The 57,122-nt window shown below is 42.7% G+C and carries 59 protein-coding genes, 1 pseudogene and 1 riboswitch (1 of these 61 running past the window's edge); of the genes and pseudogenes, 42 read left to right on the top strand and 18 right to left on the bottom strand.

Translation table 11 applies throughout. The features are described 5' to 3' along the window. The 10 genes from DWX65_RS10290 to atpC all read left to right on the top strand — a co-directional run. Positions 1–42, top strand: the 3' portion of a protein-coding gene (locus tag DWX65_RS10290) for a hybrid sensor histidine kinase/response regulator (protein WP_118173398.1). Its footprint begins 2,625 nt before the window's first position; 42 of the gene's 2,667 nt are visible here — the last part of the coding sequence; its start codon lies off the left edge, out of view; the stop codon is at positions 40–42. 23 nt (positions 43–65) lie between these two features. Further along, entirely contained in the window at positions 66–386 is a 321-nt protein-coding gene (locus DWX65_RS10285) for a rhodanese-like domain-containing protein (RefSeq protein ID WP_117841552.1), read from the top strand. 309 nt (positions 387–695) lie between these two features. Next, complete coding sequence (locus DWX65_RS10280) at positions 696–1,382, top strand: F0F1 ATP synthase subunit A (protein WP_022243516.1); 687 nt, start codon at positions 696–698, stop codon at positions 1,380–1,382. A gap of 55 nt (positions 1,383–1,437) precedes the next feature. After that, positions 1,438–1,668 (top strand): ATP synthase F0 subunit C, encoded by a 231-nt coding sequence (gene atpE / locus DWX65_RS10275; RefSeq protein WP_012743658.1) that lies wholly within the window; start codon positions 1,438–1,440, stop codon positions 1,666–1,668. 33 nt (positions 1,669–1,701) lie between these two features. Beyond that, positions 1,702–2,154, top strand: a complete 453-nt coding sequence (atpF, locus tag DWX65_RS10270; protein ID WP_117947196.1) for a F0F1 ATP synthase subunit B — start codon at positions 1,702–1,704, stop codon at positions 2,152–2,154. Further along, a complete protein-coding gene (gene atpH / locus DWX65_RS10265) occupies positions 2,132–2,650 on the top strand; it encodes an ATP synthase F1 subunit delta (RefSeq protein WP_158564731.1) in 519 nt (172 codons plus the stop codon). Before atpF ends, atpH begins: the two co-directional genes overlap by 23 nt. Further along, a complete protein-coding gene (gene atpA / locus DWX65_RS10260; RefSeq protein WP_442969677.1) occupies positions 2,647–4,167 on the top strand; it encodes a F0F1 ATP synthase subunit alpha in 1,521 nt (506 codons plus the stop codon). Before atpH ends, atpA begins: the two co-directional genes overlap by 4 nt. Before the next feature lie 18 nt (positions 4,168–4,185). Next, the gene (gene atpG / locus DWX65_RS10255; RefSeq protein WP_022243512.1) at positions 4,186–5,079 is read left to right on the top strand and encodes an ATP synthase F1 subunit gamma; all 894 of its coding nucleotides are present in this window, start codon (positions 4,186–4,188) and stop codon (positions 5,077–5,079) included. Between the two features lie 15 nt (positions 5,080–5,094). Further along, positions 5,095–6,495 carry a F0F1 ATP synthase subunit beta gene (atpD, locus tag DWX65_RS10250; protein WP_117947193.1) on the top strand — a complete coding sequence of 467 codons (1,401 nt, stop codon included), beginning with the start codon at positions 5,095–5,097 and terminating at the stop codon, positions 6,493–6,495. Between the two features lie 55 nt (positions 6,496–6,550). Beyond that, positions 6,551–6,967: an ATP synthase F1 subunit epsilon gene (atpC, locus tag DWX65_RS10245; RefSeq protein ID WP_117699298.1), complete on the top strand. Its 417-nt coding sequence runs from the start codon at positions 6,551–6,553 to the stop codon at positions 6,965–6,967. A 201-nt stretch (positions 6,968–7,168) separates the two neighbouring features. Here atpC and DWX65_RS10240 read toward each other — a convergent pair whose 3' ends face one another. Then, on the bottom strand, positions 7,169–8,086 hold the full coding sequence (locus DWX65_RS10240; RefSeq protein ID WP_118173397.1) for a hypothetical protein: 918 nt from the start codon (positions 8,084–8,086) through the stop codon (positions 7,169–7,171). 464 nt (positions 8,087–8,550) lie between these two features. Here DWX65_RS10240 and DWX65_RS10235 point away from each other — a divergent pair, with 464 nt between their 5' ends. Continuing rightward, complete coding sequence (locus tag DWX65_RS10235) at positions 8,551–9,186, top strand: helix-turn-helix transcriptional regulator (RefSeq protein WP_118173396.1); 636 nt, start codon at positions 8,551–8,553, stop codon at positions 9,184–9,186. Between the two features lie 170 nt (positions 9,187–9,356). Here the strand turns inward: DWX65_RS10235 and DWX65_RS10230 are convergent, their stop codons facing one another. Together DWX65_RS10230 and DWX65_RS10225 are read right to left on the bottom strand one after the other, a co-directional pair. Beyond that, positions 9,357–10,082, bottom strand: a complete 726-nt coding sequence (locus DWX65_RS10230) for a MerR family transcriptional regulator (protein ID WP_118173395.1) — start codon at positions 10,080–10,082, stop codon at positions 9,357–9,359. Positions 10,083–10,166: 84 nt separating this feature from the next. Beyond that, positions 10,167–10,766 carry an HD domain-containing protein gene (locus DWX65_RS10225; protein ID WP_118173394.1) on the bottom strand — a complete coding sequence of 200 codons (600 nt, stop codon included), beginning with the start codon at positions 10,764–10,766 and terminating at the stop codon, positions 10,167–10,169. 93 nt (positions 10,767–10,859) lie between these two features. On the opposite strand from DWX65_RS10225, the gene DWX65_RS10220 reads away from it, so the two are divergent. The 7 genes and pseudogenes from DWX65_RS10220 (at position 10,860) to DWX65_RS10195 (ending at position 15,181) form a co-directional block, all read left to right on the top strand. Continuing rightward, positions 10,860–10,997, top strand: a complete 138-nt coding sequence (locus DWX65_RS10220) for a glycoside hydrolase family 3 N-terminal domain-containing protein (RefSeq protein ID WP_242997859.1) — start codon at positions 10,860–10,862, stop codon at positions 10,995–10,997. A 61-nt stretch (positions 10,998–11,058) separates the two neighbouring features. Next, positions 11,059–11,142: pseudogene (locus tag DWX65_RS15200) on the top strand (beta-glucosidase); the annotation flags it as partial. 108 nt (positions 11,143–11,250) lie between these two features. Then, positions 11,251–11,883, top strand: a complete 633-nt coding sequence (locus DWX65_RS10215) for an AAA family ATPase (protein WP_242997854.1) — start codon at positions 11,251–11,253, stop codon at positions 11,881–11,883. Positions 11,884–12,135: 252 nt separating this feature from the next. After that, the gene (locus tag DWX65_RS10210; RefSeq protein ID WP_158564730.1) at positions 12,136–12,810 is read left to right on the top strand and encodes a 4'-phosphopantetheinyl transferase family protein; all 675 of its coding nucleotides are present in this window, start codon (positions 12,136–12,138) and stop codon (positions 12,808–12,810) included. A 76-nt stretch (positions 12,811–12,886) separates the two neighbouring features. After that, on the top strand, positions 12,887–13,549 hold the full coding sequence (locus DWX65_RS10205) for an HAD family hydrolase (RefSeq protein WP_118087866.1): 663 nt from the start codon (positions 12,887–12,889) through the stop codon (positions 13,547–13,549). Positions 13,550–13,564: 15 nt separating this feature from the next. Further along, positions 13,565–14,449, top strand: coding sequence for a MurR/RpiR family transcriptional regulator (locus DWX65_RS10200; protein WP_117841561.1), 885 nt, complete (start codon positions 13,565–13,567; stop codon positions 14,447–14,449). A gap of 405 nt (positions 14,450–14,854) precedes the next feature. Continuing rightward, the gene (locus DWX65_RS10195) at positions 14,855–15,181 is read left to right on the top strand and encodes a putative quinol monooxygenase (protein ID WP_118173392.1); all 327 of its coding nucleotides are present in this window, start codon (positions 14,855–14,857) and stop codon (positions 15,179–15,181) included. Positions 15,182–15,400: 219 nt separating this feature from the next. Here DWX65_RS10195 and DWX65_RS10190 read toward each other — a convergent pair whose 3' ends face one another. Then, the gene (locus DWX65_RS10190) at positions 15,401–17,275 is read right to left on the bottom strand and encodes an ABC transporter ATP-binding protein (RefSeq protein ID WP_117841562.1); all 1,875 of its coding nucleotides are present in this window, start codon (positions 17,273–17,275) and stop codon (positions 15,401–15,403) included. Continuing rightward, positions 17,275–19,026, bottom strand: a complete 1,752-nt coding sequence (locus DWX65_RS10185) for an ABC transporter ATP-binding protein (protein ID WP_117841563.1) — start codon at positions 19,024–19,026, stop codon at positions 17,275–17,277. The genes DWX65_RS10190 and DWX65_RS10185 overlap by 1 nt, the downstream gene beginning before the upstream one ends. A gap of 128 nt (positions 19,027–19,154) precedes the next feature. Between DWX65_RS10185 and DWX65_RS10180 the strand changes: the two genes are divergently transcribed. From DWX65_RS10180 to DWX65_RS10160, 5 genes are all read left to right on the top strand, one after another. Further along, on the top strand, positions 19,155–19,595 hold the full coding sequence (locus DWX65_RS10180; protein WP_118173391.1) for a MarR family winged helix-turn-helix transcriptional regulator: 441 nt from the start codon (positions 19,155–19,157) through the stop codon (positions 19,593–19,595). A 99-nt stretch (positions 19,596–19,694) separates the two neighbouring features. Continuing rightward, complete coding sequence (locus DWX65_RS10175; protein ID WP_118173390.1) at positions 19,695–20,120, top strand: NfeD family protein; 426 nt, start codon at positions 19,695–19,697, stop codon at positions 20,118–20,120. A 30-nt stretch (positions 20,121–20,150) separates the two neighbouring features. Beyond that, a complete protein-coding gene (locus tag DWX65_RS10170) occupies positions 20,151–21,002 on the top strand; it encodes a patatin-like phospholipase family protein (protein ID WP_118173389.1) in 852 nt (283 codons plus the stop codon). A 12-nt stretch (positions 21,003–21,014) separates the two neighbouring features. Further along, positions 21,015–22,472 (top strand): MFS transporter, encoded by a 1,458-nt coding sequence (locus DWX65_RS10165; protein WP_118173388.1) that lies wholly within the window; start codon positions 21,015–21,017, stop codon positions 22,470–22,472. Beyond that, positions 22,469–23,419, top strand: coding sequence for a D-2-hydroxyacid dehydrogenase (locus tag DWX65_RS10160; RefSeq protein ID WP_118057030.1), 951 nt, complete (start codon positions 22,469–22,471; stop codon positions 23,417–23,419). Before DWX65_RS10165 ends, DWX65_RS10160 begins: the two co-directional genes overlap by 4 nt. Here DWX65_RS10160 and DWX65_RS10155 read toward each other — a convergent pair. Together DWX65_RS10155 and DWX65_RS14850 are read right to left on the bottom strand one after the other, a co-directional pair. Further along, positions 23,383–24,348 (bottom strand): zinc dependent phospholipase C family protein, encoded by a 966-nt coding sequence (locus DWX65_RS10155; RefSeq protein ID WP_118173387.1) that lies wholly within the window; start codon positions 24,346–24,348, stop codon positions 23,383–23,385. The two genes, DWX65_RS10160 and DWX65_RS10155, sit on opposite strands and share 37 nt — an antisense overlap. Positions 24,349–24,469: 121 nt before the next feature. Beyond that, positions 24,470–24,694, bottom strand: coding sequence for a hypothetical protein (locus tag DWX65_RS14850; RefSeq protein ID WP_147339159.1), 225 nt, complete (start codon positions 24,692–24,694; stop codon positions 24,470–24,472). 360 nt (positions 24,695–25,054) lie between these two features. Between DWX65_RS14850 and DWX65_RS10150 the strand changes: the two genes are divergently transcribed. From DWX65_RS10150 to DWX65_RS15005, 8 genes are all read left to right on the top strand, one after another. Further along, entirely contained in the window at positions 25,055–26,077 is a 1,023-nt protein-coding gene (locus DWX65_RS10150; protein ID WP_330408254.1) for a lysylphosphatidylglycerol synthase transmembrane domain-containing protein, read from the top strand. Positions 26,078–26,097: 20 nt separating this feature from the next. Beyond that, a complete protein-coding gene (locus tag DWX65_RS10145) occupies positions 26,098–26,862 on the top strand; it encodes a TraX family protein (protein ID WP_117947177.1) in 765 nt (254 codons plus the stop codon). Between the two features lie 106 nt (positions 26,863–26,968). After that, the gene (locus DWX65_RS10140; RefSeq protein WP_118173386.1) at positions 26,969–28,987 is read left to right on the top strand and encodes an LTA synthase family protein; all 2,019 of its coding nucleotides are present in this window, start codon (positions 26,969–26,971) and stop codon (positions 28,985–28,987) included. A 58-nt stretch (positions 28,988–29,045) separates the two neighbouring features. After that, complete coding sequence (locus DWX65_RS10135) at positions 29,046–29,717, top strand: response regulator transcription factor (RefSeq protein WP_118173385.1); 672 nt, start codon at positions 29,046–29,048, stop codon at positions 29,715–29,717. Next, positions 29,714–30,697, top strand: a complete 984-nt coding sequence (locus tag DWX65_RS10130; RefSeq protein ID WP_118173384.1) for a sensor histidine kinase — start codon at positions 29,714–29,716, stop codon at positions 30,695–30,697. The genes DWX65_RS10135 and DWX65_RS10130 overlap by 4 nt, the downstream gene beginning before the upstream one ends. Before the next feature lie 159 nt (positions 30,698–30,856). Further along, positions 30,857–31,462, top strand: coding sequence for a helix-turn-helix domain-containing protein (locus tag DWX65_RS10125; protein ID WP_118173383.1), 606 nt, complete (start codon positions 30,857–30,859; stop codon positions 31,460–31,462). Positions 31,463–31,718: 256 nt separating this feature from the next. Then, positions 31,719–32,486 (top strand): ABC transporter ATP-binding protein, encoded by a 768-nt coding sequence (locus DWX65_RS10120; RefSeq protein ID WP_118057036.1) that lies wholly within the window; start codon positions 31,719–31,721, stop codon positions 32,484–32,486. Continuing rightward, complete coding sequence (locus DWX65_RS15005) at positions 32,479–33,015, top strand: FtsX-like permease family protein (protein WP_158564729.1); 537 nt, start codon at positions 32,479–32,481, stop codon at positions 33,013–33,015. The genes DWX65_RS10120 and DWX65_RS15005 overlap by 8 nt, the downstream gene beginning before the upstream one ends. Here DWX65_RS15005 and DWX65_RS10110 read toward each other — a convergent pair. The 5 genes from DWX65_RS10110 to DWX65_RS10085 form a co-directional block, all read right to left on the bottom strand. Next, entirely contained in the window at positions 32,999–34,510 is a 1,512-nt protein-coding gene (locus tag DWX65_RS10110) for a recombinase family protein (RefSeq protein WP_069409095.1), read from the bottom strand. The two genes, DWX65_RS15005 and DWX65_RS10110, sit on opposite strands and share 17 nt — an antisense overlap. 94 nt (positions 34,511–34,604) lie before the next feature. Continuing rightward, on the bottom strand, positions 34,605–34,796 hold the full coding sequence (locus DWX65_RS10105) for a hypothetical protein (RefSeq protein ID WP_002566025.1): 192 nt from the start codon (positions 34,794–34,796) through the stop codon (positions 34,605–34,607). A 70-nt stretch (positions 34,797–34,866) separates the two neighbouring features. Continuing rightward, complete coding sequence (gene mobV / locus DWX65_RS10100) at positions 34,867–35,808, bottom strand: MobV family relaxase (protein WP_024739835.1); 942 nt, start codon at positions 35,806–35,808, stop codon at positions 34,867–34,869. A gap of 185 nt (positions 35,809–35,993) precedes the next feature. Then, positions 35,994–36,389: a replication initiator protein A gene (locus DWX65_RS10090; protein ID WP_024739834.1), complete on the bottom strand. Its 396-nt coding sequence runs from the start codon at positions 36,387–36,389 to the stop codon at positions 35,994–35,996. 111 nt (positions 36,390–36,500) lie between these two features. After that, on the bottom strand, positions 36,501–36,914 hold the full coding sequence (locus DWX65_RS10085; protein WP_024739833.1) for a cysteine-rich VLP domain-containing protein: 414 nt from the start codon (positions 36,912–36,914) through the stop codon (positions 36,501–36,503). A 320-nt stretch (positions 36,915–37,234) separates the two neighbouring features. Between DWX65_RS10085 and DWX65_RS10080 the strand changes: the two genes are divergently transcribed. From DWX65_RS10080 to DWX65_RS10070, 3 genes are read left to right on the top strand one after another with little or no spacing between them, the layout of a single operon-like run. After that, the gene (locus DWX65_RS10080; RefSeq protein ID WP_004462512.1) at positions 37,235–37,729 is read left to right on the top strand and encodes a tetratricopeptide repeat protein; all 495 of its coding nucleotides are present in this window, start codon (positions 37,235–37,237) and stop codon (positions 37,727–37,729) included. A 50-nt stretch (positions 37,730–37,779) separates the two neighbouring features. Then, positions 37,780–38,580 carry a helix-turn-helix domain-containing protein gene (locus tag DWX65_RS10075; protein WP_024739839.1) on the top strand — a complete coding sequence of 267 codons (801 nt, stop codon included), beginning with the start codon at positions 37,780–37,782 and terminating at the stop codon, positions 38,578–38,580. Between the two features lie 46 nt (positions 38,581–38,626). Continuing rightward, positions 38,627–38,992 carry a hypothetical protein gene (locus tag DWX65_RS10070; RefSeq protein ID WP_024739838.1) on the top strand — a complete coding sequence of 122 codons (366 nt, stop codon included), beginning with the start codon at positions 38,627–38,629 and terminating at the stop codon, positions 38,990–38,992. A 131-nt stretch (positions 38,993–39,123) separates the two neighbouring features. Here DWX65_RS10070 and DWX65_RS15195 read toward each other — a convergent pair whose 3' ends face one another. Beyond that, positions 39,124–39,306, bottom strand: a complete 183-nt coding sequence (locus tag DWX65_RS15195; RefSeq protein ID WP_024739837.1) for a gluconolactonase — start codon at positions 39,304–39,306, stop codon at positions 39,124–39,126. 274 nt (positions 39,307–39,580) lie between these two features. On the opposite strand from DWX65_RS15195, the gene DWX65_RS10060 reads away from it, so the two are divergent. Continuing rightward, entirely contained in the window at positions 39,581–41,098 is a 1,518-nt protein-coding gene (locus tag DWX65_RS10060; RefSeq protein ID WP_118173382.1) for an ABC transporter permease, read from the top strand. A gap of 88 nt (positions 41,099–41,186) precedes the next feature. On the opposite strand, the gene DWX65_RS10055 is transcribed toward DWX65_RS10060, so the two are convergent. Next, positions 41,187–43,388, bottom strand: a complete 2,202-nt coding sequence (locus DWX65_RS10055; RefSeq protein WP_118173381.1) for an ATP-binding protein — start codon at positions 43,386–43,388, stop codon at positions 41,187–41,189. After that, positions 43,375–44,205 (bottom strand): substrate-binding periplasmic protein, encoded by an 831-nt coding sequence (locus DWX65_RS10050; RefSeq protein ID WP_118173380.1) that lies wholly within the window; start codon positions 44,203–44,205, stop codon positions 43,375–43,377. The genes DWX65_RS10055 and DWX65_RS10050 overlap by 14 nt, the downstream gene beginning before the upstream one ends. Before the next feature lie 215 nt (positions 44,206–44,420). Between DWX65_RS10050 and DWX65_RS10045 the strand changes: the two genes are divergently transcribed. Further along, a complete protein-coding gene (locus tag DWX65_RS10045; protein WP_118173379.1) occupies positions 44,421–44,717 on the top strand; it encodes a hypothetical protein in 297 nt (98 codons plus the stop codon). Between the two features lie 70 nt (positions 44,718–44,787). On the opposite strand, the gene DWX65_RS10040 is transcribed toward DWX65_RS10045, so the two are convergent. Both DWX65_RS10040 and DWX65_RS10030 read right to left on the bottom strand, forming a co-directional pair. Further along, entirely contained in the window at positions 44,788–45,648 is an 861-nt protein-coding gene (locus DWX65_RS10040) for a class I SAM-dependent methyltransferase (protein WP_117697784.1), read from the bottom strand. Between the two features lie 640 nt (positions 45,649–46,288). Continuing rightward, positions 46,289–47,452, bottom strand: a complete 1,164-nt coding sequence (locus DWX65_RS10030; protein ID WP_118173377.1) for an SLC13 family permease — start codon at positions 47,450–47,452, stop codon at positions 46,289–46,291. Between the two features lie 225 nt (positions 47,453–47,677). Here DWX65_RS10030 and DWX65_RS15000 point away from each other — a divergent pair, with 225 nt between their 5' ends. Then, a complete protein-coding gene (locus DWX65_RS15000) occupies positions 47,678–47,950 on the top strand; it encodes a hypothetical protein (RefSeq protein ID WP_147340209.1) in 273 nt (90 codons plus the stop codon). Positions 47,951–47,989: 39 nt separating this feature from the next. Here the strand turns inward: DWX65_RS15000 and DWX65_RS10025 are convergent, their stop codons facing one another. Continuing rightward, the gene (locus tag DWX65_RS10025) at positions 47,990–48,823 is read right to left on the bottom strand and encodes an AraC family transcriptional regulator (protein ID WP_118173376.1); all 834 of its coding nucleotides are present in this window, start codon (positions 48,821–48,823) and stop codon (positions 47,990–47,992) included. Positions 48,824–49,032: 209 nt separating this feature from the next. Between DWX65_RS10025 and DWX65_RS10020 the strand changes: the two genes are divergently transcribed. The 5 genes from DWX65_RS10020 to nrdD all read left to right on the top strand — a co-directional run bounded on the left by DWX65_RS10020 (position 49,033) and on the right by nrdD (position 57,053). Further along, positions 49,033–50,217: a trans-sulfuration enzyme family protein gene (locus DWX65_RS10020; RefSeq protein ID WP_117697846.1), complete on the top strand. Its 1,185-nt coding sequence runs from the start codon at positions 49,033–49,035 to the stop codon at positions 50,215–50,217. A 36-nt stretch (positions 50,218–50,253) separates the two neighbouring features. Next, a complete protein-coding gene (gene dapF, locus DWX65_RS10015) occupies positions 50,254–51,114 on the top strand; it encodes a diaminopimelate epimerase (protein WP_022243023.1) in 861 nt (286 codons plus the stop codon). Positions 51,115–51,131: 17 nt separating this feature from the next. Beyond that, positions 51,132–52,601 carry a UDP-N-acetylmuramoyl-L-alanyl-D-glutamate--2,6-diaminopimelate ligase gene (locus tag DWX65_RS10010; RefSeq protein ID WP_118173375.1) on the top strand — a complete coding sequence of 490 codons (1,470 nt, stop codon included), beginning with the start codon at positions 51,132–51,134 and terminating at the stop codon, positions 52,599–52,601. Positions 52,602–52,689: 88 nt separating this feature from the next. Continuing rightward, positions 52,690–52,765, top strand: a riboswitch (cyclic di-GMP riboswitch). 108 nt (positions 52,766–52,873) lie between these two features. Then, positions 52,874–54,796, top strand: a complete 1,923-nt coding sequence (pulA, locus tag DWX65_RS10005; RefSeq protein ID WP_118173374.1) for a type I pullulanase — start codon at positions 52,874–52,876, stop codon at positions 54,794–54,796. A gap of 94 nt (positions 54,797–54,890) precedes the next feature. Then, positions 54,891–57,053, top strand: a complete 2,163-nt coding sequence (gene nrdD, locus DWX65_RS10000) for an anaerobic ribonucleoside-triphosphate reductase (RefSeq protein WP_118173373.1) — start codon at positions 54,891–54,893, stop codon at positions 57,051–57,053. Positions 57,054–57,122 lie beyond the last annotated feature (69 nt).

Genomic DNA, 57,122 nt, shown 5'->3' with positions numbered 1-57,122 from the left:
TTAGAAGAAAACATCCGGATTTATATGCAGGCAAAAGCATAACAAAAGAAGAAGGGAACAGAAGAATGGGTATTTTTAAGAAACGTCTGACTGTAAATGAAGCAATCAATGCAGCGCATACTTCGGAAAATGCAATTATAATTGACTGCCGGGCAAAGGAAGATTACCAGAAAGGACATGTGGCAGGAACAAAGAATATTCCGCTGGACAAGATAACGGAAGACCGTATTTTGCGGAGATTCCCGGATAAGGAAAAATCTTTTTATATTATAGGAAGTTATAGCTGCCGGTCCGAAAAGGCGGTAAAAGCATTTAAGAAATTAGGCTATAAGAATGCCATTTTCGGCGGTTATATGGAGGAACACCACGGAATTCTGGTGAAGTAAGCTTAATGATTAAAATTGTATAAAGTCTATAAAGAATAAGAAAAATGCAGAAAATGTTTGTGAAAAAACAGGAAATTTCTGCATTTTTTTAATGTCAAAATATACAAATTTACGCAAGTGTACAAATTGCATAAAAAAACAACCAAAAAACTGGCAAAAATTGCAGAAGAATATGGAATATTTACACGAAAAAACGGCAAATGGTCAGACCTATTTTCACGGGAAGAAAACGGTTGCGTTTGCATTTTTTTCTTGTTAGAATTTTAACGATTTAAAAATGCCTTAGAGCAGCAGAAGGAAGTGAGACAGATGGATGCTCTGGTAAATAGCCTGATGGAAGAATTGAACTGTGAAACGGTATTTACAATTCCGATTTTCGGAGGCATTCCCATTTATGAATCCGTAGTAGTAACCTGGATTATCATGGCAGTAGTTATTGTGCTGTGCATACTCCTGACCAGGAACTTAAGTGTGGAACATCCGGGACGCAGACAGATTATTCTGGAAACGGCTGTAAACGGGTTGAATAACTTCTTCCGGGATACCATAGGCGAAAATGGAAAGCAGTATATTCCTTATCTTATGACGGTGGCAATCTATATTGGAATTGCCAACTTAATCGGTCTGCTGGGATTTAAACCACCGACCAAGGATATGAATGTTACTGTGGCATTGTCCCTGATGAGTATCATATTGATTGAGATGGCGGGTATCCGCAGGAAAGGAACGAAGGGCTGGCTTAAGAGTTTTGCAGAGCCGATGCCGGTAGTACTTCCAATCAATATTCTGGAGGTCTTTATCAAACCATTGTCGCTGTGTATGCGACTTTTTGGAAATGTATTAGGTTCATTTGTCATTATGGAATTGCTGAAAATGGTAGTACCGGCAATTCTGCCAGCAGTATTTAGCTGTTATTTTGACATTTTTGACGGATTGATTCAGGCATATGTATTCGTATTTCTGACCGCATTGTTCGTCAAAGAAGCAACCGAATAGGGAAGAAAAAACAAAAAGAGAAACAAAAAAGTAGAAAAGAAAAGGAGTGCATATTATGTCATCAACATTATTAGTAGCAATCGGAGCAGGTATCGCAGTATTAACAGGTATTGGAGCAGGACTTGGAATTGGAAAAGCAACATCATCCGCAGTAGATGCAATTGCAAGACAGCCGGAAGCAGAGAGCAAAATCAGCAAATCACTTCTTCTTGGATGTGCATTGGCAGAGGCAACTGCTATTTACGGATTCGTTATCGCATTGTTAATCATCCTCTTCTTAAAATAATAAAGAAAGATTATAGAAAGGCAGGTACGGGAAATGCTTAGCATTAATTTTTGGAATATCTTATGGACCGTTGTAAATCTGCTGGTATTATATGTAGTCTTTCGTAAATTTCTTTATCAGAGAGTCATGAATGTGATTGAGGCAAGAGAAGAAATGGTAAAGAAGCAGTTCGACGATGCAAAGAAAAGCGAAGAAGATGCCAGAAAATTAAAGGCAGATTATGAAGAACACTTATCGGATGCAAGAACGGAGGCAGACCAGATTATTATTGATGCCAGAGCAAGAGCAGAAGAAGAGCATGCACGCTCGGTAGAGAAGACCCGGGAAGAGACTGAGCATATGTTAGAAAAAGCCAAGGAAGATATTGCAAACGAGCAGGAAAAGGCACAGCAGGCAGCTCAGGCTGAGATTGCCAGACTGGCAGTCATCGCTGCACGGAAAATTATGAAAACAGGTGATGCTCATGACACAGGAAGCAGTAAATAACGCAAAGGTATTGTATCGGCTGGGTGCCACAAGACAGGAGGCAGATGAACTCCGGGAGCTTTATGAGCTTACACCGGAACTGCTTAAGGTTCTCACAAGTCCGGTGATTTCCATACATAAGAAGGATGCCGTGATAGAGAAAATTTATCAGGATGCCGGATTATCCAAGGTGCTTGTGAACTATACCAGGATGATGTGCAGACTGGGTTTTATCGGAGAAATGGAGGATATACTGGATGCATTTTATCTCTATTGGGACAGACAGAATCATATCCTGCGTGCAGAACTGACCTGTGCAGGCACACCACAGCCGGAAGAAGAAGCAGAGGCAAGAAAGATTCTTGCAGAGAAATATCCCGACTGTGAGATTGTTCTGACAGAAAAGGAAGATGAGAATCTCTTAGGCGGATACATCATTAAGGTTCATCATAAAGAATATGACAGAAGCTATGAAGGCCGCTTACGTCAGTTGGAAAGAAAATTAACAGGGAGGTGAAGCCTGTGGGCGCAATTAGTGCTGCAGACATAATCTCGATTATCCAGAGCGAGATAGAAGAATTTGACTGGGATGAATCCAGTCGTGAGACCGGTTCCGTAATCTGGGTTGGTGATGGAATTGCAACCATTTACGGAATTGACCATGCAATGTATGGTGAAATTGTTGTATTTGATAACGGTGTCAAAGGAATGGTACAGGATATCAGACAGAATGAAATCGGTGTTATTTTATTCGGCCGTGATACCGGAATCAAAGAAGGAACCAAAGTGGTTCGTACCAGGAAAAAAGCCGGAATCCCGGTAGGGGAAGGCTTTGTTGGAAGAATTATCAATGCATTAGGTGAGCCGATTGATGGAAAGGGCGAGATTAAGGAAGATGATTATCGTCCAATCGAAGAGGAAGCACCGGGCATTGTAGAACGTAAATCAGTAAATACACCAATGGAAACAGGAATCTTGTCCATTGACTCCATGTTCCCAATTGGTAGAGGACAGCGAGAGTTAATTATCGGAGACCGTCAGACCGGAAAGACCTCCATTGCAACAGATACCATCATTAACCAGAAAGGCAAAGGAGTAATCTGTATCTATGTTGCCATCGGACAGAAGGCGTCCAGTGTAGCAAAAATCGTATCTACACTGACCAGGCATGATGCAATGGATTATTCCATTGTGGTTTCCTCAACTGCAAGTGATCCTGCATCCATGCAGTACATCGCACCATATGCAGGAACTGCAATGGCAGAATACTTTATGCATCAGGGAAAAGATGTGTTAATCGTATATGATGATTTATCCAAACATGCGGTAGCATATCGTGCAATCTCTCTGCTGTTAGAGCGTTCTCCGGGACGTGAAGCTTATCCTGGTGACGTATTCTACTTACATTCCAGATTGTTAGAGCGTTCCAGTCGTTTAAGTGATGAATTGGGCGGAGGTTCCATTACCGCACTGCCAATCATTGAGACACAGGCAGGAGACGTATCCGCATATATTCCGACCAACGTCATTTCCATTACAGACGGACAGATTTTCTTAGAGAGTAACCTTTTCTTCTCAGGTATGCGTCCGGCAGTCAACGTTGGTTTGTCCGTATCCCGTGTCGGTGGTGCTGCACAGACCAAGGCAATGAAGAAGGCATCCGGAAGTATCCGTATCGACCTGGCACAGTATCGTGAGATGGAAGTATTTACCCAGTTTGCATCGGATCTTGATGATATGACCAAGGCACAGTTACAGCATGGAAAAGCATTGATGGAGCTTTTAAAACAGCCACTCTGCCATCCGCTTTCCCTGCATGAACAGGTAGAGACACTGTGTATGGCAAACCATGGTGTATTTGATAAAGTAGAAACAAAGAATGTAAAACAGTATCAGAATGAGATTCTTGAATATATGGATTTGAAGCATCCGGAAATCGGCAGGGAAATTGAAGAAACCAAAGTGCTTTCCGATGAACTGACCGATAAGATTGTTGCGGCTGCAAAAGAATTCGAAGACAGTAGAAATCAATAGGAATGAGCAGGTGTTGTTATGGCAAATGCAAAGGAAATTCAGGATCGGATGAAGAGTATCAATGATACATTGAAGATTACCAATGCAATGTATATGATTTCTTCTTCGAAGCTGAAGAAATCAAAGAAAATGCTTTCTGACACAGAACCTTATTTCTTTACCCTGCAGTCGGAAATGAGCAGAATCTTAAGACATCTTCCGGATATAGAGGACATTTATTTTAAGACCAACGAAGAGAAAAAGCCGGAAGAACGGATGGTAGGTTATATTGTTATTACGGCAGATAAGGGTCTGGCAGGCTCCTATAACCATAATGTATTAAAGCTTGCAGAGGAGCATTTGAAAGCACATAAAAATAACAAACTGTTTGTATTAGGTGAGTTAGGCCGTCACTATTTTGAACAGCGTGGAATTGAGATTGATAAGCAGTTCCACTATACCGTACAGAATCCGACATTGAACCGTGCAAGAAATATTGCAGAGGAACTTCTGGAACTGTACCGGAAAGAAGAGTTAGACGAAGTCTATATCATCTATACCAGCATGGTCAATGCGATTCAGGAGGAGACACAGATCAGACAGCTGCTCCCACTGAAGAAAGCAAGTTTTAACGTGAAACTGCCTGCAGATATTCCGATGGAGGAACTGGCATTGAAACCATCTCCGGAGGCAGTGATGGATCGAATTGTACCGGATTATGTAGTTGGTTTCATCTATGGAGCGTTAGTTGAGTCTTATTCCTGCGAGCAGAACGCAAGAATGATGGCAATGGAGGCAGCAACCAAAAGTGCCAAAGATATGCTCCATGAGCTGGATATTTTATATAATCGTGCAAGACAGGCAGCAATTACCCAGGAAATAACCGAGGTCATTGCAGGAGCGAAAGCTCAGAAACGGAAAAAGAGGCAGTGATAAGGAGGCTTTTTCATGAAGACAGGAAAAATCATACAGGTGTTAGGCCCGGTAGTGGATGTCTCATTTGAAGACGAAGAATTGCCGGCAATCAAAGACGCCCTTGAAGTGAAAAACGGCGATAAGAAGTGCATCATGGAAGTGGCACAGCATATCGGAAATCATATGGTACGTTGTATTATGTTAGCTTCCAGTGAGGGACTTTGCCGTGATATGGAAGTAACCGCTACAGGAAGCGGAATAAAAACTCCGGTCGGTGAGCAGACATTGGGAAGACTGTTCAACGTATTAGGAGAGGCAATCGATGGTGGCGAACCATTGAAGGATGCACCGGAATGGGTCATTCATCGTGAACCGCCGGCATTTGAAGACCAGAATCCGGCAGAAGAAATCTTAGAGACCGGAATTAAAGTTATCGACCTTTTAGCTCCATATGCAAAAGGTGGTAAGATTGGATTGTTTGGTGGAGCCGGAGTAGGTAAAACCGTATTGATCCAGGAGTTAATCAGTAATATTGCAACAGAGCATGGTGGATATTCTATTTTCACCGGTGTTGGAGAGCGTTCCCGTGAGGGTAATGACCTCTGGACAGAAATGAAGGAATCCGGTGTATTAGAGAAGACTGCCTTAGTGTTCGGTCAGATGAACGAGCCGCCTGGAGCACGTATGCGTGTGGCTGAGACCGGACTTACCATGGCAGAATATTTCCGTGATGAGAAACACCAGAATGTGCTTCTTTTCATTGACAATATTTTCCGTTTTACACAGGCAGGTTCTGAGGTATCTGCATTGTTAGGACGTATGCCTTCCGCAGTAGGATATCAGCCGACACTGGCAACTGAAATGGGTGAATTGCAGGAGCGTATTGCATCTACAAAGAACGGTTCTGTTACATCCGTTCAGGCAGTCTATGTACCGGCAGACGATTTAACTGACCCGGCACCGGCTACTACTTTCGCACATCTGGATGCGACCACCGTACTTTCCAGAAAGATTGTAGAGCAGGGTATTTATCCGGCAGTAGACCCGCTGGAATCTACATCCCGTATCTTAGAGGCAGACATCGTTGGAGAAGAACATTATCAGGTAGCCCGGAAAGTACAGGAGATTCTGCAGAAATACAAAGAGTTACAGGATATCATCGCAATTCTTGGTATGGAAGAGCTGGCAGATGAGGACAAGTTACTGGTATATCGTGCAAGAAAGATTCAGAAGTTCTTATCACAGCCGTTCCATGTAGCAGAGAACTTTACCGGCGTAAAGGGTGTTTACGTTCCATTATCTGAAACCATTCGAGGATTCAAGGCAATCATCGATGGTGATATGGATCAGTATCCGGAAAATGCATTTTTCAACGTAGGAACAGTAGAAGATGTCATCCGTAAAGCGGAAGAGATGGAACACCAGAATGCATAGCATATGCTGTGTAGGAATACGCCTGGTGACATCTTTCGAATAAAGAGGTGCAGATATGGCAGGAAATACATTTTATTTAAAAATAATTGCAGCGAACCGGGTATTCTATGCCGGCAGATGCCGTTCACTGATTGTTCCGGAATATGATGGACAGAAAGAGATTTTAGCACATCATGAGGATATGGTCATTGCCATAGATGAAGGTGAAATGCGTTTTCAGCCGGAAGGTACTGCAAATTGGGAATATGCAGTAGTTGGTATGGGTTTTGTGGAAATCGTCAACAACCGTGTGACACTTCTGGTAGAAACCGCAGAGCGTCCGGAGGAGATTGACGTTGCCCGTGCCAGAGAAGCAAAAGAACGTGCCGAGGAGCAGATGCGGCAGAAGCAGAGCATCCAGGAATACTATCATTCCAGAGCATCCTTATCCCGTGCCCTGACCCGACTGAAGGCAACCAGCAAGTACCAGTAAGCAACAGGAAAGTTGTGGTATGCTGTGATAGTGTTATAAATGAAGATATAATATAGATAGAACCGGAAATAGAATTAGAACTAGAAATAAGATTATAGCAGGAAACCCGCAGATTATCTGTTTGAAAACAGGTGGTCTGCGGGTTTCTTGAGCTGCCGGTGGCAGGGTCTATAGGTATTAAATATTTATGTAATATAAAGGTTATTTCATGAGTGCAGTAACATCCTCCAAAGGAAGATTACAAAGTTCTGCTATTTCCGTTGCATCAAATTTTCCGGTATTCAATAGACGAAGGGCAGTATCGCTAGAAGCCTGTTTCTGTCCCTGCTTAATGCCTTGTTTTAATCCCTGCTCAACACCGGCGTCAAATTCGGCTTTTCTCAGTTTTTTCTCTTCTTCAACTTTATCGTATTCAAAAATACTCATAGCAATTACCTCCGCCTGATTCTTCCTAAGAAAATCTGCCAGAATATTTTCTTGAATGCATTCGGTGACAGCCTTTTGTACGGCATCATCCAAAGGCATTTGTTCTGTAAAGGAACGAACCTTTGCGACATAAATGGAATATTCCTTTAATATCTGGCAATGGGACATTAATTCGGTGTTGTGTCCTGCGTTTACATTGAATGTAGTAACAATAAGTTCCAACGATGGATTGCCGGTTGCATGATAAAAAGCATCTGACAAACGGCTGGTATAGCAATCATCTATCGGTGTGCTTCCATTATAAAATACAATAAAATGGGGATTTGGAATTTTTTGTAGTGCAGAAGAATACAGGGATTTCTTATCCACAAGCTTCTGGTATTCCGCTGCAATGTAGAATAAATCCCGAAGCGGAATGTTTGGATTCATTGTGGACTGATGCTCGTATAGATAGAGATTCATGTCCAGAATAAAAGCCAGATCGTTCTTCATTCCCATGTAAATGGCATTTTCCAAAGTTGCAATTTCAAGTGCACCGGAATCCGTGTAATGACTGTTATTAACTGCGTTATAAAGTGAGAGTAACGCTTCCTTATCCGAAAAAAGCATCCGGAAAACAGTGTCCTTAAATTTGCGGTTCGCCACCGGTGCGCGTTTCGTTGTTTCATTTGCTTCATGTGCTTTTCCTGTCATAGGCAAGTCCTCCTTGTGTGTGGCAGAAGGATAAGCAGCAATAGAAAATAAATATCATATCCAGAGGCAAAAAATTACCTGCTATCGAATAATGGCAGTTATTTCCATACTGTATCGCTCCTGCTTTTTAGTTAAATAGTGAATCAAAAGCATAGATAGATACAGAAATGCTGGGTCCTAAACAGAACCGGATTTGAACTATAGAAAGTGCCATATAGATTGTATAATATATGCTTTTTCACATTTTAACATAGGAAGAGAGCAGGAGCAAGACGAAAAAATATGAAAAAAGTATTAGAAGTATAAAATCCGGTACAAGCGCAATGATGAAAAAGCCAGAAAATAAAGGAACTTACAGCATTTTTGATAAAAAAAACGTGTCGTTGAATCTATTATGGTACTTTGTTAAAATAATATTAAACAGTTAGTGCTAAATGTAATTTAAGCGAAAGGCAAAAAAGAAAATGAAAGAAAAAATGGTATATCAGTCAATAGCGGATTTAAAGGAACTGAGAAAAATTTTGGGTTTAACAAAAGAAGTTGTAGCAGACAATATTGGATATAGTGTAAGAACTTTGGAACGAATAGAAGAAGAAAATATAGTTTCGACAGAAAGTATTGCAAAGAAGTTATGCCAGTTATATCAATTAAATTTTGAAGAGCATTTTTATAGGACTGATAAAAAAATTGACGATAAAGTAAAAGAACTTGAGATGCAGTTAGGAAAAAGACCTGAAAATCTTATTTACAAGGAGAATGAGTATTATTATTTATATGTCAGGAAAGTAGGATTGCTTGGAGAGTGTATCGTAGGGAGAGTAACATGTATAGCAAATTATAATCGTAATAAAGAAAGAAGAAAATTAGAAAAAGTTAGTCCGGAAAGAGTATTATATAAGGAACCACATATTAATATTATAAATACTGGCGATGAGTGGAAATATTGGCGCTTTAGTTTGAAAATTGGAAAAACATATAAGGTATTAGTTTCTAAAAAGTGTATGAAAGAGTGTTTGAATTGGTGTTTAAAGGAATATATTGTCAGACGAGATGAACTTATGATTGTGGATGGAATATCGGATTTGATATTTTTAACTTAATAGAAAAAATAATGAGGTGAAACAGATGAGCATAATGGAGGTATTAACATTACTGTTAGTTGTTTTTGAAGTGCTATCATATATAGATGGACATTATTATAAGAAATAACGATTTATCATTAGCAAAAAGGAAGGGCATCTGAAAAATTCAGACCCCTTCCTTTTTATCCCTATCCACAGTATACTTCAATTGCTTTAGCAACGAAGCCAGCCGTACCTTTTCCGGCGGCATAATCGATGTTTTCGGTGAATTCGCCGCCGGAAGCATACAGGGAACCAAGTCCGCTTAAAATCGTATTGGTACATTGGTAAAAATGCTCGGAAATGTAATCCTGTAGGTGTTTTACCAGCTTCTGGACTTCCGGAGCATTTGCCGGTTTTTCTTTTAAGCTGCCGAATTCTACAAAGATAAGCATCAGATTTTTATAGGCATCCTGTTCTTTTCCCAAAGAAGTGGAAGAATGCTTCTTTTCGTATTCTTTATAGGCATCTGTCTGTTCCCACTGTTTCTTTGCACGCTCGGCATATTCATCCATTTTGGTTGTATCAAATACAGTAAAATCCATTTGTTTCACTCCTGACAATTTTATTTTTCGAGCAAAAGAAATCAGATTCTTAAGATGCTCCTGTTTCATGGTCAACAGCTCAATCTGCTGCTCCAATGCTTTGGCTCGGTCAAAATCAGGGGCGTCGAGAATGCGTCTGATTTCTTTTAAAGGAAATTCCAATTCTTTGAACAGTAAAATCTGTTCCAACCGTTCTATTGCTGTATCGTCATACAACCGGTAGCCGGATTGGCTATAGGAATCTGGTTTTAAGAGCCCTATGGAATCATAATATTGCAGGGTGCGTATACTCACGCCTGTCAGTTTACTTACTTCATTTACTGTCATCATGGAAAGTTCCTCCTCTCGATAAACATAGTCTAAGCTGTTACGTAACGTAGGAGTCAAGCAAAAAAGAAAATTTTATACAAAAAATTATTCCGCTTCTATTTCCGCCTTGATTTCATCTTCGGTTGCCGCCATTGCCTGTAAAGTCATGGTAAGCAGTTTCTCTAAATCCCAGCCAAGCTGAGCGGCACCGCGCTCGATGACTTCGCGGGAACATCCGGCAGCAAAGCCTTTGCTCTTATATTTCTTCTTTAAGGATTTTAATTCCATATCTTTCGTGCTCTTGGATGGACGCATCAGTGCGGCGGCCCAGATAAGACCGGTTAATTCGTCTGCGGCAAATAAAACCTTTTCCATTTCGTGAAGCGGTTCCACATCAATGGTTGTGCCACATTCTACGGTAATGCCGTAGCCGTGGGAGCAGACCGCATGAATAATGTCATCCGAAACGCCGCCATCCTTTAACAATTCCGGAGCCTTAAGACAATGCTCGGCAGGATATAATTCGAAGTCGATATCGTGAAGCAGTCCCACGATACCCCAGTATTCGGCATCCTCGCCATAGCCTAATTCATTGGCATACCATTTCATAACCGCTTCAACCGTAAGCGCATGCTGGATATGAAATGGGTCTTTGTTGTATTTTTTCAGTAATGCAAAAGCATCATTTCTTGCAATGTGTTCCATTTTTTCGACCTTCTTTCTTTTGGCAGTTCAGTAAAAATATACACCGGATAAAATAAATGTGCAAATTAAATTTGTGTGGAAAAAGGGCATTTTTTGCATATAGCATCATTATCCAAAGAACTGCTACAGGGATTGTTAAGAGGAAAGCTTGGTTTCAACGGAATGATTACTACAGATGCCACCAATATGGTAGACCCGTTTTGCTATCAGAGACAGACAAGAACCATATAAAAGTACAGGGATAAGAGGAAAAAGATGAAAGCCTTGAAATTATACTGGATCGATATGAAGGAAAGGCACCTTGAAGAGAACCAAAAAGAAATCCTTTTACTGGTACAAAAAAGTAATCGAAAGTAACGGAGAAATTCTAAGATAAACGGCTGTTATTATCTTAAAAAATATTGCATATTTACGAAAAAATAGGAAAAAAAGTAAAAAAAACCCCTTGTTCTATCGGAAAACCTGTTTTATAATAGAGGGAAAAATGAACAGGCATACGGAGGAAGAAGTAGAAATGAGCAAGAAACTGATTATCGTAACATCACCGCCAGCTTGCGGGAAAACATATATTTCAAAAGAACTGGCAAAGAGATTAAATCATATTGTATATCTGGATAAGGATACTTTAATTACATTATCCAAACAGATTTTTGTAGTGGCTGGACAGCCATATAATAGAAGCAGTGATTTCTTTGAGAAGAACATTCGTGATTATGAATATGAATGTGTTGTAAATCTGGCACTGGAGGCATTGGAGTATGAAGATCTGGTTCTTATCAATGCACCATTTACAAGAGAAATCCGTGATATGGAATATATCAAAGGTCTGAAAGCCCAGCTGGCAAAGAAAGATGCTACATTAGTAACAATCTGGGTACAGACAGATCCGGAAATCGTTCATGAGAGAATGATTACCAGAGCATCTGACCGTGATGATTGGAAGTTAGAGCACTGGGATGAATATATTGCATCCTGTAACTTTGAGATTCCGGAAGATCTGCATGATCCGAATGTAAAAGATGATTTACTGATTTTCAATAACAACAATGATGAAGAGTTTGAAAAGTCCATGAAAGAGATTACTGGAATCTTAAATGAGACTATCAATCAGGACTAATTACATAGTTTAAAAGTGATCCCCCGGCAAAATGCTTCTTATGGGAAGAGAAGTATTTTGCCCGGGGATTTTTTACTTTACAGGAAATTGCTTTCCTGTAAAGTAAAAAACGCTCCGCGAGGATGCACACTGCGGCGCATAAGGTAGATGTCGCAGGCGCGAGAATGTGCCAAGGCACATTCTTTTTTGTAACAGAATGTGGAGAACTTTTTGTATTTGTGCTATGATATGAATATGTGGAGCATATATGGAATGGATATTCGTCTGTTAAAAAAACATCCGGAATATAAAGAACAAATAAAATTGCTTCCCACACGTTGGGAGAAGGTAAATAAAATAAAAAAAGAAGAGGACAGACTGCGGAGTCTTGCTGCAGGCATCCTGCTTTCCTATGGGCTACGGGAAAATGGCATAGATTTAGATGCCTGTCAGCTTATAACGGGAACCCATGGTAAGCCGCAGGTGGCAGGTTGTGAGGGACTGCATTTTAATCTGTCTCACACAGGAAACTATGCAGTGGCGGTATTTTCTGATGCACCGGTTGGAATTGACATCGAACACCGGAGAGCATTAAAGCAGACGCTTTTGGACAAGTGCTTCACAAAGGACGAGCAGGCATGGATACAGAGCCAGCCGGATAAAGAAATGGCATTTGTACGCCTCTGGACAGCCAAGGAAAGCTATGTAAAATGGAGTGGCGAAGGAATTACCTTTCCCTTAAAGAGCATTGCAGTTCACCGGAGGGAGAATGGCATCGCATCTTATCCGAAGAAAGATGGCATCTCATTTTACCGGGAAGGCATCCAGCAGCCGGTAAGCTTCGCAGAGCATGATGAGATACCGGATTACCACATCTGCGTGTGCACGGAGTCTGAGAAAGAAAATGCGGCAGAAATTATATGGCTACAAGAGGACAGCTTCTCATGAGCAATGTCAGCGCATGATTCACATTTGCTGTCTGCTAATTATGGGGCGGGGGAAGTGACAGAAAGGCAGAAGAAGGATGAAAAAATATAACACTGTTATCTTTGACTTGGATGGAACCTTATTAAACACATTAAAGGATTTGACTGATGCAACCAATTATGCATTGGAAAAATATGGGCAGCCACAGCACAGTATAGAGGATGTCCGGAAATTTGTCGGAAATGGCATCCGCAAGCTGATTGAGCGTGCGTTAGAGGGCGGAGAGGAAAATCCGGAATTTGAGCATGTATTTGCAGCTTTTAAAGAATATTATGGTGAGCATTGTAATGATACCACCTGTCTTTATCCGGGCGTGGAAGAAATAATTACTTCCTTAAAGGGACAGGGCTATCGCCTTGCAATTGTTTCAAATAAAGCGGATTTTGCAGTAAAGGAATTACAGCAGATTTATTTTAAAGGAAAGATTGAAGTTGCCATTGGAGAAAAAGATGGCATTCGTAAGAAACCCGCACCTGACACTGTTATGCAGGCGTTAAAGGAGCTTGGAAGTAGCAGTGAAGAAGCGGTCTATGTAGGCGATTCTGATGTGGACATTGCAACAGCAGCAAATTCCGGTATGCCATGCATCAGTGTGACCTGGGGATTCCGGGATGTTCCATTTTTAAAGGAGCATGGAGCAACACATCTGGCAGCTAGTGCTGAAGAATTGTATGCAATTTTAGATGAATTCAATGCGTAAAAAGGAGAATGGCAAATGGAAATTATCCGACAGATGCAGGAGCGGAAGGACTTGACGGAACGGGAAAGAAATATTCGTGATTATCTGATGGAACATCCGGAGGCTGTCATTTCCATGACAGCAAAGCAGTTAGGGGAAGTTTCTTATAGCAGTACTGCAGCTGTAAGCCGCTTTTGCCGGAAAATCGGCTGTCAGGATTATGGAGAATTCCGGCTGCGTTTCCTAAGTGAATTGCAGAGTACGGAGGGTGGACAGGAGACGACCACAGAGCATTTTGTAATACAGCAGCAGGAAAATGCCATGACCATTAGGAATAAGATTGCGGACATTGACACCCTTGCCGTTGAAAAGACAAAGCGTCTTCTTACGATTGATCAGCTGGCGCGGGTGGGAAAAATGGTGCATGAGGCCAAGTACATTGATTTCTATGCCTTTGATATGAATATACATCTGGCACGCTACGGCTGCAGTCAGTTCTTCCATTGCGATAAGGTGGCAAATACTTATGCGGAAGATAATATACAAAGGATGATGGCATTGCAGAATAATGAAAATCATCTGTCCATTATGATTAGTCATACCGGAAATAATAAGAAGCTGGTGGAACTGGTAAGGGATTTACATCGGGCAAAAGCAAAAACCATTCTGATTACATCCCAGGGCAAAAGCAGGATGAAAGCATATGTGGATGAGGTTCTGCTGACACCAAGAACACTGACAGAGTGTGGAAGTATCCGGATGGAAGGACTGTGGACAGTGGCATTTTCCGCAGCAACAAAATACCTTCTGGATGTTATGTTTGCAATGGAATTTTCTGCCGGTTATGCTGAAAATATAAAACTGAGCAAGCAATATTATGAGATTGGTGCAAAGAACCTGTGTGATACAGAAAAATCATAGCAATAAAATGAAACAAAATTTCAAGATTTCATTCATAAGAGCCGATTCTTTTGAAACAATCATTCAAAATCCGTCACACTTGTTGCAGAGAACAGAAAACATGTTATCCTTGGGCTGTAAGGAAGACATCGCCATATGTCCCTTGCATTTATAGCATGTTGGAGCCCGGAAAATAGATTCCGGGCTCCGTTAAAAAAGGAGTGACGCATATGAAATTAAAGAAGAAAATGAAACGAATGTTAGAAGCAAATCTGATGAATGTAATACTTGCAACAGAGCAGCAGGGATTAAAGAAGCTGATGATTCATTTCTTAGAGACTTTGTAACTGCAATTTTATGACTGGAAATAATGTAACTGTAATATTACATTTATAAAATGGGGATATTATCAGGAGGGAGACGCATATGAGCATAACAGTAAATCTTTATTATACCGGTGAAAATGGAAATGCATTAAAATTTGCTCAGGAGATGGAAAGCAGTGGAACGGCAGATGCAATCCGTCGGGAAGAGGGCAATTTAAGATATGAATATTTTCAGCCGCTGCAGGATAAGGAAACAGTACTTCTGATAGACAGCTGGGAGAGCCAGCAGGCACTGGATGTGCACCATGCTTCTCCGATGATGCAGACCATTGCGGCATTGAGGGATAAATACGACCTTCACATGAGAGTAGAACGTTACGTATCGGACGATGAAACCACGCAGGATGATAAATTCATTCGAAAATAAGCAGTATATCTATGATGGCAATGACCGGAATATTCTTGCCAGATATTGTAAAGGAAAATTTGTGGCAAAACCATTTGCATAGCAGACATTGCATAGAATACGAAAGAAGACACGAGGTATGTTCAGACAAACAATGGTTGGTTGAAACATACTTCGTGTCTTTTACGTTGCTAAGAAGCTATAAAGCACTGTCTATGACAGAACCTGCATGTAGAAAGTTTATCCGTGCAGTCCGGTATACAACTGATAATATTTACCCTTCTGGGAAATCAGTTCGTCATGGCTGCCCCGTTCAATAATGCGGCCCTGCTCTAATACCATGATGCAGTCACTGTTCTTAACAGTGGAGAGTCGGTGGGCAATTACAAAGGTAGTTCTGCCTGCCATCAGTTTATCCATGCCATCCTGAACGATACGCTCGGTTCTGGTATCAATGGAGCTGGTTGCTTCGTCAAGAATCAGTACCGGAGGATTGGCAACAGCTGCACGGGCGATGGCAAGTAACTGCCGCTGTCCCTGGCTTAAGTTGGCACCATCACCGGTCAGCATGGTATTGTAACCATCCGGAAGATGACGGATAAAGGAATCTGCATTGGCAAGCTTTGCAGCAGCGATAACTTCTTCATCGGTAGCATCCAGTTTACCGTAGCGGATATTTTCCATTACGCTGGCGGTAAAGAGGTGGGTATCCTGCAATACGATACCAAGGGAATGTCTTAAGTCAGCTTTCTTAATCTTGTTGACATTGATACCGTCGTAACGGATTTTACCATCCTGAATATCATAGAAACGGTTAATCAGGTTCGTAATGGTAGTCTTACCGGCACCGGTAGAGCCGACAAAAGCAATTTTCTGACCAGGAGTAGCAAATAATTTCACATTGTGTAAAACAATCTTATCATCATTATATCCAAAGTCTACATCATCAAAGACCACATCACCCTTTAACTCGACATAGTCAATGGAGCCGTCTGCCTGATGCTGGTGTTTCCAGGCCCAGCGTCCGCTTCGGGTATCGGAAGTCTCTACAAGTTTTTCACCGTCTTTTTCTACATTGACAAGAGTAACATAACCTTCATCGGTTTCTGGTGTCTCATCCAAAAGAGTGAAGATTCGCTCGGAACCTGCCATAGCCATAACAATACTGTTTAACTGCTGGCTGACCTGGTTGATTGGCATATTAAAACTCTTGTTAAAGGTTAAGAAACTTGCCAGTCCGCCCAGTGTAAATCCACCGATGCCATTTAAGGCGAGGACACCACCAACCATGGCACAGAGTACATAACTGATGTTACCAATCTGGGCATTTGCCGGCATTAGGATATTGGCAAATTTGTTGGCATTGTCAGCACTGCGGAAAAGCTGGTCATTTAATTTGTTAAAAGCTTCGATACTTTCTTCTTCGTGGCAGAAGACTTTAATTACCTTCTGACCATCCATCATTTCTTCGATAAAACCATTGGTTGCACCAAGGTCACGCTGCTGAGCGATAAAGTATTTACCACTTTTCCCGGCAAGATTTTTCGTGACAAGGAGCATGACACCAACCATTACAAGAGTAAGAACAGTCAGTGGGATATTCAGGATAATCATGTAAATCAGTACACTGACAATGGTAATGACACTGTTGATTAACTGCGGAATACTCTGGCTGATCATCTGACGAAGGGTATCAATGTCATTGGTGTATACAGACATGATATCGCCGTGGGCATGCGTGTCAAAGTATTTAATTGGCAGTGTTTCCATATGGGTAAACAAATCGATTCGCAAATCATTTAAAGTACCCTGCGTAACATAAATCATAATCTTAGAATAAGCAAAGGTACTTAAAACTCCCACACCGTAAAAGCATGCAACACGAAGGATGGCAGCAGCCAGCGGTGCAAAGTCCTTATCCGGTGAATTCAGAATCGGGATAATATAGCTGTCAATCAGGGTTTTCATAAACATGGTTCCCTGGGTGTTGGCAAGAACACTTAGTACAATAAAGACAAGTACCAGGAAGCAGGCAATTCCGTATTTCCGGAAAATGTAAGCCATCAGACGGCAGAATAATTTGCCCGGATTCTTTACTTTCCTTTTTTCAGCCATTACTGAGCACCTCCATTCTCATCAAAGTCACCACCGCCGCCGGTCTGGGATTCATAGACATCACGGTAGATGGCATTATTTGCTAATAATTCTTCGTGGGTTCCAAAGCCGTTAATCTTACCTTCATCTAAGACAATAATGCGGTCAGCACTCTGGACACTGGAGATTCGCTGGGCAATAATCAGCTTGGTTGTACCCGGAATCTCTTCGGCAAAGGCTTTGCGGATTTTTGCATCGGTTGCGGTATCTACGGCACTGGTGCTGTCATCCAGAATCAGAATTTTCGGTTTCTTTAAGAGGGCACGGGCAATACAAAGACGCTGCTTCTGACCACCGGATACGTTGGTTCCCCCCTGTTCGATGTATGTATTGTATTTATCCGGAAAAGTGTTGATAAAATCATCGGCACATGCTAATTTGCAGGCACGGATACATTCTTCTTCCGTAGCATTTTTATCGCCCCAGCGCAGGTTATCAAGAATTGTACCGGAGAAAAGCACGTTTTTCTGCAGTACAACGGCAACCTGGTTACGCAGGGTATCAAGGTCATACTTTCTTACATCAATGCCGCCAACGGAGACAGAGCCTTCATTTACATCATACAGACGACTGATTAAGTTCACCAGACTGGACTTGGAACTTCCGGTTCCGCCTAAGATACCGATGGTTTCACCGGAATGAATAGACAGATTGATATCGGAAAGAACCGGCTCAGCCGCATCTTCTTTGTAGCTGAAGGTAACATGGTCGAAGGTAATGCTTCCGTCTTTTACTTCCATAACCGGATGCTTTGGGTTATTTAAGTTACTCTTTTCGTTTAATACTTCAGAAACACGACGGGCGCTGGCAACACTCATGGTAATCATGACAAATACCATGGAGAGCATCATCAGGCTCATCAGAATATTCATACAGTAGGTTAAGAGACTCATCAGCTCACCGGTAGTGAGGCTGCTGTTTACAATCATCTTTGCACCAAGCCAGCTGATTAAAAGGATACAGGTATATACCGTAAACTGCATGGCAGGAGCGTTGAAAACAACAACATTTTCAGCCTTTACCAGGAGCTTGTAAATATTTCCGCTGGCTTTCTTAAAAGTAGAAGCTTCATGGTCTTCACGGACATAAGCTTTTACGACACGGATAGCGGAAACATTTTCCTGGACTCTTGCGTTTAAGTCATCATATTTTGGAAAAGCTTCATTAAAATATCTGGTAGCAAACCGGATGATGATAGCAAGCACACCACCTAAGAGGATAACGGCAATCAGATAAACGCTGGCAAGCTTCGGACTGATAAAGAAGGACATTGCCATGGCACAAATCAGACTGGCCGGTGCTCTCGTACACATGCGGAGGATCATCTGGTAAGCATTCTGCAGGTTGGTGACGTCAGTAGTCATACGGGTAACAAGACCTGCAGTGCTGTATTTATCAATGTTAGCAAAGGAAAAGGTCTGAATATTTTCAAACATGGATTTCCTTAAGTTACGGGCAAATCCGGTGGATGCCCGGGCACCATATTTTCCACCCATAATTCCGGCAAACAGGGAGAAGCATGCAGCAACGACCATCCAGGCACCGACTACATAGATGTGATGGATGTCACCCTTGTTGACACCATTATCAATGATGGAAGCCATCAGAAAAGGAATTAAAGTTTCCATCAGAACCTCAAGAATCATAAAGATAGGAGTTAAGATGGAATCACGTTTAAATTCTTTAATCTGGGCAGCTAAAGTCTTTAACATAAATTTCACTTCCTTTTTTCTAAATTGTATGCTATAACATAAATGTTAGCATACTAACAGATATTGTTATATAACAATATTTTTTATATGTCAATGAATTTTTCGGGAAAGAAAAGAAGGATTATGAAATGTGCAAAGAGAGAAAACTTGGAAACGATATCCGGGTCATACACAATATGATAGGGATGTACTGCGACCGGTATGGTGCGGATCACCGAGATGGTGTGGCACCGATGCAGGGGCGGACACTGGGCTTTTTATATTGTAATAAAGATAAGGTCATCTGCCAGAAGGACATTGAGCAGGAATTCTTAATTTCCAGGGCAACGGCAAGCAAAATGCTGCAGTCCATGGAGAAAAAGGAACTGATTACCAGAAAAGAACTAAAAGAAGATGCACGATTAAAGCAGATTCTTCTGACGAAAAAGGGGGAACAGCAGCATTTGAAAATGATGAACTTCTTTTCTGAAATGGAGAAGCTCCTGGTGGATGGAATGACAAAAGAAGAAGCAGATGAACTATATTCTCTTTTGAAACGTGTACGCTATAATCTTGAGAAGAATCTGTAAAGCTTAGGAAAAGACATAAGGAAAAGAGAAGGTTCTACTTCCTATATATATGACTTTTTGCTATAATAGATGCAAACGAAGAAAAGGGAGGAGCAGGAGATGATTATTTTCTGGTTAGCACTTTTTGTAATATTACTGATTATAGAGATTATTACGGTAGGACTGACAACCATCTGGTTTGCAGGCGGAAGCATGGCAGCCCTGATTGTGGCAGCAGTAGGAGGTCCAGTCTGGCTGCAGGTAATTTTATTCCTTGTGGTATCTTTTGTATTGTTATTCTTTACAAGACCATGGGCAGTAAAATATTTAAACCCGCATAAGACCCGGACGAATTACGAGGATGCCATCGGAAAGACCGTACGTGTAACAATGAAGATTGACAATATCGAAGAGACAGGAACAGCTGTATTAAACGGACAGGAATGGACGGCAAGAAGCAATGACGATGCAGTTACCATAGAAGCAGATACTACTGCAGAAGTTGTGGCAGTAAGTGGTGTCAAACTGATTGTAAAACCACAGTAGAGTAAGAAAAGATAAGGCAGGCGATTGCATATGAAACTTGGAATGGTATTTGAAGGCGGAGCCAGCAGGACAATTTTTTCCTGTGGAGTGGCAGACGCATTTCTTGAAGAAAATATAATGCCTGATTATTTTATCGGCGTATCGGCAGGAATAGCCTTTGGCTTATCCTATTTGTCAAAGCAGCACGGCAGAAACTTAGAGCTTGCAAGAAAATATATGTCAGATGGTAATTATCAGGGATTTAAGTTCTTATTTGATAAGAACCGCAAGACCTTTTATAATCTGGATTACGTCTTTGATGAAGTGCCAAATAAATTACTGCCCTTTGATTATGATGCATTTGCAGCATTTCCGGGACAGGTGGAAGCAGCAGTGACCAACATTCATTCCGGTAAGGCGGAGTATCTTGAGGTGCCAAGAGACAGCTCCAGTATGGCAGTTATCGAAGCAAGCTGTGCACTTCCGGTATTTTTTAAGCCGGTGCAGGTAGGCAGGCGCTATTATCTGGATGGCGGTGTGGCAGATTCAGTTCCGTTTGAGAGGGCATTAAAGCAGGGCTGCGATAAAGTAATTGTCGTACTGACAAGAGAGCGTGGCTATGAGAAGCATACAGATGGCGGAACGAAGATTTCTTCTGCATTATATCGGCGTTATCCGAATATCGTAAGGGATTTAAAGGAGCGTCCGGCAAAATATAATGAGTCTATGCAAAAATTATTCCAGTTGGAAAAAGAAGGACGCGTTTTTGTAATTGCACCGGATACGACCCATGGGATAGGCAGAACCGAAAGTGACCCGAAGCGGTTAGAAGAATTATACGAAGAGGGTTATCTTGAGGGAAAAGAACAGATGGTAGCATTAAAGAATTATTTGAAGAAGTAAGAAGCAGGAATGATGGGTGAACAGATAGAGCAGGAAAAGACAATTCATTATAATGATGCAAAAATCTGGCAGATTGCATTTTTTTCCATGAATAATACAGCAGCAAATCTGTATCTGGCTTTGATGGGCTATATCTCATACTATGCCAATTCCATGGCTGGCTTTTCTGTTGTGTTGATTTCTTCACTGGTAACAGCAATGAATATTTTTGATGGTGTAACTGACCCTGTGGTTGGTTTTCTGTTGGATAAGAGTAAAGGACGGTTTGGAAAATTCCGTCCTTTTATGGTGGCTGGAAATATACTGATGGCAGTCAGTGCTGTTCTCCTGTTTGCGACAACACATCTGATTTCAAAGTGGGTACGGATTCCGTATTTTATTATTATCTATGCAATTTTTATTATCGGATATACCTTTCAGACTGTGGTTGCCAAATCGGGGCAGACGATTATTACCAATAATCCGAAGAAACGCCCACTGTCCACTTATTTCGATTCCATTTTCATCATGGCGGCATACGGCGGCAGTGCCTTGTTTGTAGCCAATTATCTGGTGCCGAAATACGGTGGATTTACCAACGAAGAGCTGTATGTGGAGTATGTATTCTGGGTTGTGGTATTGTCGGCACTGGCAACACTTTTGGCGGTAATCGGAATCTGGAAGAAAGACCAGCCGGGACGCTATGAACATCAGCAGACACAGAAGATTAAGGTGTGGGATTTTTTCTTGATTTTAAAACAGAACAAGCCAATCCGTATGCTGATTATGGCAGCCTGCACCAACCGGTTTGCGGCAACGGTATACAGCCATACAACAGTAGGCGTTATGCTTTATGGCATCATGATGGAAAATTATGGAATCGCCGGATGGATTGGTGTGGTGGCAGCATTGCCAACGCTTTTGGTAGTGACCGTTGGCATCCGGGCAGCACAACGGATGGGACAGAAGAAGGCACTGGTATTATTTACGGGACTTGGCATTTTCTTCCAGTTACTATTGATTGTGGTATTGATGCAGGACAATATCAATACGGTTACTTTTAATCTCAAACATTTTAATGCCATTTCCTTCTGGTTTATGTTATTCTTTGTATTGTTAAATGGCTGTAAGTCCATTACAAATAATATGGTGGTGCCGATGATTGCAGACTGCTCCGATTATGAGCAGTACCGCAGCGGTAAATTTGTACCGGGACTGATGGGAGCACTGTTTTCCTTTGTAGATAAAATCTTTGCAGCACTGGGAACGGCATTTGTAGGACTGGTAATGTTAGTGATTGGATATAATAAAACATTTCCGCAGATTGGTGATGCCTTGACACCGGTATTGCGTTATACAACCATATTCCTATTTTGCGGAACACCGATTATCGGCTGGGTAAGTTCTTTGATTGCGTTGAAATTTTACCGGCTGGACAAGAAGAAAATGAATGAAATTGCGGCAGCATTGCAGGAGGAAGAGATAGAATGAAAATCGTTTTTTTAGATGCAAAATCAATTGGAGAGGATATTGATTTATCCGCATATGATGCATTGGGAGAAGTTATAAAATATGATTTCTCGACAGCAGAGGAAGCGGCAGTACGAAGCGTGGATGCAGATGTGCTGGTACTAAATAAAGTAGAAGTTAACGAAAAGACCATTGGAAATGCAAGCCACTTAAAGCTTGTGTGTGTGACGGCAACCGGAACGAATAATCTCGATAAGGCATACCTTGAAAAACGTGGTATTGCATGGCGCAACGTAGCGGGATATTCCACGGAATCGGTGGCACAGCATACCTTTGCCATGCTGTTTTATTTACTGGAAAAACTGCCTTATTATGACCGCTATGTAAAAGATGAAAAATATATCGGAGATAAAATGTTTACCCACTTTGATAAACATTTCGGAGAGCTGGCAAAAATGACCTGGGGCATTATCGGACTTGGAAATATCGGAAGAAGAGTTGCAGATATTGCAAAAGCCTTTGGCTGTCGTGTCATTTACTATTCCACTTCCGGGCGAAACAGCCAGCCGGGCTATGAGCGTGTCAGCTTCGAAGAACTGTTAAAGGAATCGGATATTGTATCCGTTCATGCACCGTTGGATGAAAACACGTTGGATTTGATGAATAAAGAAGCTTTTCATCAGATGAAGAAAACGGCTATTTTCTTAAACCTTGGAAGAGGACCGATTGTGGTAGAAGAGGATTTGGCAGAAGCCTTGGAACAGGGTGAGATTGCGGCAGCAGGACTGGATGTCCTCCGGGTAGAACCGATGAGTCCGGAAAATCCGCTGCGCAGAATCAAAGACAGTGAGAAATTACTGATTACGCCGCATATTGCATGGGCGAGTGTGGAAGCCCGCACCCGCCTCATGGAGATTATCTGTGGTCAGATTCAGGAATTTTTCTCTAATGGAAGTCCGGAATCATAAGAGTTGTTTCCTAGCTCTAAGGAAAGTGAATCTAACTGTTCCCGGTAAACCGGCGTTCCAATTGGAAGCGTAAACAGTCTTGCAGTTTTATTTAAGATGGACTGATACCGGGTTCCCGCAGTATCCAGAAGGTCAAAGAAGGACTCATGGGAGACATCTTCTTTGTTCCATGGATTCCGCCAACGGAAATGACGAAGATTCAGCGGGTCTACCGTAAAAGTAAAGTAGTCACTTGGAATCAACGGAGAAATACATGCATAACCTAAAGTCTTTGCCTCGATTTTACGGGCAAGGACTTTTTTCTTGCCCTGCGGGTCACGAATCCATGCGGTATTAAGTTGCACAGCTTCTAAGGCAGCCTGCATGGAGCGGTAAGTAAAGCGGTACTCTTTATATGTGGAGCTGTAAGCCTTTAATAATAAAGAAGCAATAATGTGCCGTTCCTTCCGGCTGATGTGCAGGGTGGCACTCTGGTTGAATTCAGATGGCGCACAGTTTTTATAATAAGTAAGAAGCTCTGCATCAATATCTGTTTCCAGATATACATGATGACCAAAATAACCCTTATCATAAGTGCCATAGTGTGACTTGGCAAAGATATATGGATGACAGGTAGTATCTAAGACATAATGTCCAAGAAAGCCGCAGATATAGGAAATGGCAATCTGCTGTTCCGTCTCTTCCAAGAACATGTCCTTACTTTTTAAAAGCTGGGTAAGAAAAATACCGGTATTTTTGTGGTGTGCCAACTGCCCGATATTTCCGGAAGAGCGGAGGTAGGACGGCAGGTAATAAAAGAAAATATCCGGTCCCTGTAAGCCCATACAGAATGCATGCGGAAATTTACGGATGCAGGAAACAAGATCCGGTTCCTCTAATTCACGAAAAGAATTCAGTCCAAATAAATAGTGGGTGGTAAATCCTGGCATAACAACAATCCTTTCAACTAATTATATTTTAAGTGATTGTAAAAAGGAGACATAAGTCTGCAGGTGAATTTTGATTATCCGAAGGGAATTCTTTTTCTTTGATATGAAATGCCAGCAGTTCTTAGTGCATGTTTTTCTTGATTGTAAACTGTCTTTCCGCCTGCTTTGACGGAAGTACTGCATTGTCCGCCGGATGCGGATGCAACATAAAGCCTGCAAGGGGCACTGGGAATTTCGATTTACATTTCGTTCGTTCTGGCAACCGGCGCAAATTCACATCCATGTTCAGATGCGCCTCGCTGGCACGTCCTGTGCCAGCGTTGCCGGATGCCAGACGAAATTCCAAGTGCCCCTAACAGCCCTTATCATGCATCCGCATTTCGGCGAACCGTGCAGTACTTTTGTCAAACATTGGAAAGACGGTTTTTATCACAGAAAGAAAAACATGCACTTTAGAACTGCGGTATTTTATAGCGAAAAAAGAAGCCCTTTGGATAATCAAAATTCAATCTGTTAGAAATTATTCTTTTTGCAATCGCTTATATATAGATAATTAAAGTATAGCACTTTTTGCCAGGAAATATAATACAGAAGTTTGACAAAAAATGGATATTTGATATAATCCTGTGTGTGACGAATAATCCATGGAGATACGTGGTAAAATAGACAGGCAGCAGAGGAAAAAGAGAACTGGGAGTGAGGTTTTATTAATAAGCGGACAAAGCAAATACTGAAACTGGTTTTTGTAATTGCCATCGTAGCAATTATCATTTATACGTTCCGGGATTCAGCCGGACCAATTTTAAAGGAGCTTTCTACAACTGCACCTTGGGTGGTCATTACCATCTGCGGTGCCGGTGTTATGTATAATGTGGTAGAAGGATGGATTAATTATTCCTTCGCAAAGCAGTATAATCCACAGTTTACATACCGGATGGGTGTAGAGAGCGCCTTTTATTGCTCATTTTACCGTGTGGCAACCTTAGGCAGTGGTGCCGGTGTGGCAGCGGTATATTATTTCAATGAAAAAGGAATTCCGGTTTTTCAGGGAACCGGAATGTATATGGTAGAGTATGCGATTCATAAAGTAACGATTGCAATCTTTTCCATTATTTTCTTCCTGTTAAATTTCGGATTTATGAAGGAACATTATTCCGAATATTTTAATCTTCTGATTGCAGGATATGTGTTGACGGCAGTGATAGCAACTGCATTACTTTTATTCTGCTGTTCAAAGAAGTTCCATGGAATTTTACTTTTCCTGGTGGACAAGCTGAACCGCAAAGGAAAATTCGATGCGCAGGCAGCCATGTTACGGGAACAGTGTGGCATCTTAGAGGATGCAGCAGGCATGCTTCTGACCAAGGGAAAACTAATCGCATCCATTGTAGCTAAGAATCTGTTAAAATTTGCATTCTGCTATGGCATACCATTCGTGATTTTATATCGGGAATATGGATTGACACTGTTACAGTCCTGGGCAGTTACTTCCCTTGCTTTTATGCTGGCAGCAGTCATTCCGTCTCCGGCAGGAATCGGTTCCTCAGAGTTTGTATTTACCGCATTGTTTACAGTATTGGTAGGAACCGGAGAAGCCGGTTCTGCGGCACTGTTATACCGTTTTGCAACATTCGTACTTCCATTTGTTATCGGTGGTGTGGTGGTATTACTGCATAAGCGTATTGACCGACGGATTGCAAAACGCAAGGCAGATAAGGCACAGCAGTAAGGGAAAGAGAAGGAATTAAGATGAAAGAAAGAAAAGGAATCAGTGGCAGCACACTGAAAATCATTGCGATTATAACGATGCTAATTGACCATATCGGAGCCGGAGTTCTTGGCAGATTGCTGGTAGTCCGTGGTATGAATGAGGCGGCAGATCTGAATGCATGGATTGATGCCAACAGTACCCTGGTGATTACATATCAGATGATGCGTTTTGTCGGAAGACTGGCATTTCCGATTTTCTGTTTCCTTTTAATCGAAGGTTTTGAACATACACATGATGTGAAGAAATATGCACTTCGTCTGCTTTCCTTCTGCCTGGTATCTGAAATTCCATTTGACTTATTATTCAATGGAAAAATATTGGAATTCGGTTATCAGAATGTATTTTTTACACTGTTTATCGGATTGATGGTTATGTGGGGATTTCAGGCAGTGGAGAATCAGGAACGGTTTGCGAAGTTTAAGAAAGTTATTTTTGATGCGGGAATTCTTGCAGCAGGAATCCTTGCGGCAGAATTTTTAAATACCGACTATGCTGGAATTGGCGTTGCCTGCATCGTATTACTCTATGTATTCCGTAAGAAAAAATCCTATCAGCTGCTTGCAGGATGTATCGGATTTTCCTGGGAGCTTACCGCACCGCTGGCATTCATTCCGATTGCGTTTTATAATGGAAAACGTGGACTTTCTTTGAAATACTTTTTCTACATTTTCTATCCGGCGCACCTTCTGATTTTGTATATCATCTGCTGGGCAATGGGAATGGGACCGATTGCAGTCGCATAGATTTCTTTAAGATTTTGTGAAGAGGCTTGCAAACAAAAAAGACCTGCGTTATAGTAGCGGATGGACAGAAGTTCTGTCACAGAAGAAGACGGCAGGATTGTAAGGAATGAATGAGAATAAAGCAGAAAGAAATGAAATAGAACAGAATAAAACAGAGCAGAATAAAAAACATTCAGTTAGACTTATCGGACTGGATTATAAGAAAACAAATATAAGAGCCGGACTCATTGCTTTTGCAGTGATGTTGGGCTTTTGTCTCTATGGTGGGGTAAATGTTCTGGTGGCAGCTGCCGCAGGGCTGATTTATTTTTGTATCAAAAATCTTAAGATTACATTGCCGGAGAAAGCCAATCCACTCTGGGCTGCTCTTGAAATTTTCCTAAGTGCCATCATGACGGAGCATATGGTGCAGTATCTTTTGCTGGATGCAGAGCTGCGGGAGAAAATCAGTGTGAATCACACCAGATGGAATGTACTCTGCTGCATGGCCTTTTATCTTGCCCTGTTAGTGATTACAGCAAAGCCGAAGATTGCCTGCATGATAGGACATATTTTCCTTTTAAGCCTTGCAGGAATCAATTACTTTGTCTATCAGTTCCGTGGAAATGAATTTTCTTTCGGAGATTTGAAAGCGGCATCCACCGGACTTTCTGTGGCGGCAAATTATAAATTTGTATTGGAAGACCGGGCGGTCTATGTCATACTTCTTAGCATGATATATGTTGCCTTTATAAGGAAGCTGAATTTTGAATTTAAAAAGAAGTGGATGCTTCGGATCAGTGCCTTTGCGGCAGCACTGGTAATGGGAATTTATGTGGGAATTGCCACAGAAGATACGGTAATGGAATCCTGGGAACAGAAAGGAACTTACCGCAACGGCTATATCTTAAATTTTGTACTCAGCATCCGGGATTCCTTTGTGGCGGAGCCGGATGGATACTCAAAAGATGTGGTGGAAGAGATTTCTAAAGAATATCCGGCACCGGAGAATAAAGGCTCGGAAGATGACCCGACCATTATAGTTATTATGAATGAGTCCTTTGCGGATTTGAGTGTGATTTCCCATTATGGATTTGAGACAACGGAAGAGGTAACACCATTTTTCGATTCCATGGACACCAATGTCATTAAGGGATATGCACTGTCTTCTGTCTTTGGTGCAAAGACACCGGATTCCGAGTGGGAATTTCTGACGGGAAATTCCATGGCATTCCTGCCAAGCGGCTCCGTGCCTTATCAGCAGTATATGTCAAAGAAACCGTATTCCCTGGTGAGTACCTTAAAGGAGCGGGGATATTCCTGCATTTCCATGCATCCTTACTATGCGTCCGGCTGGAGCAGAAGCAAGGTTTATCCGCTGTTGGGCTTTGATGATAGTCTCTTTATCGATGATTTTGACCAGACCAATATCATGCGGGAATATATTACGGACCAGGAATTATACAATAAAATCATTGACCAGTATGAGGCAAAGACTTCTGATGAAAAATTATTTATCTTAGGTGTTACCATGCAGAATCACGGTGGCTATACCGATTATTATGATAATTTCCAGAATACGATAAATCTTAAGAATCATTATTATAGTGATGTAAATCAGTATTTAAGCCTGATTCATGAGAGCGATAAGGCACTGGAAAATCTGATTACTTATTTTGAAAATGTGGATGACAAGGTCGAAATCGTATTTTTCGGAGACCATCAGCCGAGCCTGAATAATAATTTCTATCAGTCCATGAATGGCAAAGGATTATCCGGTCTTACCCTGGATGAACTGCAGGAATTATTTACAGTACCATTTTTTGTATGGACGAATTATGACAGTGAAAGTAACGATGTGGAACTGACCAGCCTGAATTACTTATCTACAATGACACTGCAGCAGGCGGGTATTGAACTGCCGGCATATAACCAGTTCTTAGCAGACTTACAGGAAGAGATACCGGCAATGAATTCCAGAGCATTTTATTCGAAGAGCCAGGGTGAATTCTTTCATTATTCTGAGGCACAGGGGGAAGATGCAGACCTTCTGAATCAGTATAATATCCTGCAATACAACAACATGTTTGAAAAAGAAAAAGACAAGGATAAAAATCTTTTTCCGTATTATGAAACACCGGATTAAAGAGTGAAAAACATAGAGAAAGTGAAGGGTATGGGAAAAACGGAAAGGCAGGGGGAAGATGTACCGGATTTATCTTGTGGAAGATGATGTAATTATAGCCAGAAGTATTAAAAAACATTTAGAAAACTGGGAATATGAAGTGCAGTGCACAAAAGATTTTTCAGCAGTTACAAAAGAATTTGCGGAGTTTGCACCGCAACTGGTATTGATGGACATCGGTCTGCCTTTCTACAATGGCTATTACTGGTGCAGTGAAATCCGCAAAATTTCCAAGGTGCCGATTATTTTTCTCTCATCGGCTGCGGACAATATGAATATTGTCATGGCTGTGAATATGGGAGCGGATGATTTTATTGCAAAGCCTTTTGACTTAAGTGTCCTAACGGTAAAGGTACAGGCGATGCTGCGGCGCACCTATGATTTTACGGAGACCGGAGAAATGCTGACCTATCACGGAGTGATGCTTCAGGTGGCGGAAGCAGTCCTTACCTATCAGGATAAGAAAGTGGAACTTACCAGGAATGAACTGCGGATTCTAAAGACACTGATGGAAAATAAGGAAAAGGTAGTCTCAAGAGATACGCTGATGACAAAGCTCTGGGAAAGTGACTGCTTTGTGGATGAGAATACACTTTCCGTAAATGTAAACCGCCTTAGGAAGAAGCTTTCAGATGCAGGTCTAGAGGATTTTATTCTTACGAAGAAGGGAATCGGGTATCGGCTGAAATGAGATTTGTCAAAAATTATCTGAAGGAAAATCTGAAATGGCTGTTGTTAGTGCTTGCCTGCTTTGGAATCCTGTGCTTTGTAATCGGATTTGAGCAGGTGCCGCTGGCACAATGGGGATATGCGGCATTTTTGTGTTTCTTCCTGTTTTTGCTGGTAGTAATCATAGACTTTACAAGGCGTTATCTGCATCATAAGAAACTGGAAAAGCAGACTTCTGAAATTGCAGTGACAATGGATAAGCTGTCATTGCCACGGGGACAGATGGAAACGGATTATCAGGAACTGCTTCGCTCGTTATATATCACCCTGCAGCAGCAGATTAATGAGCTGGAAAACGGGCAGGTGGAGCAGGCAGAATATTTTACCATGTGGGTGCACCAGATTAAGACACCGATTGCGGCACTGCGCCTGCTGCTGGCAGAGGAAGAGGATGAGCGGAGCCAGGAAATGTGGGAAGAGCTTTTCTCCATTGAGCAGTATGTGGAAATGGCATTGCAGTTTTCCAGACTGTCTGCGAAAAGTACGGATTTTGTGATTGATGAAGTTTCGTTGGATAAAGTAGTGCGGGAGGCAATCCACAAGTATGCCAGACTGTTTGTGCGAAAGAAAATTAAAATGGAATTAAGTTCCATTGACACACAGGTACTGACCGATGAAAAATGGCTGGAATTTGTGATAGAACAGATTTTATCCAATGCCATCAAATATACTGCCGGTGGAACCATTTCTGTTTATTTAGAGGAAGAATCGGAGCAAGAGACAAAAGAGCTGGTTATCGAAGATACCGGAATCGGTATCGCACCGGAGGATTTGCCAAGGATTTTTGAAAAAGGCTATACCGGTTATAACGGTCATGCAGATAAGCGCTCCACAGGAATCGGACTGTATCTCTGCCGGAAAATTATGCGCAAGCTGTCCCATGAAATTACGATTGAGTCGGAGATTGGAGTGGGAACGAAGGTACATCTTGAAATACGGTAGGAGTGGAAGCTTCCATTTTTTTTTCAAAAGTAAGTTAAAGTTTTCTTAAAACAGTATCTACGGAGCGTGGAATCCGCATAAATTCACCATTTTCTACGTCCCGTGGGTGTACTTAAAAATGAAATTACCAGATAATCAAAGCAGAAAGGAGGAAAGCAGATGGATCAGATAATAATTGGAAAATTTATTGCAGAAGAAAGAAAAAGAAAGGGTTATACCCAGAAGCAGTTATCTGAAAAATTAGGAATTAGTGATAAAACGATTTCTAAGTGGGAATGTGGAAATGGTTTTCCGGAGGTGTCGTTGCTATTACCTTTGTGTGGGGAACTGGATATTACTGTAAATGAGCTTTTATCCGGAGAAAGAGTTTCTGAAGAAGATTATCGTAGAAAGGCGGAAGAAAATATGGTGAATTTAGTAAAAGAAGCACAGGAAAGTAAGAAAAAAATAATTTTATCAGCAATGGTGGCAATGTTAGTAATTGTTGCAGCAACACCATTATTTGTGGTGTCAGGAGCTCTTGTAATGGAAAACTGGTTGAGGATTCTTTTAATTGTGTTAGGTACGGCAGTAATTATAATGGGTATTGCGATTGCCTGCGTTCTTGACCGTGATGCAGGAGCGTATGAATGTCCGGAATGTCATGGCAGATTTGTGCCAGAGATGAAGGATTATATTATGGGACCACATACTGTCCGAAAAAGAAAACTGACCTGTCCACGATGTGGTGCACGTAAGTATTGCAGAAAAGTGTTGACAAAATAAGATGGATGCACAGCATGTGAAGTAGAGATAAGTGATATACAAAATTATGTCCTGAAAAATGTAAATATTAGCAAATTTATCACCTGAAAAATGTGGAATATAATTATGGTACAATAAAAAAGCTAGAAAATATAATTTCAATCTTACAAAAATGTAAGAGATAAAGGGAAAATGTAAGCAGAATCCATGGCTGACATTTTCCTTTTTTGCTATGATAATGGAAAAGATGACAGAGCAATAAAGTGAGGAGAAAACAATGGCAATCTTAGAAGTAAATAATCTGAAAAAAGTTTATACAACCCGTCTGGGTGGAAATCAGGTAGAGGCATTAAAAAGTCTTAACTTTTCTGTGGAAGAAGGGGAATATGTAGCAATCATGGGAGAATCCGGTTCCGGAAAGACCACGCTTTTAAACATTCTGGCAGCACTGGATAAGCCCACCGGTGGACAGGTCATATTAAATGGCAAGAACATTGTGGATATCCGGGAAAAAGAGATTTCCGCATTCCGGAGAGAAAATCTTGGATTTGTATTTCAGGACTTTAATCTTTTGGATAATTTTTCATTAAAAGATAATATCGTTCTTCCGCTGGTGTTATCCGGTGTGGATTATAAAGAGATGGAGCGGCGCATAACACCGATTGCGGCGCAGCTTGGAATTCTTGATATTCTTGGAAAATATCCTTATGAAGTATCTGGCGGACAGAAACAGCGTGCGGCGGTAGCAAGAGCCTTGATAATCAAGCCGGAGCTGGTACTGGCAGATGAGCCTACTGGAGCACTGGACTCCAAAGCAACGGAAGATTTATTGACATTATTTAATAAGATTAATGAGCGGGGGCAGACAATTCTTATGGTAACACATAGCACTAAGGCTGCAAGCCATGCAAGAAGAGTATTGTTTATTAAAGATGGGGAAGTATTCCACCAGATTTACCGTGGTAATTTAACCAGTGAGGAATTGTATGCAAAGATTTCAGATACACTGACGATGCTTACGACAGGTGGTGAGAAACATGAATAAGGGGTTATATGGAAAACTGGCAGTAAATAATATAAAGCACAACAGACAGTTTTACCTGCCGTATCTGTTGACCGGGATGCTGACGGTGGCATTCTTTTATACCATGTTGTATCTGAATTACAATCCGGGACTGGACGAACTGCCATTTGGTGCCGTGGATGTAAAGTTTGTGCTGGGACTGGGTGCAGTTATCATTGGATTTTTCTCTGTGATATTCCTGTTTTACACCAACAGCTTTATTATGAAACGGAGAAAAAAGGAGCTTGGTATTTATAACATTCTTGGAATGGAGAAAAGGCATCTGGCAAAAGTAATTTTTCTGGAGACGTTTTTTTCGGCAGTGGTTGCCATCGGTGGCGGACTTGTTGCAGGAATTGCTTTCAGTAAACTGATGTGTATGTTATTGTACGCCATGATTGGATACCATGCAGAAATTGTTTTTTATGTATCAGAAAAATACAGTTTACAAGGGACTACACAGGGTAGGTATCTGACGGGAGGGGTTCCACCCGTCAGATTTTCCATGTGATATTCAAGCTGTCGCTTGTAGCGGCTATGGTGGTAATCATCAAGTCCACCACCCGCCGCTTGTCGTCAAAGGATACATTCTCCCAAGTGTCGAGGTAGCCGGAAATCTGGCTGACCTGTTCCGGGCTAATGGCTTCCACCGTCAGCTCCGCTATCCTCGCCAGAAGTTCCTGCTTGCGTCCGTCCAGTTCCGCTATCTTCACATTCACATAGGAGAGCAGGACATTGTTTGCGCCCGTTAGACTGTCCACCAGCTTTTCAATCTCGCCGTCCACATGAGCAAGCTCCACTTGCAGGGCGGCGATTTTCGGGTTTGCCTTTGCCGCTTTCTTTCTGCCTGTCAATGTCTTGTAGCTTGCCAGCTTCTTTACCATCTGCTGATAAACAACCGCTTCCAGTTCCGAAGTGATGATTTTCCCACACCCGGCACAGCTCTTGTTATCCAGCCGTTTTGTGCAGCGGAGATATTGCTTTCCCACAGGATTGTTAATGCTCATAAGGGCATACCCGCAGTTCCCGCACTTGATTTTTCCCGCCAGCCATGTATGGGTGGCTTTTCGGGCAGACTGGATTTTCATGTTGTTCATCAGCTTCTTGCGGCAGGTCAGCCAGATTTCGGAGGGGACAATGCCCTCATGGGGAGCCAGCACCAGCATTTGGCCTTTCAAGTCGTTCTTTTTGCTGGGCTTCACATCCCGCCCCTGATACAGATAGCAGCCGTTCATGCCTGTAAAATCGGCGGCGTCATTGACAATGACTGTCCCTTGACTTTTGAAAAACTCGTACACATCAAGGTCTGCCTGCACATAGACAGGATTGCGTAACATCTGCGCCAGCGTGGGGCGTATCAGCTCTTTGCCATGGAACAAAATCCCCTGTTCCGCAAAGTACCGGGTAATGTCCCCATAGGAGGTAGTGGGCTGGGCGTACATCTCAAACATCAGCCGGATATTTGCCGCTTCATCTGGATTTACCACCAGCTTCTTTGTGTTGATACCGTCCATCTTAATCGGCTCTGTATGGAAGCCGTAAGGGGCTTTCCCGCCCATCTTGAAGCCCCGCTGACTGCGGGAATAGTAAGCGTCCGTTACCCGCTTCTGTATCGTTTCCCGTTCAAGCTGGGCGAACACGATACAGATATTCAGCATCGCCCGCCCCATCGGGGTGGAGGTATCAAACTTTTCCGTAGAGGACACAAACTCCACATTGTACTGCTGGAACAGCTCCATCATGTTGGCAAAGTCCAGAATGGAACGGCTGATGCGGTCGAGTTTGTAAACCACGACTTTTGCAATCAGCCCCCGCTTGATGTCCCGCACCAGTTCTTGAAACTTCGGACGGTCTGTGTTCTTGCCGCTGTACCCCTTGTCTGTGTATTCCTTGCAGTTACCGCCTTTCAACTCGTATTTGCAAAATTCAATCTGGCTTTCAATGGAAATGCTGTCCTTTTTGTCCACCGATTGTCTTGCATAGATTGCGTCTATTCGATTGTTCATATTGTCGCTCCTTTTCTTAAAAAAGAAACGGAGCTGCTGACAGTTTTATTATACCGCCAGCAGCCCCGCAAATCAATGATGGCTTCGGAAAACCTTATGCCCCGGCTTCCTCACTCTGCCGTTTGTCGGCATACTTGCGGAACACCTCATAAAGCTGCTGTTCCAGCTCCCGGCGTTTTGCCGCTTCCTGCTCCGGCGTGAACACCGGGGAGAGATTTTCCAGCGTGATTTCCTTTCCCTGAAAAGTCACGACTTCGGTTTCTTTCTTGTATCTGATATGCTCCATAGTACCTCCGTATTTAATTTTCAAAGTGCAGTGCCGCCATGCTGCGGCGTGAAATGTTTTCTGTCATCAATCACCTTTCCTTTGTGTGCCGCTGCTGTCGTTTCAGTTCTGCCAGCACCTCCGGCGGGATACGGTCTACCAGCCGCTGAATGTCTTTCAGCTCGCTTTCCAGCTTTGCCCGTTCCATCGTATCTTTCATCTTGCCTTTTTCACTGGCTTTTGCTCTGGCTTCTAACTGTTCATTTTCTGCTAAAAGGTCGTTTATTGTGACCTTGTATTTTTTGAGCTGACCGGAGAAATTCTCCATCTGCGGAAACCACTTTTTCAGCAGGGAGAGGGCTTCCTCTTTCTTCTTTCCGGCGTTGAACGGGGTAATACCGTCCAGCGTGGCTTCAATGGCTCTTGCCTGTTTGGAGAGATTGACCGCCTGCTTGAACAGACGGGTGGGGATATGCTTCCTGCCCGTTTTGCTGGCGCTTTCCCCACGCTCCAAGTCGGGATATTTCTCCACCATATAGGCGTGAAAATCGTCCTGCCATTTTGTGAGGTTGGCTCTGTTCCCAATAATCTCCTTTGCACACAGGCGGTTGTCCTCTGTCAGCGGGACAAAGACCAAATGCAGGTGGGGTGTTTTCTCGTCCATGTGTACCACAGCCGACACGATATTTTCCCGGCCTACCCGCCCGATTAGAAACTCCGCCGCCCTCTGGAAAAACGCCTGTATCTCCTTTGGGGACTTCTTCTTGAAAAACTCCGGGCTGGCGGTTATCAGCGTATCGACAAAGCGTGTGCTATCCTTGCGGGTGCGGCATCCGGCTTGTTCAATGCGGCTCTGAATAAAATGGTAATAGTGGCTCTCCGGCTTGACGATATGGAAGTTGTACTTGCTCCGGCTGGTGTCAATGTCGGGATTGCTGGCGTACTGTTCCTTTTGCCGTTCGTGATGGGCTTCCAGCGGTCTTGCCGGATTGCCCTTGTGTTTTTCAAATCGCAAAATTGCGTGTTGTGCCATGAAACTCCTTTCCCCATTCCGTTCCTTTCCGGGACTTTTCCACAGGAAAATCCCGCAGAAAATATCTCGGATCGGATAGGAATGGATAAGATATAAATAAAATCGTTTTTATCTCTGTATTTCTATATACCGTCCGGTTTCCGTACTTCAAGAGGATTGATTATCGTACTTGTGGAGTGCGGTTTTCAGTCCTCCGGCGTACCGGAACGGGATTTATTGAAGTCGGTGTTTAGAACCGCTTCGTAGGATTTTGGGTAAATGCGGTTGGGTTTTCCACAGCCCTGCTTCTGAATCTCTACCAGTCCGGCGTATTGCAACTCCCGCAGGGTGTTGACCGCCTTCTGCCGCCCGCAGTGGAGCAGCTCCACTACCTCATTGATGGGATAGTAGAGGTAAATGCGCCCATATTCGTCCGCCCAGCCGTTTTTCCGGGACAGGTCTGTCCGGCGTAGGATAAAGGCATACAATACCTTTGCTTCGTTGGACAGTGGCGTGAATGTGGGGGCTTCAAAAAGAAAATTGGGAAGCCGGGTAAAGCTGACCGCCTTTTCCGGCTGATGGATATAAATGGTGTTTGTCATATCGTATTTTGTGGACGGTTAGAACCCCGTTTTCTAGGGCAGACGGTAGTTTCTATTGCCTGTCCCTGTTCTGTGCTTGCAAAGCCTTGTAAATCAAGGACTTTTCAGCCCCTAACTGTCCACACAAGACCTCCTTTTCCGTTCACTTTCTGTTTTCTGCCGCCTGTGAACTCTGGCGGCACAGCCGGGACAGTATTTCGCCCGGTTGGATTTAGGGACGAACACACCGCCGCAGACCGCACAGCGTTTCAAGTCCTTATCCCGGAAAATCTCTGCTTCCAGCGTTCCGATTTGCGGCAAGACCGACCAGCGGAACCACTTACAGCAGACCGAGAAAGAAGCCGTCTGCGGGCAGGCGCAGGTGTCCCCATCGTCAAGGAGCATACAGTTCCCGTCCTCATAGTTGCAGCACTCCCGGCGGATCAGGGCGTTTGCCTGTTTCCTCTGTGCCGGTGTCATGCGGTAAAGGGAACCGTCCTGCCTGCGCTCTATGGGCGGCAGTCGTTTATATGGGTTCTCTCTCATGTGTTCCCTCCATTTTTCCTTAGCCGTTCTCCCCGAAAGGATTTCCGGCGTTGGCACGCTCCCCGGACTTCGGGACATTTTGTCCCGAAGTGGCTCGTTGCGGTGCTTCCCCTGCCGGGGTATTCCTTTTCGGACGGTCATTCTGTTTTCAAGGTGCAGCTCATCGATGAACTACCTTAAGTCTACACCTAAAAGACCGCCCGCCCCGTATATCCATAAGGTCGGAAATCAGCCCGGAAAACTCTCTATTTCCACGCTCTTGGAATTGTGGTAGAATAGAAGAAATAGAATGGCAAATCGAAATTTCACGGAGGTATATTATGGGACTGTTTTCAAAGAAGAAAAATGAAGAAGTGGCTATTGATGAACTAACACCACAAATAAAAACTAAATTAGATGAATTAGCCCAAAAAGGCAATCAGTTTGAGGAAGAAGAACAATATGAGGAAGCTATACAAGCATGGAAAGAAGCTCTTAGCCTAATCCCAGAGCCACAGCAATTTTACAGTGAAACCATATGGTTTTTAGCTGCCATTGGCGATATTTATTTTCAAAAGAAACAATACGAAAAAGCACACGAATGCTTTGACAAAGCAAGGGGGAATTTGAGCGGCGAGGGATATGGAAATCCGTTTGTTATGCTTCGATTAGGTGAATGTTGTTTAGAAATAGGGGACGAAAAAAACGCCACAGAATATTTGCTTAGAGCCTATATGTTTGAAGGAAGGGAGATATTTGAGCCTGACGAGGACGGTAATGATGATGGCAAAAAATATTTTGATTATTTAAGAACTCATGTTGAAAACATTGAGTGAAGATTAAGATAACACAGTTCCCATTTATCGAGCAGACAAGGAGGGAGAGCATGGAACTATCCATACAAGAACGATTGAAAGATTTGCGTGTGGAGCGTGGGCTGACGCTGGAGCAGCTTGAAGAACAGGTAAATCTCTCCAAGTCTGCACTGGGTAGTTATGAAGCAAAGGACTTCAAGGACATCAGCCACTATGCCATTATCAAGCTGGCGAAGTTTTACGGCGTGGCCGCCGATTATCTGCTGGGACTGTCCCAAACAAGAAATCACCCAAACGCCGATCTTGCAGACCTGCGTTTGAGTGATGATATGATTGAACTCTTGAAAAGCGGGTTGGTGGATAATTCCCTCTTGTGTGAACTGGCGGTACACCCGGATTTCCCCCGGCTGATGGCTGACCTTGAAATCTATGTGAACGGCGTGGCGGGAAAACAGGTACAGAGTGCAAACGCCATTGTGGACGCTGTAAGCGCAACCATTATGAAGCAGCACAATCCCGGCTTGTCTGACCCGCAGTTAAGACAGCTTATCGCCGCCCATATTGATGATGACAGCTTTTGCCGCTATGTGATACAGCAGGACATAAACAAGATAGCTCTTGACCTGCGGGAAACACATAAGGACGATTTTTTCAGCGTCCCGGAGGACAACCCGCTGGAAGATTTTTTGCAGACCGCCGAGGAAACTGCCAGTCCAGACAGCGACCCGGAGCAAGCGGCTTTGGCGTTTATCTGTAAGCGGCTCAAGCTGAATTTGAAAAAGCTGTCCGAGGAAGAAAAGAAGTGGCTGAAAAAGATTGCACAGAAGTCGGACTTGCTGAAAAATCCAAACCCACAGCGGGGGAGGAAATAAGAAATTGATAAAATTGAATTTACTTTTTTAACAGGAGGATTATACAATGAGTATGGATTTGAATTTTTGGAAGTACAAGGAAGATACCGCACATGACCATTCAACCGTATATCAGGCAGCGTGTTGTGATGGCGAGGTAATGGAAGTATTGGAAGTTCTTCCGATTGACGAGATTTTGAAAAAAGTGGCTGATTCTTTTTCTGACTGGAATATACAAGGTGGAGGCAAAGATTTTGAAAAAGAAGGACATGGAGCATTTCAGGTTTTTACAACTTCGCAAATCGTAAGGTTTGATTGCTATGGTATGCAAGAGGCTGATATGAACGCTCTCATGGATATTTTACTTGATTTTGGTTGCCCTCTATACGACCCACAAATTTCAACGAGATTCGATTCTTGGACAGATAGATAACAAATCCCATTTATCGTGGAGATAGCAAAGCCAGCCGAGCCAGTCAATGGTCAAGATGAACGGCGCATTTTATGCGCCGCCGTTGACAGTCCCGCCCGTCTTTGCTAATAGTCAATCAAGGCGGGAAAGCCTTAAAATGGCTTCCCGCCCATTTCAATTTTGAGAGAAAAATCCGTCTGTTTTTTCGTAAGTGTGGCTATCCGTGTGGGACGAGGGACGGGGGCTTTCATATCCGCCCTGTCTGCTGATGAAACCAGTCCTGCGCTTGCGGCTCCACGCCACGCAATCACAGCCCTGTTTTCCTGCTGCTTCAAATGTGCTTGCCCTTCCGGGCGGCAACCTCATTTTCGCAGCAACGCCGACAGAGCGTATAACACACTACACTTTGCAAGCAAAGTCGTGTGCCAAAGGGGTACCCTTTGGAAACCCCAGACAACAAAACAGGCTGAATATCTCGCACTTCCCCGGTGCTTGATACTCAGCCTTTATTTGTTGTCAGCAGCCCCCGTTTCGTGGTCTGCGTGTAGTTCCTTGTAAACTGACCTAAGTGGCGTTGTAAGTACCATCCTTTTGTTTGCCGGTATTTTTATGCTGACCTTTATATATAATCTGTTTCAGATACAGCTTGCCAAACCGGTGGAACTGCTGCATGGAAGCAGCCAGGGCGAGCGGGAGCCGAAGACGAAAAAGCTGATGGCAATAGTTGGAATTGTAACACTTGCAGCAGGCTACTATATGGCAATTACAGTAGATAATCCGGTAACTGCAGTGCTTCTGTTCTTTGTAGCGGTAATACTTGTAATTATCGGAACCTATTTTATATTTATGGCAGGCAGCATTGCAGTGCTTAAGTTCTTAAGAAAGAGAAAAAGTTATTATTATAAAAAGAAACATTTTGTGGCAGTCTCTGGTCTTATTTACCGGATGAAACAGAATGCAGCAGGACTGGCAAGCATCTGTATTTTATCTACGATGGTACTGGTGGTAATTTCTTCAACGGTAAGTATGTATGCCGGACTGGATGATGAACTGGCAACCCGTTATCAGGGAGATATCGGAGTATCCATTATCAGTGAAAATCCGATTACAGAAGGTGATACGTTGCGGGAGTTAGTGAACCGCACCATCCAGCAGGAGAACCGCAGTATAAAAGAAGAACAGGGCATGATGACGCTGACATTTTCCTGCATATCAGAAGATGGAAATCTTGTAATTCGAAAACATGATGATGAGGGCGATTATAGTTCTGATATTATTATGCTCCGCATGATTACAAGGGAAGATTATGAGGAAGCTTATAATGTAAGGGTTCCGGAGCTTTCGGATCACGAAGTGGTGTTGGTAACCAGTGATGGCTATGATAAAGATACGATTACGGTTGGAGATTATACTTATCCTATTTTACAGAAACAGCATTTTTCTTCTGAAAATGGACATTGGATGGATAATCAGGTCTATTATATGGTAGTAAACAGCGTAGAAGATATGGCACCGTTGTATGAAGCACAGAAAGAAATTTATGGGAAAAATGCCAGCAGCTATTATTATTCTCTGTATATCGACATCGATGGAAACAAGGAAGAAAAAATTGCCTGTGGAAATGCAGTATCTGCGGCAATTGGTGCATCCGGAATGGAGGAAGGGCATGACGGTAAATATTATATTATGATAGAAAACAGGGCAGAAAATGAAGATTCCTTCCGGCAGATGTATGGTGGCTTTCTGTTCCTTGGCATTTTCCTTGGAATCCTGTTTTTGATGATTACCGTACTTATTATTTTTTATAAGCAGATTTCGGAAGGGTATGAGGATAAAGAGCGCTTTGCCATTATGGAAAAAGTAGGAATGAGCAATGCGGAAGTAAAAAAGACCATCAGTGCACAGATCCGGATGGTATTTTTACTACCGATTGTTACCGCCGCGCTACATGTGCTGGCAGCATTTCCAATGATCCGGATGATACTGGCAGTGATGAATCTGAATAATGGAAGACTGTTTGCATACTGTCTTCTTGGTACGATTGCAGTATTTACAGTTATTTATCTGCTGGTATACAAGATGACCTCAAGAACCTATTATCGAATTGTCGGGCATCAGATTAGGTAGAGACTCTAATAATATCAAATAACCGTAAGAATCTGCTGCCGGCAGTTTCTTACGGTTGTCTGGCAAAGAAGAGAAAGCTCCCGCTGTACTATGGTGTCATTGGAGCTTTTTTCTCTGGTGTGTATTTAGCAATTGTTTTTAAAAGAAGTTCCGTATCCAGCGGTTTGGTGAGATGTTCATTCATTCCTGCAGAAAAAGTCTTCTGCCGGTCTTCTGCAAAAGCATTGGCAGTCATGGCAAGAATCGGAATGGTTGCGGCATCTGCACGGTCCAGGGAACGGATGGCTTTCGTAGCCTGGTAGCCATCCATAACTGGCATCATGACATCCATCAGAATCAGATCGTATTCCTGCGGAGAGGAGGCTTCAAATAAGGTCAGGGCTTCCTTTCCATTGTGGGCTTCAGTAACCGTTGCACCAGCATCCGTCAGAATAAATTCCGCAATCTCAAGATTAAGAGAATTATCTTCTGCCAGAAGAATATGATAGCCGGAAAGAGAGATTTCTTCATCGGAAGTTTCCGCTTCGGAAGTGGAAGCGGCATTATGGTCGATACAAAAAGGAATCGTAATCCGGTAAGTGGTGCCAATATCCTTTTCGCTGGAAAAATCAATGGTTCCGCCCATTTTATCCAAAAGATTCTTTACAATTGCCATGCCAAGTCCGGTACCGTTGTAAGTAGAACGGGCATTATGGTTTTCCTGAGTAAAAGGTTCAAATAAATGCTCCTGAAATTCTTTGCTCATGCCGATTCCAGTATCAGAGCAGGTAAATTCAATCCAGGCAGTATCTTCCGTGAAACGTACTTCATGACAACTTAGAATGACTTTTCCATTTTCCTTATTATATTTTACTGCATTGCTTACAATATTCATAAGAAGCCGCTTGATATGAATAGGACTTCCGATGAGACAGGGATGCTGGACAGAAGGAACTCCGCAAATAATTTCGATGCCACGTTCCGCAGCCTGCTTTTCTATGATGGTGGTGATATCATTGACCAGGTGTAGAACATGGAACGGGCGGGATTCTAAGACAATTTCGCCTGATTCCAGTTTTCCCATATCAAGAACTTCATTTACAAGTTCTAACAGCAGACCAGAAGACTCCTGGATTTTTTCGAGACATTCCTGCTGTTTGACAGGGTTATCTTTATAATGTCCGGCAATTTCCACCATACCACGGATTCCGTTAATCGGCGTCCGGATATCGTGACTCATCCGCTGCAAAAATTCGGTCTTGGCAAGGTTGGCACTTTCTGCCTTTTGGGCAGCCTCCTTTAGTGATTCCTGATAGAGTTTATCCTTCTTCAACTGGGCTTTCTGGTAGCTCTGGTCAGTCCTCCAGCGCAGCATCTGGAAAATCAGAAGAAGGCAGATATAACTAAACATATAATAAAATACTTTTCGCGGAGTCGTTTCAAAAACTGCATGCTCAGGCAGATAGACGTAGATATAATAATTCTGTCCCTGATCTAACATACCAAAGACATGCTTTGGTGAGGAGACTGTATTATGAACATGAACCATCTGTCCACTTACCGCTTTTTTGTTTATATTCTGTAGTACTTCAATATCATTAATATCTGTTCCTTCGAGTTTTTCTTCATTTGAGGCAATCACTTTATCACCACTGGTAATGACAATGGTGCTGTTACGGCTGATACTGTAGCCGGACAGCAAATTCTGAAAAGAGATACTGTAACTTTCAATATAATCAAGTGGTGTATGGTAATAAGTTACAATAATACCAGAGGTATCGGTACGTCCTACCGCTGCCAGGTCGATATAAGAGCCATCTTCACAGTTGATTCTGGAAGAGTATGTTTTTTCCGGATGTATGGCAACATCCAGAAGAACTTCTTTTTCCAGCGTATCGGTTAGGCCGGCACTGCCAATGGAATCAGTACAATATTCAGAGGTTACAGTTCCGGTTTCATCCAGAAAAATAATGCCGGTAATATAAAACTCTTTTGTAAATTCTTCCATGGAAGCTTTTTCCATGGATGTTGTGCCATGCAGACAGTTATCCGTAGAAATATTGTGGGCAGCCTGCTGACAGCATTCAATAATACGCATCAGGCTCTTGGTTTCGGAGGCTAAATTTAAATTGCTGTAGGTGGAGCATTGTTTCTTCAAATAATTAACCGTATCTGCAAGGTGTTCTTCTGTGGATTCGATATCATCGTTTGCGGAAGTAAAAAATACCAGAAGGAAGAACAGGATGCCAAGAAATATTGAAAAAGGCCAGAAAAAACGCAGTCTAAAGGGTTTGTTCTTATTTGACTTCATAATTTTCTACCTCCAGATAAGTACTTGGATGTGCTAAGTATTTTCCGATGATTTTCTCAGAGGTTCCATCTTTTTGCATTTCCCCTAAAGTATCAGACAGTTTTTCGTTAAGCCCGCTGGTATCATCAAGAGAGAAAGCCACACCCAGTCCGACAGTAAGAAGCGGTTTATCCAGAATGCGGTATTCCACATGATAATCAGACATATATTGTAAAATAGAAGTTTCATGGGCAGCAACCGCATCCACATAACCTTTGCTTAACATTGGGTAAATCAGCTCACGATTCTGCATGGCGAAAAGCCCGTTAATTTTTGGAATGTCGGGGTCGGTCTGGTTGAGAAAAATATCTTCCGGTTTCGTGGTAGCCTGAACGGCGATGTTTTTACCGGCAAGATCCTGCAGGGTGTAAATATTGCTGTCCGGACTGACTGCAACCACCTGCTGGCTGATCATATAAGGTCCCGCCCATTTGTATTCATCCATTCGTCCGTCCATGCTAAAGCAGCCCCATGCACAGTCGATACTGCCATCCTGCAGAAGAGCTTTTTTATTTTCCCAGTCGATGGTGACAAATTCAGCCTGATAGCCCATTCTGTGGAAGGCTTCCGTGGCAAGTTCCACATCAATGCCGGTTGGTCTGCCGTCTGTTCCGCTATAATTAAAAGGCGGATAATTGTCGCTGCCGATTACAATAGTTGGCAGCGAAGTTTCCTGTTTTGTGGAAAGAGTATTTTCTGCTTTTCTACAGCTGCATAATAAAATTGTAAAGATAAAGAGAACAGCCAATAGCTGTTGTAGTTTTTTCGAACCATTCATATAATAGAGTCACCCCTGAAAAAAATCTTTTTACTGTGTTACTATTATAAAGTAAGAAAGACGCAGATACAACAGATTACAACAGATTGCAATAGAAAATCACTTGAACTTTCGACAAAAAAATTGTATATTTGATATAGAAATGTAAATTTATATCTGAAAAGTTTAAACAAGTAGAAATGCTAAGGGATATGTTAGAGAAGAGGGGAATTAGGATGAAAGAAGTTACAAAACAGGCAGAGAAAACACAGATTAGCCATAAAACACTGAGACTGATGATCGGAACACTCTGTTCTGTCATCGGAACGCTGCTAGCCCTTTATGTGGGAGGCTGGCTTATGTTATGTAAACCAATACAGGGGGTGGTTTCTGCATACTTTGCAGGAAATCTTACAATTGGAATCATCGCACTGGCGGTATTCAAGTGTCTGTTGTCTGTAACAGTGGCAGGAGCCATCTGGTGTGGTGGATATATTGCTAAGTGCAAGTTTATTGGACATGAAGATTATTAATGAGAAGATTCGAAAAGGATAGGAATGAAAAGGCATGACGGATTAACGTCATGCCTTTTTGATATTAAGTTTAAATTCCCTCGAACCGTCCGGAAGCCCCACAAGGAAGTGTAAGTCCGTTGGAACTGACCGGAAGACCGATTTCGTCGGCTGTGACTTTGCCAGGGAAACGTTTTAGTTCTGTTCCGATAAGGTAAGAGAGGACAGCTGGCTGTAAGCCGGTAGTATAGGAATTAATCAGGAAGAACAAAGGTCTGTCCACCAGAAGCTGGGCACAGAGTTTGACCAGCGGATGGATAGATTCTTCGATTTTCCAGATTTCTCCTTTCGGACCTCTGCCATAGGATGGAGGGTCCATAATAATAGCATCGTAGTGGTTGCCACGGCGGATTTCACGTTCCACGAATTTGACACAGTCATCTACAATCCAGCGGATTGGTGCATCTGCAAGACCGGAAGAAGCAGCATTTTCCTTGGCCCAGGTAACCATACCTTTGGAAGCGTCTACATGGGTAACGGATGCACCTGCTGCTGCGGCAGCAATCGTAGCACCACCGGTATAGGCAAAAAGATTTAAGACTTTAACTGGTCTTCCTGCTTTTTTAATAAGTTCAGAGAACCAGTCCCAGTTAGCAGCCTGCTCCGGGAAAAGACCGGTGTGCTTGAAGCTGAAAGGCTTTAACTGGAAAGTAAGACTGTGGTAGTGGATGCTCCACTGCTGTGGCAGGTCAAAGAATTCCCATTCGCCGCCACCTTTCTTACTACGGTGATAATGGGCATTCATTTTGTGCCATCCTTTTTCTTTCCGTGGCGTATCCCAGATAACCTGTGGGTCTGGACGTACCAGGATATAGTCACCCCAACGCTCCAGTTTCTCACCTTTTGAACAGTCTATTACTTCATAATCTTTCCAGTTATCTGCAAGCCACATAGCATTTCCTCCAATATTTTCTGGTATCAAATATTTTCTGTTTTGTCTTAAGACATCTGCATCTTATTATATAAGGGGGAAAATGTTCCGTCAACTTATTCCTGTTTAAAAATCACAGGCAGTTGTGAAAAGGGAATAGATTACCGCAATCGTATTTCACTGATTCACAGGGGATTTTCTTTATCCGATATGAAATGCCAACAGTTCTTAGAATGCGTGTTTTTCTTGCTGATAAACTGTCTTTCCGGTTGCTTTGACTGAATAGCTGTACTGTCCGTCGAGAACAGATGCCGCATAAAGCCTGCAAGGGGCACAGGGAATTTCGGCATAATTATACTTTCTTCTGGCAACCGGCACAAATTCACGTCCATGTTCAAATGTGCCTCGCTGGTACATCCCTGTACCAGCGTTGCATGTTGCCAGACGAAATTCCAAGTGCCCCTAACAGCCCTTATCAGGCATCTGTACTTCGGTGGACAGTGCAGTTATTCTGACAAACATTGGAAAGACTGTTTTAATCATCTAAAGAAAAACATGCATTTTAGAACTGTGGTATTTCGTAGCGAAAGAAAATCCCCTGCGAATCAGTGAAATATGATTCGGGTAAAAGTTCTATCTTTTTCACAACTGCCTGTGAAAATCAGCAGAGAATAAGTGAAAGAATAAAGAGGACTCCAAGAAAAATCACATTGTAGAGGGTGAAAATCCCAAGAAACCGCCTTGTATCGCTTCCATTACTATTGGCATAGAACTTAAAGGAAATAAGGCTTGCCAGTGAAGCAATAAGTGTGCCAAGACCACCTAAGTTGACACCGATAAGCAGTGCGGAATAATTATTGGTAAAACCGGAAAGCAGGATGGCAGCAGGCACATTGCTGATAATCTGGCTGGCACCAATACCCATCAGAACTTCATGGTGGACCAAAAGCTTTGAAATCAGTTCGTGTACTAGGGAAATCTGCTTCATATTTCCGATAAAGATGAAGAAGCAAAGAAAGGTAAGCAGCAGGAAATAATCCACATCTTTTAACACATGATAATCAAGAATAAGAAAACCAAAGAAAACGATAAGCAGCATTATCTGAAATGGCAGAATGTGCAGTACCGTCAGAAGGCATATCAGAAAAAGAATGCAATAAGCGGCAAACAGAATCCGGGGATTCCTGTGACTGCGGGAAGAGGCTGGCTTATCAGTGGAACAGGCGGAAGATTCCGTTTGGACTGCAGAAAAATTGCCTGCCTGGAAAGAGGCTTTTGGAAGAACCAGCAGGAAAAGGATGAGCAGCAGGGCGGATACAGCGGAATAGGGCAGCATGATCCGGATAAAATCCCATAGAGACAGACCGGAAATTGTATACAGATAGAGATTCTGCGGATTGCCAAGGGGAGTCAGCATACTGCCGAGATTGGCGGCAATGGTTTCAAGAACGATAACTGGAATCAATGCCTGTCGCTGGTCAGCCATCGACAGCACCAGAATTGTAAAAGGCACAAAAGTGATCAGGGCAACATCGTTGGTAATCAGCATACTGAAAAAGAAGCAGAGAAAGACAAAAAGGGCTGCCAGTGTCCGCAGGGAATGCACCTTATGAAGGAGCAGGGTTCCAAGTCTGGTAAAGACGCCAATCGAAGAAAACCCCCTTACCACAGCCATCAGGGAGAATAAAAGAGCCAGTACCCGGAAATCAATATAAGAAAAGTAATTTACGGATGGTGGAATAAAAAACATGGATACAACTGCCAGCAGGAAAGCAATGCAGCAGACGGTTTCTTTTTTGAAAAAATCTTTTACTTTTGTAAACATACGGGTCTCCTTCTATGAAATCATATCTTAGGCAGTTGCGAAAGATAATAACATTTTGCTAATAATTTCTTCGCTATGTAAAGTATCTTTGTTTTGCATCGAAATACCGTAGTTCTAAAATATTAGTTTTGCTTTTGGCGATAAAACCAGTCTTTCCAATGTTTAACAAAGATAGCGCCACTGTTCGTCAAAGTGCGGATGCCTGATAAAGGCTGTTAGGGGCACTTGGAATTTCGCCTGGCATCCGGCAACGCTGGCACAGGACGTGCCAGCGAGGCGCATCTGAACATGGATGTGAATATGCGCCGGTTGCCAGACGGACTTCTTAATTATCCGAAATTCCTAGTGCCCCTTGCAGGTGTTATGTGGCATCCGTATTCGACGGACAGTGGCACTATCTTATGTCAAAGCAACGGAAAGACTGCTTGCAGACAAGCAAAACATAATATTAAGAACTACTGGTATTTTGACGCACATAAATACACCTACTTCAAATAGCAAAGAAATTTCTGCTAAAATGTTATTCTTTCGCAGCACCTAAATCATTTCCCGCGGGGATTTCCCAAACTGCTTCTTATAGGCACGAAGAAAAGTAGAATAATTGTGAAAGCCGCAGGCAAAGCAGGCATCGGTTACTGCAGTGCCGGAGCTGATTAAATCCCTGGCAAAGAGAAGCCGTTTCGTGGAAAGATAATTTCCGATGGTATACCCGGTCTGCTCCTTAAAAGAGTGCATCAGATAATAGCGGCTGGTAAAAAAGTGCTCTGCTAAAGAATCCACCGTAATATCTTCCGTCAGATGTTCATTCATATAGGTAAGAACCGACAGAATCTTTTCATTTGCCTGGAAGGAATCTTCATATTGCAGGGTGCCGGATAAGGCAGCCCGGTTTAAGTGAATCATAAATTCTAAGAAAAGCGTATTCTGGTAAATCTCATTGGCAAAGCTGTCTTCGGAAAAAGAGTGGACAAGCTCTGTCATGGTATCTAAGAGCCGCCGGTCCTTCATGCCGGATAAGTGCAGGACATTGGACGGCATGGCAGCATCCGGAAGAAAGCACTGGTTTAAGAAAATAGTTTTATCGGATGATGTAACTGTAAAATCCGGGGAAACATAAATAATCATCCGCTCATAGGGTGTGGTGTCATGAATGATTGGACGGTGGACTTCACCGGAACGAACCAGAACCAGATCCCCCGGGGTAAGCTGGTAGGATTTTCCTTCAATACAATAGGTGACATTGCCGCTTAGGAAAAAGAGCAGTTTGTGAAAATCATGATAATGAAAGTCGTAGGCAGACATTTCGTGGTCAGTCAGGTGAAATATCTTAAAGTCATGATGAAGATATCCGGTTTTCTCATATTTTTTCATAAAAATCACATCCTATATACAAAATCAATCTATGGACAGTATAAAGCACGATTTGCAATAAGGAAAGCATTATTTTACTATCAATTTCAATAAAATGTTGGTATAATGATTGATATATGAAAAGCAGGACAAGTGTGTCATCCGGCAGCTGTCCTGTTGGAAACGAAAATATATGGTGGGTAATTAAGACGAAGAAAGGCGGTAACAATATGAAAAACTTCAGCAACTATACTGATTACAGTACAAAAGAGGATTTACATTTTGAATCCAAAGCAGTACATGGAGCATTAGGAACGGAACCATTAACCGGCGCAGTCAGCATGCCAATCTTTCAGGCAGCAACCTTCCGTCATCCGGAATTAGGACGGACAACAGGATTTGCCTATAGCCGTCTTGAGAATCCGACCAGACAGGAATTGGAAAGAACCATGGCAATCTTAGAAGGAGGAATCCAGGGATTTGCATTTTCTTCCGGACAGGCTGCGAATATGGCAGTATTTTCCTTGTTAAATCCGGGCGAGCATGTAATTCTTTCCGATGATATTTATGGTGGAACCTTCCGTATCATTGGAGATGTATTTGGAAAATATGGAATCGAACATACTTATGTAGATATGTCTGAATTAGACGAAGTAAAGGCAGCTATCCGACCGAATACAAAAATGTTCTTCGTTGAGACACCGACCAATCCGATGATGAAGGTGGCAGACATTCATGCCATTTCTGAAATCGCAAAATCCATCGGAGCATTAACCGTTGTGGATAATACATTTTTAACACCATATTTCCAGAAACCGCTGCAGTTGGGAGCTGACATTGTAACCCACAGTTCTACCAAATATCTGGGGGGACACAACGACACCATTTCCGGAATCGTAGTAGTAAAAGATAACAAAGAAATTGCGGATAAGATTCACATCCATATCAAATCCCACGGAAGCCAGCTGGCACCGTTAGACAGCTGGCTGGTATTAAGGGGAATCAAGACACTTGCAGTCCGTATGGACCGCCACAATGAGAATGCCAGGAAGGTAGCAGAGTGGCTTCGTACACAGCCGAAGGTAAAGAAAGTATATTATGTTGGCTTTGAAGACCATAAGGATTACGAAGTAACCTGCCGTCAGACCACCGGATTTGGCGGAATGATTTCCTTTACCGTAGACAGCTATGAGACCGTTAAGAAGATTCTTAAAAATGTAGATATGATTATGTTTGCAGAGAGTCTTGGTGGAACAGAGACCTTAATCACATATCCGACCACACAGACTCATGAGGATACACCACTTGATGTGAAAGAGAAGCTGGGTATTACAGACTGCTTCCTTCGTATGTCAGTAGGAATTGAAAATGTGGATGATATCATTGCAGATTTAGACCGGGCAATGAATGCTTAAGAAAAATAAAGGAAAGAGAAAGCAAGGAGAAAATAAATGAAATTTACAAAGATGCAGGCATTTGGAAACGATTATGTATATATCGATGCCATTCATCAGCATCTTGACAATCTGCCGGAGCTTGCGAGATTCGTAAGTGACCGGCATTTTGCCATTGGTTCTGACGGAATGGTATTGATTTGTCCGTCCGAAAAAGGGGATTTCCGGATGCGGATGTTTAACCCGGATGGAACAGAGGGTGAGATGTGTGGAAATGCATTGCGTAGCGTAGGAAAATATGTATACGATCACAGACTGACGGATAAGACAGATCTTGTAATTGAAACCTTAGGCGGCATGCAGCATTTGAACCTGACTGTAACAGACGGTCTGGTAAGCAATATCAGAGCGGATATCGGAGCACCGAGAATGTCTGCAAAAGTGATTCCGGTCAACACAAAGCTGGATGAATTTGTAGAGCAGCCGGTACAGGTACTGGATAAGACCTTCCATATTACGGCAGTATCATGGGGCAACCCGCATTGTGCCATGTATGTAGACAGCGTGGCAGACCTTGATGTAGAAAAATACGGAAAAACCATTGAACATATGACAGAGCTTTTTACCAATAAGACCAATGTAACTTTTGTGGAATTTGTTCGCAGGGATTATGTGAAAATCCGGGAATGGGAAAGAGGAACCGGAGAGACTATCGGATGCGGAACCGGATGCTGTACTGCAGTGGTAGCCGGCGTATTAACCGGACGCTTAGACCGGAAAGTAACGGTAGAGCAGATTGGCGGACCGCTCTATATTGAGTGGGAGGAAGAAAGCGGACATATGTTTATGACCGGACCTTCCCATACGGTATTTGAATCGGAAATTGATGCAAGCCACATTATCGGAACAGCGGAATAATACATTAGGAGAGAAGTATGAAATTAGCAGAAATATGTGAAGAATTGACCTATACCTGCCTGCAGGGAGAGATGGAGAAAGAAATCAGTGATATTATCTATGATTCGAGAAAAGTAGAAAAAGACACCGTATTTGTCTGTATGGTAGGAGCTGTTGTAGACGGACATGACTTTGTTGAAGATGCGGTAAAGAAAGGTGCTTCCGCCCTTGTAGTAGAGCATGCAGTAGAAGCCGATATCCCGGAGAGTTGTACGGTTCTTCAGGTAGAGGATGCCCGCTATGCCCTGGCAATTATGTCAGCCGCTTTCTTTGGACATCCGGACAGAGAGCTTACTACCATCGGACTGACCGGAACCAAGGGAAAGACCACAACTACTTATATGATAAAGAGCGTTTTAGAGGAAGCCGGCAGGAAAGTCGGACTGATTGGAACCATCGGTGCCCTGATTGGAGAGGAAAAACTTCCGGCAAAGAATACCACACCGGAATCTTATGAATTACATAAGATGTTCCGTGCCATGGTAGATGCCGGTTGTGAATATGTAGTAATGGAAGTATCCTCCCAGGGACTTAAGATGCACAGGGTAGCCGGAATCGTATTTGATTATGGAATCTTTACCAACTTATCACCGGATCATATCGGACCAAATGAGCATGCAACCTTTGAAGAATATCAGGAATGCAAGAGTATGCTGTTCCGCCAGTGTAAGGTAGGAATTGTGAATGCAGATGATGAACATGTGGATGGAATTGTAAAGAATCATACCTGTAAGCTATATACTTTTTCCTGTGAGAAAGAAGCAGACCTTATGGCGGGAGCAATCGGCTATCTGGATGAAGAAGGACAGATTGGCATGCACTTTACCACCACCGGCTGTATGAATGTCTATGCGGTAGTGCATATCCCGGGAAGCTTTTCTGTATACAATTCGCTGGTAACGATGCTGACCTGTCATCTGGCAGGAATTTCCGATGAGGCAATTTTACGGGGATTGGATAAAGTAAAAGTGAGAGGCCGTGTGGAATTAGTTCCGGTTTCCAAAGATTTTACGGTAATTATAGACTATGCCCATAATGAAGTCAGCACAAGAAGCGTGCTTACCACATTAAAAGAGTATCATCCGAAACGTTTAATCTGTGTCTATGGTGGCGGTGGAAACCGTTCCAAGCTGCGCCGCTATGACATGGGAGAAGTGACAGGAGAACTGGCAGATTTAAGCGTGCTGACCTGTGATAATCCAAGAGATGAAGAAATCCGCGACATTAACAACGATATTAAGATTGGCCTTGCAAAGAGCAACGGAAAATATATCGAAATTGATGACCGCAAAGCAGCCATCAAATATTGTATCGAAAATGCCAAAAAGGGTGATATGATAGTGCTCCTTGGAAAAGGTCATGAAGATTATCAGGAAATCAAAGGTGTAAAATATCATTTTGATGAAAGAGAAGCCATTGCCGAAATCAAAAAAGAGTTAAATTTATAATTCACATATGTGAATTATGCTGAAATATAAGAATTGCAATAAGTAACCGGAGTCATTGACTTATCATTGTGCCACCCTTATAATAAAGATTATGTATCAGCAAAACAGGTGAAAGCCTGTGACGCAAAGCTATAGGGTCTTTGAAATGACAGCCAGTTGCAAGAAGGAAGCATCCGTGCATTGGCGGAAGCTTCCTTTTTTCGGTTATGCGGGAAATGCGCAAAGCGTGTTTTCTGTAGCCGTACGCAGGTAACGAGGGAAAGGAAACAAATATGCAGAAGTTTGATTATGAAGTATACACAGGAAATGATTTAGGAGCGGTATACTCACCGAAAATGACAAGATTTAAGGTCTGGGCACCAGAGGCAGAATCCGTGAAGCTGAACCTTTATAAACAGGGCGAAGGAGATAATCTCATAGAACAGCATATTATGAAGAAGTCAGCAAACGGTACTTACGTTTTTGAAAAACAGGGAGATTGTAATGGAATCTACTATACCTATACAGTAGTAAATCACGGGGAAGAGCAGGAGGCAGTAGATCCGTATACAAAAGCTGCCGGGGTAAACGGGCAGCGCGGTATGGTTATCAATCTGGCAAAGACAAACCCACAGGGCTTTGAACTGGATGAGTACCGGAATCCGGAGCATATCACAGATGCCATTATCTATGAAGGCAGTGTCAGGGATTTTACGATGGATGAATCCAGCGGCGTATTTCATAATGGAAAGTTCTTAGGCCTGACGGAAGCCAACACCACAAATCATTTTGGAGAAGCGACAGCACTTGATTATATCAGTGACCTTGGCATTACCCATGTGCAGATTCTTCCGGCATTTGATTTTGAGACCGTAGATGAGAAAAATCAGAAAGCACAGTATAACTGGGGATATGATCCGGATAATTATAATGTTCCGGAAGGCTCTTATGCAGTCAGCCCATATGATGGAGAGGTGCGGATTCAGGAAATGAAACAGATGGTGCTGGCATTGCACAGCAGAGGAATCGGAGTGATTATGGATGTGGTCTTTAATCATACCTATCGAAGGGATGATTCCAACCTTCAGAAGATTGTGCCGGGCTATTATTATAGAAGTGATGAGACCGGATATACTAACGGCTCCGGCTGTGGCAATGAAGTGGCCAGTGACCGTCCGATGGCGCAGAAATTAATCGTAGATTCCCTGATTTACTGGGCAAAGGAATATCATATCGATGGATTCCGCTTTGATTTGATGGGAGTTCTGGATATTGATACAATGAATGTTATTGCAGAGCGTTTAAAAGAAATCCGTCCGGATATTTATCTTTATGGGGAAGGCTGGAACGGTGGTCCATCTTCCCTGGCAGAGGAGAAACGGGCATTTAAAGCCGGTGCGAAAAAGATGCCGGGAATCGGCATGTTCAATGATGATATCCGTGATACCATAAAAGGAAGCGTATTCTATGATGATCATCTGGGCTTCGTTAATGGCGGCATCCATCTGGAAAATGCATTGCGCTATGGCATTACAGGAGCAGTCGCACATCCACAGGTAGATTATGATGCCTATGGCAGTAAGCCGTGGGCGAAAGAGCCGGGACAGAGTATTAATTATGTCTCCTGTCATGATAACTATACCCTGTGGGATAAATTATCTGTCTCCTGCCCGGAGGCATCGGAAGAAAAGAAGAAAGCCATGAACCGGTTGTGCGCAGCCATTGTATTTACTTCCCAGGGTGTGCCTTTTATCCAGGCAGGTGAAGAATTCCTCCGCAGCAAACCACTGCCGGAGAAAAAAGGTTTTGCAGAAAACAGCTATAATATGCCGGATGCGGTAAACAGCATCAAGTGGGATAATATACATGAATATCCGGATATGATAGCATACTATAAGGGTTTGATGGCACTGCGGAAAGCCCATCCGGTATTCCGTATGCAGAGTGAAGCGGAAATGACACAGAATCTCTGCTTCTTATCAGATACACCGGAAAATGTTGTGGCATATCTTTTAAAGGGAAAATGTGCAGATGATACACCAGAAAACATTTTGGTAATATTCAACGGAAATGATGAAGAGATTTTGTATAATTTGCCGGAAGGAAAATGGAAAATTCTGGTGGATGACAAAACGGCAGGTGCAGACGGCAAAAAAATTATTTCCGAAAAGGCCGATGTAGAGCCGCTTTCCGCTCTTGTATTAGAAAAAGAATAAACAATTTGGCACAATACCTTGAAAAGATAATTTAATCTGATACAATATATAGTATACGCGTTGAAAATGAATTATTTTGAATAGGGGTGCGAATATGAAAATCATAAAGAGAAGTGGGACGGAAGTTATATTTGATAAAGAGAAGATTTTAGCGGCTGTGTGTAAAGCCAATGAAAGTGTGGTAGACAGCGAGCGTATGACAGAGGCACAGATTAATGCCATTGGTGAAAATGTGGAGAAGGCATGTAATACCATGAACCGTGCATTAACCGTAGAAGAGATTCAGGATCTGGTGGAGAACCTGATTATGAATCAGCGTGCGTATACGGTAGCCAGAAATTATATTACTTACCGCTATAAACGTGCTCTGGTAAGAAAGACCAATTCTACCGACGACCAGATTCTGACGCTGCTTGCCTGCAAGAATGAGGAAGTAAAGCAGGAAAACAGCAACAAGAATCCAACTGTAAGCAGTGTGCAGCGTGATTATATGGCAGGAGAAGTCAGCAAGGATATTACCAAGCGCTTCCTCCTGCCACAGGATATTGTAGAGGCTCATGAGCAGGGAATTATACATTTCCACGATTCCGATTATTTTGCACAGCATATGCATAACTGCTGTCTGGTTAATTTGGAGGATATGCTGCAGAATGGAACCGTAATCAGTGAGACCATGATTGATAAGCCAAAGAGCTTTGAGACTGCCTGCAATATTGCAACCCAGAGTATTGCCCAGATTGCAAGTTCCCAGTATGGGGGACAGAGTATTTCGCTGGCACATTTAGCTCCATTTGTCAATGTGAGCCGTCAGAAATTCCGGCGTCAGGTAGCAGCAGAATTTGAAGCGGCAGGACTGGAATTAATAGAAGAACAGATTAATAAAGTAGCAGAGATTCGTGTAAAAGACGAAATCAAGCGCGGCGTCCAGATGATTCAGTATCAGGTGATCACACTGATGACCACCAATGGACAGGCTCCGTTTGTAACAGTCTTTATGTATATTGATGAAGTACCGGAAGGACAGGTAAGAGACGACCTTGCAGCGATTATTGAAGAAGTCTTAAAGCAGAGAATTCTTGGTGTGAAAAATGAGCAGGGCATCTACATTACACCGGCATTTCCAAAGCTGATTTATGTGCTGGAAGAGGATAATGTTGAGCCGGATTCCAAGTATTATTATCTGACAGAGCTGGCTGCAAAATGTACCGCAAAGCGTCTGGTACCGGATTATATTTCAGAAAAAATCATGAAACAGCTGAAAGAGGGCAACTGCTATCCATGTATGGGCTGCCGTTCTTTCTTAAGTGTATACAAAGATGAAGAAGGAAAGCCGAAATATTACGGACGGTTCAATCAGGGTGTCGTAACACTGAATCTGGTAGATATCGCATGTTCCTCCGGTGGAGACATGACCCGTTTCTGGGAAATTTTTGATGAGCGTCTGGATTTGTGCTATCGTGCGCTGATGGCAAGACACAACCGTCTGAAGGGAACACCTTCTGATGTGGCACCGATTCTCTGGCAGTATGGAGCACTGGCCCGTCTTAAGAAGGGCGAGACCATAGACAAGCTTTTATATGGCGGCTATTCCACTATTTCTTTAGGCTATGCAGGATTGTGTGAATGTACCCGTTATATGACTGGTAAATCCCATACTAATCCGGAAGCAACACCATTTGCACTGGCAGTGATGCAGCATCTTAACGACGCCTGTGATAAGTGGAAGACAGAGACAAACATTGGATTCAGTGTATATGGAACACCATTGGAGTCAACTACATATAAATTTGCAAAATGCTTACAGAAACGTTTTGGAATCATTCCGGGCGTTACAGATAAGAGCTATATTACTAACAGTTATCATGTACATGTAACAGAGCACATTGATGCATTTAAAAAACTTGGTTTTGAAGCAAAGTTCCAGGAGCTTTCCCCGGGCGGCGCAATCAGCTATGTGGAAGTGCCGGATATGCAGGATAATATTGAGGCGGTACTGTCTGTCATCCGTTATATTTATGACCATATTATGTATGCAGAACTGAATACCAAGAGTGATTATTGTATGGAATGTGGTTACAATGGCGAGATTAAAATTGTAACAGACAAATACGGCAAGCTGGTGTGGGAATGCCCAAGCTGTGGTAACCGTGACCAGGATAAGATGAACGTGGCAAGACGTACCTGTGGTTATATCGGAACCCAGTTCTGGAATCAGGGAAGAACTCAGGAAATCAAAGACCGTGTATTACATTTGTAAAGAAAATTTAGAAAAAGGAGTACTTTAATGATGTGACCCCAAAAAGTTAGACTTTTAAGCGTAGCAGTT

This window comes from Roseburia sp. AF20-18LB (assembly GCF_003461185.1).
Lineage (GTDB): Bacteria > Bacillota > Clostridia > Lachnospirales > Lachnospiraceae > Roseburia_C > Roseburia_C amylophila.
Note: the sequence above shows the minus strand (reverse complement) of the source record. Positions and strands in the feature narration are given on the sequence as shown.

Excerpts from the sequence above, each read along its gene's own strand:
- DWX65_RS10070 (WP_024739838.1), top strand. The coding sequence starts at position 38,627 with ATGAGTATGGATTTGAATTTTTGGAAGTACAAGGAAGATACCGCACAT.
- DWX65_RS10195 (WP_118173392.1), top strand. The coding sequence starts at position 14,855 with ATGAGCATAACAGTAAATCTTTATTATACCGGTGAAAATGGAAATGCA.
- DWX65_RS10045 (WP_118173379.1), top strand. The coding sequence starts at position 44,421 with ATGAAAGAAGTTACAAAACAGGCAGAGAAAACACAGATTAGCCATAAA.
- DWX65_RS10280 (WP_022243516.1), top strand. The coding sequence starts at position 696 with ATGGATGCTCTGGTAAATAGCCTGATGGAAGAATTGAACTGTGAAACG.
- DWX65_RS10090 (WP_024739834.1), bottom strand. The coding sequence starts at position 36,389 with ATGACAAACACCATTTATATCCATCAGCCGGAAAAGGCGGTCAGCTTT.
- DWX65_RS10215 (WP_242997854.1), top strand. The coding sequence starts at position 11,251 with ATGAACAGGCATACGGAGGAAGAAGTAGAAATGAGCAAGAAACTGATT.
- DWX65_RS10120 (WP_118057036.1), top strand. The coding sequence starts at position 31,719 with ATGGCAATCTTAGAAGTAAATAATCTGAAAAAAGTTTATACAACCCGT.
- dapF (WP_022243023.1), top strand. The coding sequence starts at position 50,254 with ATGAAATTTACAAAGATGCAGGCATTTGGAAACGATTATGTATATATC.
- DWX65_RS10180 (WP_118173391.1), top strand. The coding sequence starts at position 19,155 with ATGTGCAAAGAGAGAAAACTTGGAAACGATATCCGGGTCATACACAAT.
- atpE (WP_012743658.1), top strand. The coding sequence starts at position 1,438 with ATGTCATCAACATTATTAGTAGCAATCGGAGCAGGTATCGCAGTATTA.
- DWX65_RS10170 (WP_118173389.1), top strand. The coding sequence starts at position 20,151 with ATGAAACTTGGAATGGTATTTGAAGGCGGAGCCAGCAGGACAATTTTT.
- pulA (WP_118173374.1), top strand. The coding sequence starts at position 52,874 with ATGCAGAAGTTTGATTATGAAGTATACACAGGAAATGATTTAGGAGCG.
- DWX65_RS10010 (WP_118173375.1), top strand. The coding sequence starts at position 51,132 with ATGAAATTAGCAGAAATATGTGAAGAATTGACCTATACCTGCCTGCAG.
- atpC (WP_117699298.1), top strand. The coding sequence starts at position 6,551 with ATGGCAGGAAATACATTTTATTTAAAAATAATTGCAGCGAACCGGGTA.
- DWX65_RS10185 (WP_117841563.1), bottom strand. The coding sequence starts at position 19,026 with ATGTTAAAGACTTTAGCTGCCCAGATTAAAGAATTTAAACGTGATTCC.
- DWX65_RS10025 (WP_118173376.1), bottom strand. The coding sequence starts at position 48,823 with ATGAAAAAATATGAGAAAACCGGATATCTTCATCATGACTTTAAGATA.
- atpF (WP_117947196.1), top strand. The coding sequence starts at position 1,702 with ATGCTTAGCATTAATTTTTGGAATATCTTATGGACCGTTGTAAATCTG.
- DWX65_RS10175 (WP_118173390.1), top strand. The coding sequence starts at position 19,695 with ATGATTATTTTCTGGTTAGCACTTTTTGTAATATTACTGATTATAGAG.
- DWX65_RS10140 (WP_118173386.1), top strand. The coding sequence starts at position 26,969 with ATGAATGAGAATAAAGCAGAAAGAAATGAAATAGAACAGAATAAAACA.
- DWX65_RS10240 (WP_118173397.1), bottom strand. The coding sequence starts at position 8,086 with ATGACAGGAAAAGCACATGAAGCAAATGAAACAACGAAACGCGCACCG.
- DWX65_RS10230 (WP_118173395.1), bottom strand. The coding sequence starts at position 10,082 with ATGATGACAGTAAATGAAGTAAGTAAACTGACAGGCGTGAGTATACGC.
- DWX65_RS10050 (WP_118173380.1), bottom strand. The coding sequence starts at position 44,205 with ATGAATGGTTCGAAAAAACTACAACAGCTATTGGCTGTTCTCTTTATC.
- atpG (WP_022243512.1), top strand. The coding sequence starts at position 4,186 with ATGGCAAATGCAAAGGAAATTCAGGATCGGATGAAGAGTATCAATGAT.
- DWX65_RS10030 (WP_118173377.1), bottom strand. The coding sequence starts at position 47,452 with ATGTTTACAAAAGTAAAAGATTTTTTCAAAAAAGAAACCGTCTGCTGC.
- atpH (WP_158564731.1), top strand. The coding sequence starts at position 2,132 with ATGACACAGGAAGCAGTAAATAACGCAAAGGTATTGTATCGGCTGGGT.
- DWX65_RS10155 (WP_118173387.1), bottom strand. The coding sequence starts at position 24,348 with ATGCCAGGATTTACCACCCACTATTTATTTGGACTGAATTCTTTTCGT.
- DWX65_RS10060 (WP_118173382.1), top strand. The coding sequence starts at position 39,581 with ATGCTGACCTTTATATATAATCTGTTTCAGATACAGCTTGCCAAACCG.
- DWX65_RS10130 (WP_118173384.1), top strand. The coding sequence starts at position 29,714 with ATGAGATTTGTCAAAAATTATCTGAAGGAAAATCTGAAATGGCTGTTG.
- DWX65_RS10135 (WP_118173385.1), top strand. The coding sequence starts at position 29,046 with ATGTACCGGATTTATCTTGTGGAAGATGATGTAATTATAGCCAGAAGT.
- atpD (WP_117947193.1), top strand. The coding sequence starts at position 5,095 with ATGAAGACAGGAAAAATCATACAGGTGTTAGGCCCGGTAGTGGATGTC.
- DWX65_RS10020 (WP_117697846.1), top strand. The coding sequence starts at position 49,033 with ATGAAAAACTTCAGCAACTATACTGATTACAGTACAAAAGAGGATTTA.
- DWX65_RS10160 (WP_118057030.1), top strand. The coding sequence starts at position 22,469 with ATGAAAATCGTTTTTTTAGATGCAAAATCAATTGGAGAGGATATTGAT.
- DWX65_RS10125 (WP_118173383.1), top strand. The coding sequence starts at position 30,857 with ATGGATCAGATAATAATTGGAAAATTTATTGCAGAAGAAAGAAAAAGA.
- DWX65_RS10205 (WP_118087866.1), top strand. The coding sequence starts at position 12,887 with ATGAAAAAATATAACACTGTTATCTTTGACTTGGATGGAACCTTATTA.
- DWX65_RS10200 (WP_117841561.1), top strand. The coding sequence starts at position 13,565 with ATGGAAATTATCCGACAGATGCAGGAGCGGAAGGACTTGACGGAACGG.
- DWX65_RS10235 (WP_118173396.1), top strand. The coding sequence starts at position 8,551 with ATGAAAGAAAAAATGGTATATCAGTCAATAGCGGATTTAAAGGAACTG.
- mobV (WP_024739835.1), bottom strand. The coding sequence starts at position 35,808 with ATGGCACAACACGCAATTTTGCGATTTGAAAAACACAAGGGCAATCCG.
- DWX65_RS10075 (WP_024739839.1), top strand. The coding sequence starts at position 37,780 with ATGGAACTATCCATACAAGAACGATTGAAAGATTTGCGTGTGGAGCGT.
- DWX65_RS10085 (WP_024739833.1), bottom strand. The coding sequence starts at position 36,914 with ATGAGAGAGAACCCATATAAACGACTGCCGCCCATAGAGCGCAGGCAG.
- DWX65_RS10105 (WP_002566025.1), bottom strand. The coding sequence starts at position 34,796 with ATGGAGCATATCAGATACAAGAAAGAAACCGAAGTCGTGACTTTTCAG.
- DWX65_RS10055 (WP_118173381.1), bottom strand. The coding sequence starts at position 43,388 with ATGAAGTCAAATAAGAACAAACCCTTTAGACTGCGTTTTTTCTGGCCT.
- DWX65_RS15005 (WP_158564729.1), top strand. The coding sequence starts at position 32,479 with ATGAATAAGGGGTTATATGGAAAACTGGCAGTAAATAATATAAAGCAC.
- nrdD (WP_118173373.1), top strand. The coding sequence starts at position 54,891 with ATGAAAATCATAAAGAGAAGTGGGACGGAAGTTATATTTGATAAAGAG.
- DWX65_RS10285 (WP_117841552.1), top strand. The coding sequence starts at position 66 with ATGGGTATTTTTAAGAAACGTCTGACTGTAAATGAAGCAATCAATGCA.
- DWX65_RS10145 (WP_117947177.1), top strand. The coding sequence starts at position 26,098 with ATGAAAGAAAGAAAAGGAATCAGTGGCAGCACACTGAAAATCATTGCG.
- DWX65_RS10190 (WP_117841562.1), bottom strand. The coding sequence starts at position 17,275 with ATGGCTGAAAAAAGGAAAGTAAAGAATCCGGGCAAATTATTCTGCCGT.
- DWX65_RS10210 (WP_158564730.1), top strand. The coding sequence starts at position 12,136 with ATGGATATTCGTCTGTTAAAAAAACATCCGGAATATAAAGAACAAATA.
- DWX65_RS10040 (WP_117697784.1), bottom strand. The coding sequence starts at position 45,648 with ATGTGGCTTGCAGATAACTGGAAAGATTATGAAGTAATAGACTGTTCA.
- DWX65_RS10225 (WP_118173394.1), bottom strand. The coding sequence starts at position 10,766 with ATGGAACACATTGCAAGAAATGATGCTTTTGCATTACTGAAAAAATAC.
- DWX65_RS10080 (WP_004462512.1), top strand. The coding sequence starts at position 37,235 with ATGGGACTGTTTTCAAAGAAGAAAAATGAAGAAGTGGCTATTGATGAA.
- DWX65_RS10165 (WP_118173388.1), top strand. The coding sequence starts at position 21,015 with ATGGGTGAACAGATAGAGCAGGAAAAGACAATTCATTATAATGATGCA.
- DWX65_RS10110 (WP_069409095.1), bottom strand. The coding sequence starts at position 34,510 with ATGAACAATCGAATAGACGCAATCTATGCAAGACAATCGGTGGACAAA.